Annotated in this window: 34 protein-coding genes, 1 tRNA gene and 2 pseudogenes; 27 read left to right on the forward strand and 10 right to left on the reverse strand. The window is 34.9% G+C overall.

Annotated features, from left to right (window positions below; genetic code table 11):
* The 3 genes and pseudogenes from ACGH6S_RS09705 to ACGH6S_RS09715 all read left to right on the forward strand — a co-directional run.
* Window positions 1-1,082: pseudogene (locus ACGH6S_RS09705) on the forward strand (hypothetical protein); the annotation flags it as partial.
* A 725-nt stretch (window positions 1,083-1,807) separates the two neighbouring features.
* Complete coding sequence (locus tag ACGH6S_RS09710) at window positions 1,808-2,596, forward strand: hypothetical protein (protein WP_411578778.1); 789 nt, start codon at window positions 1,808-1,810, stop codon at window positions 2,594-2,596.
* Window positions 2,597-2,655: 59 nt separating this feature from the next.
* Complete coding sequence (locus ACGH6S_RS09715) at window positions 2,656-3,306, forward strand: hypothetical protein (protein WP_411578779.1); 651 nt, start codon at window positions 2,656-2,658, stop codon at window positions 3,304-3,306.
* Between the two features lie 229 nt (window positions 3,307-3,535).
* On the opposite strand, the gene mobA is transcribed toward ACGH6S_RS09715, so the two are convergent.
* On the reverse strand, window positions 3,536-4,123 hold the full coding sequence (mobA, locus tag ACGH6S_RS09720) for a molybdenum cofactor guanylyltransferase MobA (protein ID WP_296302094.1): 588 nt from the start codon (window positions 4,121-4,123) through the stop codon (window positions 3,536-3,538).
* A 144-nt stretch (window positions 4,124-4,267) separates the two neighbouring features.
* Here mobA and ACGH6S_RS09725 point away from each other — a divergent pair, with 144 nt between their 5' ends.
* Window positions 4,268-4,537 carry a YihD family protein gene (locus tag ACGH6S_RS09725; RefSeq protein ID WP_034911797.1) on the forward strand — a complete coding sequence of 90 codons (270 nt, stop codon included), beginning with the start codon at window positions 4,268-4,270 and terminating at the stop codon, window positions 4,535-4,537.
* Window positions 4,538-4,551: 14 nt separating this feature from the next.
* The gene (locus ACGH6S_RS09730; protein WP_065626249.1) at window positions 4,552-5,265 is read left to right on the forward strand and encodes a DsbA family protein; all 714 of its coding nucleotides are present in this window, start codon (window positions 4,552-4,554) and stop codon (window positions 5,263-5,265) included.
* 103 nt (window positions 5,266-5,368) lie between these two features.
* Here the strand turns inward: ACGH6S_RS09730 and ACGH6S_RS09735 are convergent, their stop codons facing one another.
* Window positions 5,369-7,366 (reverse strand): MacB family efflux pump subunit, encoded by a 1,998-nt coding sequence (locus tag ACGH6S_RS09735; RefSeq protein ID WP_238552641.1) that lies wholly within the window; start codon window positions 7,364-7,366, stop codon window positions 5,369-5,371.
* Window positions 7,338-8,519, reverse strand: coding sequence for an efflux RND transporter periplasmic adaptor subunit (locus ACGH6S_RS09740; RefSeq protein ID WP_411578790.1), 1,182 nt, complete (start codon window positions 8,517-8,519; stop codon window positions 7,338-7,340). The genes ACGH6S_RS09735 and ACGH6S_RS09740 overlap by 29 nt, the downstream gene beginning before the upstream one ends.
* Before the next feature lie 580 nt (window positions 8,520-9,099).
* On the opposite strand from ACGH6S_RS09740, the pseudogene ftsY reads away from it, so the two are divergent.
* From ftsY to rpoH, 4 genes and pseudogenes are all read left to right on the forward strand, one after another.
* A pseudogene (gene ftsY, locus ACGH6S_RS09745) lies at window positions 9,100-10,023 on the forward strand (signal recognition particle-docking protein FtsY); the annotation flags it as partial.
* Between the two features lie 8 nt (window positions 10,024-10,031).
* On the forward strand, window positions 10,032-10,691 hold the full coding sequence (gene ftsE / locus ACGH6S_RS09750) for a cell division ATP-binding protein FtsE (protein ID WP_034911799.1): 660 nt from the start codon (window positions 10,032-10,034) through the stop codon (window positions 10,689-10,691).
* A complete protein-coding gene (gene ftsX, locus ACGH6S_RS09755) occupies window positions 10,691-11,659 on the forward strand; it encodes a permease-like cell division protein FtsX (protein WP_065590255.1) in 969 nt (322 codons plus the stop codon). The genes ftsE and ftsX overlap by 1 nt, the downstream gene beginning before the upstream one ends.
* A 195-nt stretch (window positions 11,660-11,854) precedes the next feature.
* A complete protein-coding gene (rpoH, locus tag ACGH6S_RS09760) occupies window positions 11,855-12,715 on the forward strand; it encodes an RNA polymerase sigma factor RpoH (RefSeq protein WP_065590254.1) in 861 nt (286 codons plus the stop codon).
* A 175-nt stretch (window positions 12,716-12,890) separates the two neighbouring features.
* Here rpoH and ubiA read toward each other — a convergent pair whose 3' ends face one another.
* Both ubiA and ACGH6S_RS09770 read right to left on the reverse strand, forming a co-directional pair.
* Window positions 12,891-13,718 (reverse strand): 4-hydroxybenzoate octaprenyltransferase, encoded by an 828-nt coding sequence (gene ubiA / locus ACGH6S_RS09765; protein WP_411578780.1) that lies wholly within the window; start codon window positions 13,716-13,718, stop codon window positions 12,891-12,893.
* A 148-nt stretch (window positions 13,719-13,866) separates the two neighbouring features.
* Complete coding sequence (locus ACGH6S_RS09770) at window positions 13,867-14,424, reverse strand: molecular chaperone (protein ID WP_174798935.1); 558 nt, start codon at window positions 14,422-14,424, stop codon at window positions 13,867-13,869.
* 547 nt (window positions 14,425-14,971) lie between these two features.
* On the opposite strand from ACGH6S_RS09770, the gene fdnG reads away from it, so the two are divergent.
* The 10 genes from fdnG (at window position 14,972) to ACGH6S_RS09820 (ending at window position 27,624) form a co-directional block, all read left to right on the forward strand.
* Entirely contained in the window at window positions 14,972-18,040 is a 3,069-nt protein-coding gene (fdnG, locus tag ACGH6S_RS09775; protein ID WP_411578781.1) for a formate dehydrogenase-N subunit alpha, read from the forward strand.
* Between the two features lie 16 nt (window positions 18,041-18,056).
* Window positions 18,057-19,031, forward strand: a complete 975-nt coding sequence (gene fdxH, locus ACGH6S_RS09780) for a formate dehydrogenase subunit beta (protein ID WP_065590252.1) — start codon at window positions 18,057-18,059, stop codon at window positions 19,029-19,031.
* Complete coding sequence (locus tag ACGH6S_RS09785) at window positions 19,024-19,716, forward strand: formate dehydrogenase subunit gamma (protein ID WP_065590251.1); 693 nt, start codon at window positions 19,024-19,026, stop codon at window positions 19,714-19,716. Before fdxH ends, ACGH6S_RS09785 begins: the two co-directional genes overlap by 8 nt.
* Window positions 19,717-19,834: 118 nt before the next feature.
* A complete protein-coding gene (fdhE, locus tag ACGH6S_RS09790) occupies window positions 19,835-20,743 on the forward strand; it encodes a formate dehydrogenase accessory protein FdhE (protein ID WP_411578782.1) in 909 nt (302 codons plus the stop codon).
* Between the two features lie 200 nt (window positions 20,744-20,943).
* Entirely contained in the window at window positions 20,944-21,903 is a 960-nt protein-coding gene (locus ACGH6S_RS09795) for an ABC transporter substrate-binding protein (RefSeq protein WP_411578783.1), read from the forward strand.
* 259 nt (window positions 21,904-22,162) lie between these two features.
* Window positions 22,163-23,140 carry an ABC transporter substrate-binding protein gene (locus ACGH6S_RS09800; protein WP_296206962.1) on the forward strand — a complete coding sequence of 326 codons (978 nt, stop codon included), beginning with the start codon at window positions 22,163-22,165 and terminating at the stop codon, window positions 23,138-23,140.
* 61 nt (window positions 23,141-23,201) lie between these two features.
* The gene (locus tag ACGH6S_RS09805; RefSeq protein ID WP_065560857.1) at window positions 23,202-24,146 is read left to right on the forward strand and encodes an ABC transporter permease; all 945 of its coding nucleotides are present in this window, start codon (window positions 23,202-23,204) and stop codon (window positions 24,144-24,146) included.
* A 2-nt stretch (window positions 24,147-24,148) separates the two neighbouring features.
* Complete coding sequence (locus ACGH6S_RS09810) at window positions 24,149-24,943, forward strand: ABC transporter ATP-binding protein (protein ID WP_411578784.1); 795 nt, start codon at window positions 24,149-24,151, stop codon at window positions 24,941-24,943.
* Window positions 24,944-25,213: 270 nt separating this feature from the next.
* Entirely contained in the window at window positions 25,214-26,887 is a 1,674-nt protein-coding gene (dauA, locus tag ACGH6S_RS09815) for a C4-dicarboxylic acid transporter DauA (RefSeq protein ID WP_296206968.1), read from the forward strand.
* A gap of 194 nt (window positions 26,888-27,081) precedes the next feature.
* Window positions 27,082-27,624 carry an HdeD family acid-resistance protein gene (locus tag ACGH6S_RS09820; RefSeq protein ID WP_411578785.1) on the forward strand — a complete coding sequence of 181 codons (543 nt, stop codon included), beginning with the start codon at window positions 27,082-27,084 and terminating at the stop codon, window positions 27,622-27,624.
* Window positions 27,625-27,765: 141 nt separating this feature from the next.
* Here the strand turns inward: ACGH6S_RS09820 and rsgA are convergent, their stop codons facing one another.
* Complete coding sequence (gene rsgA / locus ACGH6S_RS09825) at window positions 27,766-28,794, reverse strand: small ribosomal subunit biogenesis GTPase RsgA (protein WP_296300391.1); 1,029 nt, start codon at window positions 28,792-28,794, stop codon at window positions 27,766-27,768.
* A 79-nt stretch (window positions 28,795-28,873) separates the two neighbouring features.
* Between rsgA and orn the strand changes: the two genes are divergently transcribed.
* From orn to ACGH6S_RS09850, 5 genes are all read left to right on the forward strand, one after another.
* On the forward strand, window positions 28,874-29,440 hold the full coding sequence (orn, locus tag ACGH6S_RS09830) for an oligoribonuclease (RefSeq protein WP_034911832.1): 567 nt from the start codon (window positions 28,874-28,876) through the stop codon (window positions 29,438-29,440).
* Window positions 29,441-29,445: 5 nt separating this feature from the next.
* Window positions 29,446-30,717: a lipid IV(A) 3-deoxy-D-manno-octulosonic acid transferase gene (waaA, locus tag ACGH6S_RS09835; protein WP_411578786.1), complete on the forward strand. Its 1,272-nt coding sequence runs from the start codon at window positions 29,446-29,448 to the stop codon at window positions 30,715-30,717.
* A gap of 9 nt (window positions 30,718-30,726) precedes the next feature.
* Window positions 30,727-31,713: a ferrochelatase gene (gene hemH, locus ACGH6S_RS09840; RefSeq protein ID WP_411578787.1), complete on the forward strand. Its 987-nt coding sequence runs from the start codon at window positions 30,727-30,729 to the stop codon at window positions 31,711-31,713.
* 200 nt (window positions 31,714-31,913) lie between these two features.
* Window positions 31,914-33,245 carry a CoA-disulfide reductase gene (locus ACGH6S_RS09845; protein ID WP_411578788.1) on the forward strand — a complete coding sequence of 444 codons (1,332 nt, stop codon included), beginning with the start codon at window positions 31,914-31,916 and terminating at the stop codon, window positions 33,243-33,245.
* Between the two features lie 75 nt (window positions 33,246-33,320).
* Entirely contained in the window at window positions 33,321-34,742 is a 1,422-nt protein-coding gene (locus ACGH6S_RS09850; RefSeq protein WP_174798946.1) for a cation:dicarboxylate symporter family transporter, read from the forward strand.
* 895 nt (window positions 34,743-35,637) lie between these two features.
* On the opposite strand, the gene trmL is transcribed toward ACGH6S_RS09850, so the two are convergent.
* The 4 genes from trmL to thiI all read right to left on the reverse strand — a co-directional run bounded on the left by trmL (window position 35,638) and on the right by thiI (window position 39,843).
* Entirely contained in the window at window positions 35,638-36,123 is a 486-nt protein-coding gene (trmL, locus tag ACGH6S_RS09855) for a tRNA (uridine(34)/cytosine(34)/5-carboxymethylaminomethyluridine(34)-2'-O)-methyltransferase TrmL (RefSeq protein WP_244178553.1), read from the reverse strand.
* A 19-nt stretch (window positions 36,124-36,142) separates the two neighbouring features.
* Window positions 36,143-37,525, reverse strand: a complete 1,383-nt coding sequence (gene cpxA / locus ACGH6S_RS09860) for an envelope stress sensor histidine kinase CpxA (RefSeq protein WP_296300360.1) — start codon at window positions 37,523-37,525, stop codon at window positions 36,143-36,145.
* Between the two features lie 28 nt (window positions 37,526-37,553).
* The gene (locus ACGH6S_RS09865; RefSeq protein WP_411578789.1) at window positions 37,554-38,276 is read right to left on the reverse strand and encodes a response regulator; all 723 of its coding nucleotides are present in this window, start codon (window positions 38,274-38,276) and stop codon (window positions 37,554-37,556) included.
* 118 nt (window positions 38,277-38,394) lie between these two features.
* The gene (thiI, locus tag ACGH6S_RS09870; protein WP_085166041.1) at window positions 38,395-39,843 is read right to left on the reverse strand and encodes a tRNA uracil 4-sulfurtransferase ThiI; all 1,449 of its coding nucleotides are present in this window, start codon (window positions 39,841-39,843) and stop codon (window positions 38,395-38,397) included.
* Between the two features lie 296 nt (window positions 39,844-40,139).
* Between thiI and secG the strand changes: the two genes are divergently transcribed.
* From secG to ACGH6S_RS09885, 3 genes are all read left to right on the forward strand, one after another.
* Entirely contained in the window at window positions 40,140-40,514 is a 375-nt protein-coding gene (gene secG, locus ACGH6S_RS09875; RefSeq protein ID WP_085166040.1) for a preprotein translocase subunit SecG, read from the forward strand.
* 7 nt (window positions 40,515-40,521) lie between these two features.
* Window positions 40,522-40,607 (forward strand) — tRNA-Leu (locus ACGH6S_RS09880).
* Window positions 40,608-40,791: 184 nt separating this feature from the next.
* Window positions 40,792-42,042, forward strand: a complete 1,251-nt coding sequence (locus tag ACGH6S_RS09885; protein ID WP_297223933.1) for an integrase domain-containing protein — start codon at window positions 40,792-40,794, stop codon at window positions 42,040-42,042.
* Window positions 42,043-42,330 lie beyond the last annotated feature (288 nt).

Raw genomic sequence — 42,330 nt, forward strand, 5'->3', positions numbered from 1 at the left:
GGGATGGACAGGGAGCAGGTGAAATTACTGCATCAGGAAGTATATCATTAGCAATAAAGGATAAAGATGGCAATACCGTTAATCGTAGTGATACATTAAGTCTATGTAATGCACCTTATAAGGTAACCTTAGATAGTTCAGAGGGAACTTTAGAGACTCGTTATGGCATGCCGAATAGTAGTACTTTTAGTGGAGGAACAGCGGAGTATTATATCACTCTGCCGTCACAGCCCGTTATTTGTTCGGTCAGGCCGAATCTAAATTATGGCACAGGCAGGTATGCAGGTCCACCTAGTATGTGGAACCCAGCAAAGGGTTTTTTAATTCAGTCCACTAATCCATCATCTTACGGTTTAAATTTTCCAACAACAGGTGCAGATGGATTGTATTTTGATTTGGATATAGTTGGGGTAGATGCAAGCCAATTGAGTTGGACAGTTACTACGCTTGGTGATATAACGGCAGCGGTGAGTTGGACAAGGCCACTTTCAGGGACATTCACGGACCCAAAAGGGAATACTATACCAGCTGATGAGTGGATTACTGATAAATCCAAGAACGTAACGAGGGTAACGTTGAATGGTCCTAAAGCTGATAGTACTCAGATAAATTCAGATAATCCAAGTTCACTAACACGTCCATCTTTACCGCAAACCTTTGAGTTAGTCGGAAGGGATAGAAGTGGTAATGAGGTGAGGTATGGATTTGTGTTGAGGCAGTGGTTCGTCAATCGTGGTGGTCAATGGAAAACTTATAGTGACCAGTTAGCATGGTGTAATAGTTTGGGTTATCGTCCTCCGCAGGTAAGGAATTTAACCAATGGGAAGTGTTATTCATGTATAAGTGGCAGTGGCATAGCGACGTCTGATACTCCGCTTTTCAAGCGTCACATTGGAGCAGGATTTTTCACTGAGTGGGGCAGTATGCAATACTATGCTGATGTGGGATTCATGGGCGACGCTTACTTTTCAAGTGAATTAAAAGATGGTAAACGTTCGAACGTTGTTTCCGGGAATTTCGGCGCCACCGGTACTTTCGATCTTGTTTACGATCGTGGCTATACTATTTGTACTGCACCTTAATTTTTAGCGTTTATTTCTTAATCCTTTAGGTGCGGAAGGTGATTATGGTGCCTGAGAGGAAAATATAAAAAATAATAAAGCTCCAACGCAAGTTGGGGCGCTGAGTTTAATGACTAAAAGCCAAAACAACGCCCGACCGAAACAATTTTAAAGTTTGCGCTTTTGTTATTAACTAGCTGTTATTAACAAGTTGCCAATAATAGCTATTATCAAATAACAAAAGCGCTTTTATTAAAAAGTCAAATTCAATGTAATAAATAACTAGCCTATAAGTGTTTGATTTTATTTAGAAACGCAAATAAAAGTTCAATAAAATCAATAGCCTACCTGAACAATTTTAGAGCAAAAACACGCTTATAGCACCACAATGCTAATATGCTTGCCTTATCACAGCATCAAAATATACCGATAACCAAGTAAAGCTAGCACGCCAAACTTGGCTGTTGGGTGTGTTTGTGTTTTAGATGTTATCAGCAATATTAATCATTCTGCAAAAGCCAAAAACTTATAAAACTAACACTTTATTTTAATTAGAAAATTCACCCATCTATAAAGGCGAATCGTTTTTATCTTTACATTTTCTACAAAAAACGCGCCAAAAAAACTAGCTAACTATTTTTTAAACGGATATAATTTCGTCATTTTATAGAGGTAAGCTTATAAAACAAGCAAATAATCATAATAAAACGAAATAAAATATAAATTTACTTGATGGATGGAATGTAATGCAGTATCGTTTTAGGCACAAGCACTGGCAAACCTATGTTTTAAATTTATTAAATAATCTTATTCGACGAGTTTTTGCACGAAACTCATTTATATTTTCGAAATTATCCATAAAATTATTTTCAAAAATTCCATTGGCATTAGCGCTATTGTTGTTATTGCCGTACTCTTTAGAATCGCAGTCCTTATCGGCCACGACTTCTGATCGCATTCACGGTACCGCACCTTATTTAACCTTTGATGGTGGGCAAACTAAGGCAACAACGACTGATACATTATTAGCTATTGAGTTGCCGGATGGGAGTACCATTACGCCATCGACTAATACATCGAGTTCGACAAATCCGATAAGGTTAATCAATGGAAGTACCTTTAATGATATACATATGGTGGTGCCGTCGGGGGCAAATACAGTGAATTTAAATGACTTAGTTACTCGAGGTAATTGGGGTGATGATGATGGGGATGGTCAGGGTGCTAATGGTATAACGGCGACGGGAAGTATATCGGTAGATATTACTGATAAGAATGATCGCACTGTAAGTCGTAGTGAAACCTTAAATAATTGTAATGCCCCTTATAAAATAAAATTAAGTAGTACAGGTGGAAGTCTAGTTACCCAGTATGGCGTGCCGAATAGTAGTACTTTTAGTGGTAGTTCGGTGGTGTATTATATCAATCCGAATAACGATGTTAGTGTTTGTTACGCAAGGCCGAATCTTAATTGGGGCGAAAACCAATTTGCCGGCCCATCCCCAACATATGGAATCCTGATAAGGGTTTTTTAGTTCAGTCAACAAATTCTATCTCTTACGGTCTTAATTTTCCGACAACGGGTGCAGATGGATTGTATTTTGATCTAGATATAGGTGGAATCGATGCGAGTCAGTTGACGTGGTCTCCAGTCTCGCATGAAGGGATAACAGCTACAGTTAATTGGACGCAAAATGTAACACGGGTAACGTTAAGCGGTCCTAGGCCAGATAGCACTCAAATTCAGTCAGATAATCCTCGTCCACTAACAGTGCCATCTTTGCCGCAGACTTTTGAGCTAGAGGGTAGGGATAGTAGCGGTAATGTGGTGGTTAAATATGGATTTGTGTTGAAACAGTGGTTCGTCAATCGGGGTAATGTACATGATACTCAGTTTCACCACTTATCTTGGTGTGATCTTTTGGGTTATCAAATGCCACAGGTCAAGGAGTTAACTAACGCGAAGTGTGGTGTAAATCCTTATTTCCCATGTATAAATGGCATAGATGGCGCCATACCGTCGTCATATACTGAATATTACCAGCGTCGAATAGATGCAGGTTTTTTCACTGAGTGGGGCGACATGCTCCATTACCCTGATGCTGGGTTTTCTGGCTTCTACTACTGGTCGAGAGATTCCTCGTTCTTTGTCAACGAGGCCTTCGGCGATGTCACTGGTCTTAGTATTTCTGCCAGAACTTATGCTGTTTGCTCTACACCTCCAATTTTAGTACATAGTCCTTAATCCTTGGGGTGCGGGGCGGTTATGGTACAAATAGAGGTAAATACTGCAAAGAATAGCGTCCTCACGTAGTTGGGGCGTTTCCCTTAGGGTTGCGCCGTTGTGGCAAAGCCACCGCATCTAACCCATTCTATTCACCAATAAAAAAAGCATTATTTTTCACAAAACTATCATAAAACTTGTTGATTTTATTTAGTTTTTAGTTTAAAAATAATATCAAAAAAACAAATAATTATTTATCTTCTTTCTGATTAAATGAATTAAGCACCTCTAGCGTGTTGATATTGCTAAAACAAGCTGCTTTATCACTAAAATCAACCGATTTAGCACTGATTTGTTCTAAAAACAGCATCAGCTTGCGTTCGCCTTGCTCTAAATAGATTTTTAGTTGTTGAGTAACGGTTTTATGAATAAGTAGGATGGTTGGATGGTGGTATTGTCCATCATGTGGATAAATAGCGCTGTTATTTGCCGTATAAAAAGCTAAACGGTCAATTAAATCAGCTGGCAAAAAAGGCGTGTCACAACTGACAAATAAGTTCCAATCGGTTTTGCTGCGTAATAAACCGCTGTAAATCCCCGATAATGGTCCACAAAATCCTGCTAGGTCATCACTAAATATAGGATAACCAGCTTTTTGGTATTGTTCAGTGTGACGATTGCAATTAATCATGATTGCATCAACATGAGGTTTGATGCAATCAATGACATGTTGATAAAGTGGTTTTTGATGTAATAATAACAGTCCTTTGTCGTTGCCATTCATGCGGGTACTTTTACCTCCAGCTAGAATGATTGCAGTAATAGAGGGTTTTTCCATAAATTATTTCTCTTTTACGTTGCGAAAAAACAAAATAACATTACTATATAGTAAAGTTATTGCAAGTCGTAGCGTATCATTTTTAATGATTGCTTAATTATCATTATCTTCGAAAGGTTTGAAGATTTACTAAAGGTAACAATTATGAAATGTCATCGTATTGATGAAGTAATGGAATTATTGCAACCCGCATGGGAAGGCGATTCTGATCTTAATTTATTACAATTTTTAGCTAAATTAGGTCAAGAGGCTGGTTTTGAAGGTGAATTAAAAGATTTGAGTGATGAAGTCTTAATTTATCATTTAAAAATGCGGGGTTCGGATAAGAATGATGTTATTCCAGGTCTAAAAAAAGATTATGAAGAAGATTTTAAAACCGCATTGTTAAAAGCTCGTGGGATTATAAAAGAATAAGGAGAATCATTAAAATGAAAAAAACACTTATCGCAATTAGTATTTTGCTTTTTTCTGTAAACTGTTTTGCAAATGAAAGCCCAACTATTACTAAAGCCGACACGTCAGCGAATGCATTTGAGCCGATTGAATTAGGTAAACAATATGCTGCGCTACCAACTAATCCATCGCCAGATAAAGAAGTTATTGAGTTCTTTTCGTTTAATTGCCCAAGCTGTTTTAGATTTGAAATTCAAAATCAAGGTCCTCAAACTATTAGCAAGGCTTTACCAGAAGGTGTTAAATTCAAACGCTACCATTTAGAAGATTTTGGACCATTAGCTAAAGATCTTGCGCAAGCATGGGCTGTGGCTAATGTACTAGGTATAGAAGATAAAGCTTCAGATGCACTTTATAATGCGGTTCAAAAAGATAAAACAATAAAAACAGCAGATGACATTAAAGCTGTTTTTGAAAAATTAGGTGTTAGTAATGAAGTGTATGATAAAACAAAAGATAGCTTTTTGGTTAAATCATTTATGGCACAACAAGCAGATGCGATTAAAGAGATGAAACCAGATTCAATCCCTACTGTTATTGTTAATCGTAAGTTTTTTATCATAGCAAATCAACTTAATGTAACTAGTGATGATGCATTTATTAATGATTATGCAAGAGTTACTGCATTTGTAGCAGGGTTAGATCCTAATGCAAAAATAGAAGAAAAAGCGCATTCTGATAAAAAATAAATGGTTAACAAGTTTAGAAACAACATAAGTTAATCCCTTATTTTTGACGTTTTAAATCCCATTGTATCATTTTGTGCAATGGGATTTTTTATTATATCAATTGTTACTCTCGCTCTAAAGCATAAATTGGATCGAGTTTAGCAGCCCGTCTAGCAGGGAAATAACCAAAAATAATACCAATTATACTTGAGAAACTAAATGCCGCTATAATAGCTATTGCCGAGAAATTCATTGCAAATGATGTAACAACTGAATTAAAAATAAAGCCAATGGCAAACGAGAGTACAATACCTATTGTTCCGCCAATTAAACATACTAATACAGCTTCAATTAAAAATTGCTGTAATATGTCGCTTGACCGAGCACCAACGGCCATGCGTACGCCAATTTCTCGAGTTCTTTCTGTGACTGATACTAACATGATATTCATCACACCAATACCGCCAACAACGAGTGAAATCAGCGCAATAGCCGAAACCAATAACGTCATTACCCAAGCGGATGAGTTGATTGTTTCTCGTATATTATCGGAATTAAAGATGAAAAAATCTTTTGTACCATGCCGTTGTAACATAATTCGATTAATAGCTTGTTCAGCAACAGATAAATTAACATTATCTTTAACACGTACTGTAATGCTTTTTAACGAAGTTTGACCTACCATGCGGTTAATCACGGTAGTATAAGGTAACCAAACATTCAGGCTTTCATTGCTACCAAATCCTTGCTGTTGTTTAGTTGCAACACCAATTATTCTTACTGGTAACTGTCCAACCATTAAAATTTTTCCAATTGGGTTTTGATTTGCAAATAACCGTTTAACAGTATTGTCATCAATCACTGCATCTTGTGCCGAGGCAATAATACTTGCTTCATCAAAAGATTTTCCTTGAGAAATAGTGTAACCACGAACCGCAAAAAATTGCTCTCCTACACCATTTACTGTTCCAGTTACTGCTAAATTATTAATTCGGAAATAAACACTGGTTGCAAGGTTAGGGGTAGTACTGTGGACAAAGTTTTGTTGCGCCAAAAAATCTGCGTCTGATGAGCGTAATGTAGTAATTTTATCCGCATTACGATCACCAAAGCCCGATCCTGCATAGATTTCTAACGTGCTAGTTCCTAATGAGTTAATGTTAGATAAAATTTTCTGCTTTGTGCCTTGTCCTAATGCAACAACAGAGACTACCGAGGCAATGCCAATAATTATGCCTAACATGGTTAAAAATGTCCGTAATCGCTGCGAAAGCATTGATAGCATGGCCATTTTAAAAGCATCTCGAAAACGGTAATATTTTGCCAGTAGATTATCTTGGGTTCTGGTTGCTTCGATTTGCTTAACTTGCCGATTATCATTTTGATCAAATTGATAATTAGGGTTAATAGAATCAGAAATAATATTACCGTCACTAATTTCAACAATCCTTTGGGCACTTTGGGCAATATTTGAATCGTGGGTAACAATAATAACAGTGTGACCTTGTTGATGTAACTCTTGTAAGATAGCCATCACTTCTAAACCACTTTTACGGTCAAGTGCTCCCGTTGGTTCATCAGCTAAAATGATTTGTCCACCGTTAATTAAGGCTCTGGCAATACTGACCCGCTGTTGTTGACCTCCAGATAACTGGTTAGGTTTATTGTGGATTTTTTCGGCAAGCCCTAAACGTGTTAAAATTTCGTTCGCTCTTTTTTGACGTTGTTCATTGGTAACGCCAGCATAAATAGCAGGGATTTCTACATTGCCTTGTGCGGTTAGTGCATTTAATAAATGGTAACGTTGAAAGATAAAACCAAAATGCTCTCGGCGTAACTGAGCTAACTCATCAGGTGACAATTCACTTGTTGTGCGTCCTCCAATAGAATAAGTGCCCGAGGTCGGTTTATCTAAACAGCCTAAAATATTCATCAAAGTGGATTTACCCGATCCTGATGCGCCAATTATCGCCACCATTTCACCAGCATTAATTGTTAGATTTATGCTTTTAAGAACCTGTATGGTTGAATCGCCTGCTGGAAATTCACGAACAATATTCTCAAGCTTAATAAGAGGTATATTATTGACCATATTAGAATCGAATCCTTGGGGCTCTTGCATTATTACCACCTAGTGAAGCACCATTAGTGCCACTGACCACAACCATATCACCCTCTTTAATCCCCGATTTTATCTCAACATTGACATTATTATCGATACCCAAAGTAACTTCATGTTCTTCGATCTCATTATGTTTATCTAACAGGTAAATAATGGCTTTATTATTGCCCAATTTTTTTTGAATTGCTTGAGATGGAATGGTTAGTACATCTTTTGCCTCAGACAAGACAATATAAACTTGCGCTGTCATTGAAATTCTTAACACATGGTCGGGATTATCTACATCAAATAATCCATTATAATAAATTGCGCTTTTTGTTGTTGATGATGAGCTTGACGAGGTTGTTTCAGTATTAATTGAGTCTGGTGCAGGCTCTATAGCCCGTAATGTTAAACCATCAAAGCGTCTATTAGGTTGACCTAAAATAGTAAAATAAACAGGCATTCCTTTTTTTACATTGATCACATCGGCTTCAGAAATTTGCGCTTCAATGGTCATTTTATCAAGTTGTGCGACTTTAACAATGGTTGGTGCACTTTGAACAGAGTTAACAGTTTGTCCTTCATTGACTGGAATTGCAACAATCACTCCATCGATAGGGGAGCGAATTTTAGTATATCCCAAATTAACTTTGGCGGTATCGACTGCAATTTGTGCTTTAACGATATCAGCATCAAGTGCTGCAATATCGGCTTTGATTGCATCGAGTTCGGCTTTTGCCGCATCTAAATCCGATTGAATGCCAACGCCTTTATGAACAAGTTTGTACTGGCGATCATAGGTTAATTGATTGTTAACTAATCTCGCTTTTTTTGCCTCACGTTGTGCCTCTAAACTATTAAGTGACGCTTCAGATTGTTTTAAATCATTGCTTTGTTTAAGATCATCAATCTCAGCAATCATATCGCCTTGTTTAACTTCATCACCCAGCTCAACATAGAGTTTTTTAATTTGTCCAGAAACCTGCGCACCAACACTAACTTGTTTAAAAGCACTAATTGTTCCATCGGCTAGTACGGTTTTTTCAATATTACCTTTGGTAACTGGTGAGGTAATATAATTAGCTGTAGGCTCTGAATGAGATATGAATAAACATACAATATAAATAATTGTAAAGAAGATAGTAGCTATAATTAAATATTTAATTTTCATTAATTTTAACAATGTTTTTCACCCTTTATTTTCTTATTATAATTTTAACATTTTACCGTAATAACAAAAATGATATTGATAATTATTATTAATAAATTGTAATAATTATGAAATTTTAAATTTTAAACTAATTTATAGAAATTATTCGTGTTGTTTATAGTAATTTGAGGAACTATTGTAATAAACATGAATAAAAAAAGTAAAATTGATCAAACCTACCTATCCACAAATAAGTGGAAAAGTAAAAAGAGTGATACGTACTCAAATGAAGATGTGGTATTGTCAATAAACATTTAGCAACTCAAAAATAAAAAACAAATTTTTAAGTGATTTATTAACTATTATAATATGGCTAAACTGCATAAAATGATTGCGAGGAAAATACTTTATGAGTTTTTATAGGATTATTTTAACTTGAAGTGTAAACAACCTAGTGTTTTTCTACATTTTGTAATTAGAAAAAAATCTGACAAAAGAACAAGAATGGTCTCTTTTATTGAATACATTGGGCTTTATTCTAAAATAAGATAAAATGATCTTAGAAAATGTTATGGGATAATTATTTATGGTTGAACAAAAAAAAGAAGGGTTTTTCTCTCGTTTAAAAAAAGGTCTTTTTAAGACTAAACAAAATATTGGTTCAGGTTTTCTTAGTTTATTTAAAGGGAAAAGGATCGATGATGCTTTATTTGAAGAATTAGAAGAGCAGTTACTTATTGCTGATGTAGGTTTTGACACAACCCAAAAAATTATTGATTCCTTAACTAAACAAGCATCGAGAAAAGAGCTAAAAGATGCTGATGCATTACATGATCTTTTAAAACAGGAAATGAAATCTATTTTAGATGGAGTAGATAAGCCCCTTGATATAGAAAGCCATAAACCATTTGTAATATTGATGATTGGTGTTAATGGTGTTGGAAAAACAACAACAATTGGCAAATTGGCTCGTCAATTTCAACAACAAGGCAAATCGGTTATGCTTGCGGCGGGTGATACCTTTCGGGCAGCGGCTGTTGAGCAATTACAAGTCTGGGGAGAACGGAATAATATCCCTGTTATTGCTCAGCATACTAATGCAGATTCCGCTTCTGTCATTTATGATGCAATACAAGCAGCAAAAGCAAAAAAAATAGATATATTAATAGCCGATACTGCAGGGCGCTTACAAAATAAATCTCATTTAATGGATGAGTTAAAAAAAATAGTACGCGTAATTAAGAAACACGATGAAACAGCACCCCATGAAATTATGTTGACTATTGATGCTGGTACTGGTCAAAATGCGGTTAGTCAAACCAAACTATTTAATGAGGCTGTTGGTGTCACTGGGATGACATTAACTAAATTAGATGGTACTGCAAAAGGGGGTATTATCTTTAGTATTGCCGATCAGTTTAATATTCCTATTCGTTATATTGGTGTCGGGGAGAAAATTGAAGATTTAAGGCCTTTTGTTGCTGATGATTTTATCAATGCTTTGTTTGATGAAACAGATGGTTAGAGAGTGTCATGATTCAATTTCAGCGCGTAAGTAAAGTGTATTCTGGCGGTAAACCAGCACTACAAAATATTAGCTTCACTTTATTACCTGGTGAAATGGCTTTTTTAACTGGACACTCAGGGGCTGGTAAAAGTACGTTAATGCGATTAATTTGTGGGTTAGAAAGAGCGAATGATGGCAAAGTGTTGTTAAATGGCGTTGATGTTTCAAGTTTAAGACGCCAAGAGATGCCATTTCTACGTCGCACAATTGGTATGATTTTTCAAGATCACCAATTACTGATGGATCACACTGTTTATGATAATGTAGCTATTCCATTAATTATTTTAGGTAAACCAGCTGAAGAAATTAAAAGAAGAGTTTCCGCTTCACTGGATAAAGTTGGATTACTTAATAAGATGGAATTTTATCCAATACAGTTATCTGGTGGTGAACAGCAGCGAGTAGGTATCGCTCGCGCTATTGTTAATCGTCCTAGTGTTTTGCTTGCTGATGAACCCACAGGTAATTTAGATGATAAACTATCAAAAGATATCTTAAAGCTTTTTGAAGAATTTAATCAAGCTGGTGTAACGATTTTGATGGCAACGCATAATATGGGACTGATACGACGCAAGCACCATCGAATATTGCATTTAAATCAGGGACGTTTAGAGATTAAAAATTAATGAGCTTAACTAATATCAAACCTAGTAAATCGAAGAAGAATGAAAATAGCTTTTTCTCTCGCTGGATAAGACAAATCGGTTATGCTTGGCGTAACACGTTTAATGACTTTTCTCAGCATATTATTGCTTCATTACTGACCATTTTTGTTATTGCTATTTCAATTACTTTACCAACTATCAGCTATTTACTTTGGAAAAACGCTAGTCAAACTGCACAGCAATGGAATCCAACTCCCAGTTTGACAGTTTATATCAATAAAGAATTAACATCAGAACAAACAACAGAATTGATTGCTAAAATTAAATCTTATTATGAAGTTGATCAGGTTGAATATCTTTCCAAAGATGAAACAAAAGAAGAATTCGAAACGTGGTCTGGGTTTAGTGATGCACTCGATTTGCTAGATGAAAATCCATTACCTGCAGTAGCAATTGTTATTCCTAAAGATGAGTCAAAAAAGACAGCTGTGTTACATCGATTACAAAAAGAATTGCTTACCATTGATGGTATTGATGATATAAAATTAGATGATAGCTGGTTTACTCGTTTAACAGCACTAACTGATATGGTTAAATCTATCGTATGGATTATTTCTATATTTATGATTATAGCTGTATCTCTTGTGATTGGTAATAGCATCCGTTTAAATATATTCTCTAGAAAACAGACGATTATGGTTATGCAATTAATTGGGGCAACAGAAGGATTTATTTTGCGTCCTTTTCTTTATAGTGGAATGTTTATTAGTTTTATTAGCGCTATTATAGCGTTAGTGTTATCGGAAATATTTATTTATCAAATAGAGTTAATTATGTTGAATGTTTCTGATACATTTGGAACAATAATCCATATTGAAGGGCTATTATGGGATGAGAGTTTATTGATTGTCCTTATAACAGCTAGTATTGGGTGGCTTTCATCGTTGATTGCGACTAAGAAATACTTAAAAATAGCACAAATTGTCTAGTTATTTTGCTATAAATTGCCAAGATATATATCAATTTAATAAAAGGCTAATATTAAGTAAAACATTTTAAGTATTTTAGCTAAAATAGTGAACTAATTTATAATTCATTGGTCTAATATTGTAATAAACGCTAGTTTAACGTTTTTATTGTTACATATTTAATGTAACGAAATTTATTATTTAAGGGGGAATTAAATGAGTACTGATTTAAAAATGCAAGTAGGTGCTTTAATCCCACAAGGAAATATAGAATCATACCTTCGCATGATTAACACCTATCCAATGTTAACTGCAGAAGAAGAAAAATCATTAGGTGAAAAACTCTATTATCACGATGATGTAGATGCTGCTCGCCAGTTAATTTTATCTCATTTACGATTTGTAGCGCATATTGCCCGTGGTTATTCGGGTTATGGTTTACCACAAGCTGACTTAATTCAAGAAGGTAATATTGGCTTGATGAAAGCAGTACGTCGTTTCAATCCTGAAATGGGTGTTCGTTTGGTCTCATTTGCTGTGCATTGGATAAAAGCTGAAATCCATGAATATGTATTAAAAAATTGGCGTATTGTTAAAGTTGCAACAACGAAGGCACAAAGAAAGCTATTCTTTAATCTAAGAAAGACTAAACAACGTTTAGGTTGGTTCAGTAATGCAGAAGTGGATATGGTAGCAGATGAATTAGGTGTAAGTCGTAAAGATGTACTTGAAATGGAATCACGTATGTCGGCACAAGATATGTCATTTGATATAGATAATGATGACGATGATAATTCAATTATTGCACCGGCACTTTACTTAGAAGATAGCAATTCTGATTTCTCAAAATCAATTGAAAATGATAATTGGGAAAATGATGCGACAGATAGGCTACATGATGCATTATTAAAATTAGATGAACGTAGCCAAGATATTATTAAAGCACGTTGGTTAGATTCTGATGAAAGCAAATCAACTTTACAGGTCTTAGCCGATAAATATAGTGTTTCAGCAGAGCGTATCCGCCAGCTTGAAAAAAATGCAATGAAAAAGTTAAGAGTTGCTATTGAAGCATAATTTTTTCATTTATAATTTTTTAATTAGTGTTAACTTCCTAAACCTTACTTTTAAAAAAAGTAAGGTTTTTTTTATAACTTAAACTTATGAAATAAAAGGATATAAAATAAGCACAGATATGATTAAGTTATATTTTCGATTGAGTCAATCTGTAAATATAGTAGTGATTTAATTTTTAAACAGAAAAGAGGCCTAAAAAAACAATCAAACCGACATAATTATTATTCATAAATGCGTTAAAACATTTATTTCTTTCTCGATCTTTTATCAACCATTGTTGGTAAATAAATAATGCTGTAACTAGTAATAAAGCAATATAAACTATCAACGATAGTTGGTTGATTAAACTAATCAATAATAAACCAATAATAGAAGCTATCTGTAATAATCCAATGATTAATTTATCATAACATCCAAATAAGATGGCAGTGGATTTTATACCTATTTTTACATCATCGTTGCGATCAACCATCGCATATTCGGTGTCATAGGAAATTGTCCAACAAATATTAACAAAGAAAAGCAACCAACAGGTTAATGGGAACTGCTCAATAGTTGCTGCATATACCATCGGAATGCTCCAACTAAATGCGATACCTAAGATGATCTGAGGTAAATGGGTATAACGCTTCATAAAAGGATAAATCAGCGCAGTTAACAACGCAAAACAACCTATCAACCATGATAGTTTATTTAAAGTTAGCAATAAGCAAAGAGCAATAAATAATAATACAAATAACGTCCATAATGCGTTCTTTTCCGTCAATGCTCCACGAGCCAGTGGGCGATTTTTAGTCCGTTCAACATGTGCATCAAAATGACGATCAGCATAATCATTCACTACGCAACCTGCCGAGCGCATTACAAATACGCCAAGTATAAAAATAATTGTTATGTAAATAGAGGGGTGTCCCGTAAGCCAAATTGCCCAAAGGGTAGGCCAGAGTAAAAGCAATGAGCCAATAGGTCTATCTAATCGCATTAGTTGTAAATAGGCTAGCATTAATTATTTACCTTGAAAAAAGCATAGCATGGATTATACCGATTAAGATAAAAGCTGCAATGTTACAGTATGACAAGTTACAATTCAGCATTAAGTAAAATAATCATTTACCTGAAATAACTATTCTTTCAAAAAATAGAAAATACAATTAAAGCATCTGCAAATATTGATCAGCAATCATAGCTAATGCCCGATAAAATGGACTTATCTCATTTTGCTTTAGTCTTTTTAAATAGGTTGAAGACCAGATCAATAAATGTTCATTGATTAACTGTTTTGCTGCTGTATAGTTATTATTTTCAAGCAACATGGCATACGCCATTAGCATTAATCCAAATTGATCTTCGGGTTCGTTCATTCCTGTATTGAGTGTCAAACCATGTTGCTGCAGAAATTGGCGGTAGCATTCTTGTGATTCGCCTAGTAATAAATGTTCTTTATCAAGGTAAAATGATCCCCATGGTGGTGCAGGCATTGTTCCTTGACCTTCAAATAGTAACGAAAACTGATAATTAAGTTCTGAGTCATCAATGTGATTTGCTAATATATTGCACTGTTCAGAAATAATACAAGGGTTTAACCATTTGACTAAATCATCAATATGCAATAATGCCTGTATTAATGGTGTAGTAACTTTATTATTTGGTGGATAATAAAAAAAAGTACTAAGTAGTTTTGCTAATGTGATTCTGGTTATGTTATCCAAATAAATATCCTTGAAGGTTTGGTTTTTGCGCCTAAAAACAATAAAGAGATAAGAGCTGCTGAACTTTTGTATTAATGATAACCCTCCTTTATGTTTTTAGCCATATCAAACAATGGTTAATGCAACCATATTGTAGAAATTAATCGTATTATTTGCAGTAATTTGAGAAACGGTGGTAATGAATATACATAAAAAAACTAATTTCTTCTCAATTGGTAAGAGATATGGCAATTATATCATTAAGAAAAAATAACTTTCACTAATTTGTTAGACGCTTTATGGTCAGTTGTCTAACTGCCTTATAAATTTTTATACTTAAACGTAGTGTTACCTGAAACTTTTTTATATTAATATAATTTTTCAGCATATTAAACATAAATTAAGCTGTCATTATTTTATTTTTTGACATATGTCAAAGTTTATAAATTCATATCTGTTTATCCCTTTATTTCCATTTGATTAAAGATTATCATTACAGCTAGTAAGGATGTTAATCGCTTCCAATATAATAAATTAAAACGTAATGTCAGCTTTTTAAGGAGTCCATATGCTATTTAACCGTAGGCAGTTCTTTAAGATCTGTGCTGGTGGTATGGCTGGAACAACGGTAGCTACGCTTGGTTTTTCTCCAAATGTAGCGCTTGCTCAAACTCGCCAATATAAATTATTGAAATCAAAAGAAACTCGAAACAATTGTACTTACTGCTCTGTTGGCTGTGGTATGTTGCTATATAGCCGTGGCGATGGGGCTAAAAATGCCGAATCGTCTATTTTCCATGTAGAAGGAGATCCCGATCATCCTGTTAGTCGTGGTTCTCTTTGTCCTAAAGGTGCAGGTGTTCTGGATTATATAAAAAGCGAACAACGAGTTAAATATCCTGAATACCGTGCCCCTGGTTCAGATAAATGGCAACAAATAAGTTGGGATGAAGCCATTGATCGTATTGCTCGTTTAATGAAAGCTGATCGAGATAAAAATTTTGTTGAAAAAAATGCGGAAGGCACAACAGTCAATCGCTGGACAACAACAGGCTGGCTTGTTACCTCAGCGGCTAGTAATGAAACGGGTTGGTTAGCGTTCAAAGTTGCACGCGCATTAGGTATGTTAAGCCTTGAAACTCAAGCTAGAGTTTGTCATGGTCCTTCTGTATCTAGCTTAGCGGCTACTTTTGGTCGCGGCGCCATGACTAACAACTGGAATGATATCAAGAATGCTAATGTTGTTATCGTAATGGGGGGAAATGCAGCTGAAGCTCATCCGGTTGGTTTTAAATGGGCTATAGAAGCAAAAATTAATAATGGCGCTGAACTGATTGCCATTGACCCTCGTTTTCATCGAACAGCCTCAGTGGCTGATTTGTATGTACCTATTCGCTCAGGTTCTGATATTGCTTTTCTACTTGGTATTATCAATTATCTTATTACCAATAACGAAGTTAATTTTGACTACTTAGTTACTCATAGTAATGCAAGCCTAATTGTTCGTGATGATTTTAATTTTGATGAAGCTACAGGGCTATTTAGTGGCTATGAAGCTGATACCAAACAGTATGATCAGGCAAGTTGGGCATATCAAAAGGATGACAACGGGTATGCGCTTCGGGATAAAACACTAAGTCATCCCCGTTGTGTATGGAATCTATTAAAACAGCATGTCAAACGTTATACACCCGAAATGGTAAATAAAATAACGGGAAGTCCTATCGAAGGTTTTTTGCATGTTTGCCGCTCACTTGCTAGCACTAAAACTAACAATAGAGCAGCCACATTTTTATATGCATTAGGTTGGACTCAGCATACTTATGGATCACAAATTATCCGTACTGCTGCCATGATTCAGCTTATTTTAGGCAATATTGGCGTAATGGGCGGAGGTATTAACGCACTACGTGGACATTCAAATATTCAAGGCTTAACTGATGTTGGTTTATTATCAAATCGCCTGCCTGCTTATCTTGATTTACCAAAAGATTCTCAAGTTTCACTTACTCAGTACCTAGATGAAAAAACACCAAAACCACTTGGTCCAAGCGAAGTGAATTTTTGGGGGAATTATCCAAAATTCTTTGTCAGCTTTATGAAATCAATGTACGGTGATAAATCGACTAAAGATAACGATTGGGGATTTGATTGGTTACCTAAATGGGATAAAACCTACGATGTTTTAAGATTTAGCAAAATGATGCGTGATGGTCAAGCCAATGGCTTTATTTGTCAGGGCTTTAACCCACTTGCTGCACTTCCCGATAAAAATAGTGTTCGCGAAGGTTTATCTAACTTAAAATTCTTGGTGAGCATTGATCCAATGCCAACAGAAACAGCTGAGTTTTGGAAAAACCATGGCGAATCTAATGATGTAGATTCTAGCAAAATTCAAACCGAAGTATTTAGATTGCCATCAAACTGTTTTGCAGAAGAAAATGGTACAATAGTTAACTCATCTCGCTGGCTACAATGGCACTGGGCAGCAGCAAGACCGCCTTATGAAGCTTTATATGATCCTGAAATTATTGCGCGTATCTTTTTGAGAATAAAAGAGCTGTATGCTGAAGAAGGTGGTGCTTATTACGAGCCAATTGAAAACTTAGTTTGGGATTATAAGGAGCCAGAAGGCCCAGCGGCTGAGGAATTAGCCAAAGATTATAATGGACGAGCACTTGCTGATATAACCGACGAAAATGGCAATGTTATTCTTAAAAAAGGTCAATTACTAAGTGGTTTTTCACAATTAAAAGCAGATGGTACAACCTCATCGGGTATTTGGATATTCTGTGGTTGTTGGACAGAACAAGGTAACCAAATGGCAAGGCGTGATCCAAGCGATCCATCTGGTAAAGGCGTTCATGCTGGTTGGGCGTGGTCGTGGCCGATGAATCGACGAGTACTTTATAACCGTGCTTCAACGGATGAAAATGGTAAACCATGGGATCCTAAACGAGTTTTAGTAAAATGGAATGGCTCAAGTTGGGTAGGCAATGATGTACCTGATTTTACAGCAACATTACCACCAAGTAGTGGGGCTGGTGCTTTTATCATGAATAATGATGGTTTAGGTGGGTTATTTTGTTTAAATCGGTTAGTCGATGGGCCATTCCCAGAGCACTATGAACCGTTTGAAACACCTATTAGTAATAATCCATTGCATCCAAATCAAGTCAGCAGCCCAGTAGCTCGCGCATTTAAAGAAGATTTGGCTCGTTTAGGGAATGCTAGCGAATTTCCTTATGTTGGTACCACTTATAGTATCACTGAACATTTCCATTTTTGGACGCAACACGCAAGGCTAGCTTCAATTACTCAACCCGAGCAATTTGTTGAGTTAAGTGAAAATCTTGCCCTCAAAAAAGGAATCAAATTAGGTGATACGGTTAAAATCACTTCACATCGAGGTTATATTAAAGCTAAAGCAGTTGTGACTAAACGTCTTCCAACTTTAATTGTTGATGGTAAAGAGATCGAAACCATTGGAATCCCAATAGTATGGGGATTCACAGGTCAGACAAAGAAAGGTTTTTTGGTTAATGAATTGACGCCACATTTAGGTGATGCAAATTCACAAACACCAGAATATAAATCATTCTTAGTCAATATCGAAAAAGTTACTACAGCGGCATAAGATGGGAGGATAAATTATGTCATTACAAACTCAAGATATTATACGCCGCTCAGCAACTAATGCTTTAACTCCAGCGCCACGAGCTAGGGACTATCAACAAGAAGTTGCAAAACTTATTGATGTGACCACCTGTATAGGTTGTAAAGCATGTCAGGTTGCTTGTAGCGAATGGAATGACCTTCGTGCAGAAGTTGGCAATACTGTTGGTGTTTATGATAATCCTGCCGATTTAGAGCCAAAAGCATGGACTGTAATGCGGTATTCAGAAGTCGAGATAAATGGAAAATTTGAATGGTTAATTCGTAAAGATGGCTGTATGCACTGTTCTGATCCTGGTTGTTTGAAAGCATGCCCATCAGAAGGTGCTATCATTCAATATGCTAATGGTATTGTTGATTTTCAATCGGAACACTGTATTGGTTGTGGCTACTGTGTAGCAGGTTGTCCGTTCAATATTCCACGAATTAGTAAAGAAGATAATCACTCCTATAAATGTACATTATGTGTCGATCGCGTTGCTGTTGGTCAAGAACCCGCCTGCGTTAAAACTTGTCCTACTGGCGCTATACACTTTGGTACTAAACAAGATATGATTCGCCATGCTGAACACAGAATTGTAGATTTGAAAAAACGTGGTTTTGAACATGCTGGTCTTTATGACCCACAAGGAGTTGGGGGAACACATGTTATGTATGTTCTTCATCATGCAGATCAGCCAGAATTGTATCACGGCTTACCAAAAAACCCTAAAATTAGTGAAATTGTCAGATTTTGGAAGGGTATTTGGAAACCATTATCTGCAGCTGCATTTGTGGCAACTTTTAGTGGTTTGCTGTTCCATTACATGGGCGTTGGTGCAATTGAAGTTGATGAAGATGACATTGAAGAAGAAAAAGAAGCAGATAAACAAGCTCGAAAGCGTTTAGGCTTGCCTGTTTTAGAACAGAAAATTGACTCTAATTTATCACAACAGGAGAATCATCATGGATAAGAAAAGCATGATATTAAGAACACCACTTATTGTTCGCTTCTGTCACTGGTGTATGGTCTGTCTGTTTATTCTGACTGCGCTATCTGGCTTATCTTTATTTTTTCCATCTATAAAACTGTTTGGATTATTTCTTGGTACGCCACAATTAGTAAGAGCATTGCATCCATTTTTAGGGTGCATTGTTTTTGTTTTACTCATGTTTATGTTTATAAAACTTGCTCACCATAATATTCCAAATAAAAATGATCTTTTATGGATTAAAAACTTTAAACATGTCATTTTGGGCAAAGAAAGAGGCATTCCAATAGGCAAATATAATGTAGGACAAAAGTTTTTATTTTGGTGCATTATGGGGTTAATTTTAGTTTTATTTGTTACAGGCCTCATCATGTGGCGCCGTTATTTTGCGGATAATTTTTCTGTTCCAGTTGTCCGTATTGCGATATTTTTTCATTCTCTTGCTGCAATTGGCTTAATCCTGCTTGCAATTGGTCATGCTTATATGGCTATTTGGGTTAAAGGTTCCATTAAAGGGATGATAACAGGCTATGTTTCGCGTGCTTGGGCACAAAAAAATCATTCAACTTGGTATGAAGAAGAAATGGAAAAGATCTATCAAAATGAACTAAGGTTAAAGGCCAAATCTGAAGAAGAATCTACAGATATTAAACATAAACCAGCATAGTAATTTTCCTGCATCTATAATGGTATTTTCCGCTGATAGTAACTATCAGCGGTGTCATTTTAATAGTAAAAAAATAAAAAGCAGTGATGAATAAAATCACAATCAATGAGCATTTATAATGAGTATAAAAATTATCCCCCAAGAACAACTTGAACAACAAGCTACAAACTCAGTTATTAGACAAATCCCGTTACTATTTTATCCATCACCTAAAACACTTTATGCTCATCGAGCAGAACGTTTAAAAACTCTTGCAAACAATAATCCAATTAGTGATTATTTGAATTTTTGTGCAATTATAGCTGAACAACAAGCCAATTTAATTAAACATAAGCCTATAGATATTGATGTAACGTGTTTATTAAATAGCGAATATCCTCCACTTAGTTTAGATAATTTACCTCTTAAAGATACTTGGCAAGATTACTTTACTCCATTACTCGACTCATTTTCTGATACCACGCAGCAAATCGCTATAGTCATTGAACAGCTTAAAAAAAATAGCACTTTAGAATTACAAAATAAAGCATTACATTTGCTTAAAGGAGAATTTGATAAAGTTGATGGTAATGAAGCAATATTTATTTGGTCATCATTATCTGTTTATTATTGCCAACTGGCGAGTCAAATTAAAAGTAAAGCTATCGCAGAAAATACAGATAAACTCTGGTTATGTCCAGTTTGTAATAGTATGCCTACTGCTAGCATTATTCAATTAGGCGGTAACAACGGATTACGCTATTTACATTGTAGTTTATGTGAAAGTGAATGGTATGTACCTAGAATTAAATGTACCTGCTGCGATAATATGAAAGACATACAATACCTCTCTTTAGAAAAAGAACTCGCTGCAATTAAAACCGAGTGTTGTGATGCTTGCCATAGCTATTTAAAAATATTTGATCAAGATAAAGATCCTCATATTGAAGTCATTGCGGATGATATTGCTTCGCTGATATTAGATATCAAAACCGAAGAAGAAGGGTTTGCTAAAAGTGGGATAAATCCTTTTATATTTGCTCAATAAAAAAACAAAGATACTGATAATATAGTTTTATAGGCATTATATCGAATATGAAATAATTCATTCAAAGCGCATTAATTATTTAACTATTTTACAATAACGATTATTTTGTAACATGATCATCAATTAAATAAAATACAACTTCACATTTTTGATTAATAAAGCTAGAATTAAACTATTGTACTAGTTTGCGAGTTTAATTCATGAAACGTTTTATTTTATTGGTAACAATATTATTGCTTACACCTTTTTTAAGTTTTGCAGATACAATTAAAAATGTGGCCATTACGGCAATTGTTGAGCATCCTTCATTAGATCAAATCCGTGATGGTGTTAAAGATGAATTGGCAGACAGCGGCTATACGTTAAACAAGAATTTAACTGTCCAATACAAAAGTGCGCAAGGAAGTAGTGCTACTGCTGCTCAAATTGCAAGGCAATTTGTAGCAGCAAAACCTGATGTTATTGTGGCAATTGCGACACCAAGTGCACAAGCAACAGCTGCAGCGACTAAACAAATTCCTATTGTATTTGCTGGAATTACCGATCCTATTGCCGCTAAATTAATTAAAGATTGGCAACCTGCGGGCACAAATATTACTGGTGTATCTGATTATCAAGAAATAGGTCCACAAATCGAATTTATGAAAAAAATTGTACCTAATGTTAAATCAGTAGGATATATTTATAGTCCAAGTGAAATTAATTCAACCGTGGTATTAAAAAATCTACAAACTCTTTTATCTCAACAAAATATTAATTTTATTGCGGTACCTGCTCAACGAACTGCTGATATTTCAACTGCTGCCAATACATTAAAAGGTAAAGTAGACTTAATTTACACGACAACCGATAATAATGTTGTTTCAGCCTATGAGTCATTAGTCAAATTTGCAAATGAAAATAAAATTCCTCTTTTAGCATCGTTCCCTGATGCGATTGAACGAGGAGCCGTTGCTGCATACGGAATGAGCTACTATGATGTAGGACGCCAATCAGGTAAGCTTGTTGTGCGCATATTAAAAGGTGAAAAACCAGGAAGTATAACTCCAGAAATAGGGCAAGCATTACGCCTTGTTGTTAATACTGATGCAGCTAAAAAACAAGGGGTTGCTTTGCCTCCAGAGGTAATTCAATCTGCTGACAAAGTCATAGGAAAATAATCAAGCCCTACTTCACTAAAATTAATTAAAAATTTTGCTCACTTAGTAGTTAAGTGAGCAAAAAAATATAACCTACAGTAATCCAATAACTGGATTAACATCAATTAATCAAGTTTACCAAGTTAACATCAAATCACCGATAAAGTGTAATAAAAAGTTTACACTCATAACTATTTTTATACTAGAAAATTATCTTTTTTTGCTTTATAGTAACTCAATATTTAGCTTGATTGTAAAAAAAACATTACAGGAGTGCTCTATGCGTAATTCTATCATTAAACTTTGTATGTTACTTAGTTTATCGTTAGCAACATTTTATTCTTTCGCTGAGGCTAAAACCGAACAAAAATTTGTTGCCATTACAGCAATAGTTGAACACCCCGCATTAGATAATGTGCGTAAAGGTGTTGAGGATGAGTTAAAAGATAGCGGTTATATTGCTGGAAAAAATTTAAAGCTACAATTTTTAAGCGCACAAGGTAGTAGTGCAAATGCAGCCCAAATTGCTAAACAATTTGTAGCCAATAAACCAGATGTTATTGTAGGAATTGCCACGCCAAGTTCGCAAGCATTAGTTGCTACAACAAAACTTATTCCTATTGTTTTCACTGCCGTTACCGATCCCGTAGCAGCAAAATTAACCCCGAGTTGGGATGCATCAAAAACAAATGTAACAGGTGTATCTGACGCCTTATCACTAGATTCTCAAATCGATATGATGTTAAAAATAAAACCTGAGGCTAAAAACATTGGTTATGTTTATAGCCCTAGCGAAGTTAACTCAACAATCATACTAAAACAATTACAAAATGAGCTAGAAAAACGGGGTATGAAAATTATTGCTGCTCCTGCGCAACGCACATCTGATATATCTACTGCGGCTAGAAGTTTAAAAGGTAAGGTAGATATGATTTATACTACTACCGATAATAATGTGGTTTCTGCTTATGAAGCTTTAGCAAAAGTGGCTAATGAAAGTAAAATTCCTCTTATTGCATCCAATCCTGAATCGGCAGAACGTGGTGCTATTGCCGCTTTAGGCATGAGTTATTATGATCTTGGTCGTCAAGCTGGTAAAATTGTTATCCGTATACTTAACGGCGAAAATCCTGGTGATATTCCACCACAAGTGGGTAATGTTACTCAATTAACAATTAATAAAAAAGCGGCTGAACGCCAAGGTGTTATATTATCTGAAAATGTATTAAAATCAGCTACCAAAATTGTTGAAAAATAATTTTTACTTTTTTTATAACTAAGCCGCCAACTTTGGCGGTTAACTTTTATGGATTTTTTTCATGTCTTCTGAATTTTTATTAGGCTCAATTGGAATTGGGCTTATTTATGCGTTGGTGAGTTTGGGCGTATTTATCTCGTTTCGTTTACTTGATTTCCCAGATCTTACTGCTGATGCAAGTTTTCCACTTGGTGGAGCGATATGTGGATTATGCATTTATATCGGTATCGATCCTTGGATTGCAACGTTATTAGGTATGTTTGCTGGCTGTCTTGCTGGAGCAATGACTGGAATACTGTATGTTAAACTCAATATTCTTCAATTATTATCAAGTATTATTGTAATGATAGGACTCTATTCTATCAATTTAAGAATATTAGGTGTTGGTCCGTATATTATGGATGAAACATCAAGAATGGCAGGATCCCCTAATCTTTCTTTACTTGATGCCAAAACTATATTTTCACCATTTATTGCTGAAGATTACAGCAACCAATATATTGTACAACCGCTTATGGCCTTAGGATTTGTCATTGTGTTTTGGGCTTTACTCAATGCGTTTTTAAATACCCAAATGGGATTGGCCTTAAGAGCAACTGGCACCAACCAACGAATGGCAAAATCGCAAGGCATTCCGACTGGAAGAGTCACAATTCTTGGTATGGCTATATCAAATGGTTTAATTGCTCTCGGAGGTTCATTATTTGTACAAACACAAGGTGGAGCTGATATCACCATTGGTGTTGGTACAATTGTAATCGGTCTTGCATCAATTATTATTGGTGAAAGCTTATTCCCCGCTAAACGAATTTGGGCTGTGATGCTAGCAGTTATTGTTGGTTCTATTTTATATCGTTTATTTATTGCATTTGCACTTAGTAATGAGTTTTTACAAGAAATCGGGGTTGGAACAGAAGATTTAAATCTAATTACGGCGATACTCGTTGTGCTGGCTCTTGTTGTGCCTAAGCAATTAAAAAAACACGCAAAAATAAGAGGTAAGTAAGCATGATTAAAGTTGAACAATTACAATTAACTTTTAATCAGGGTACACCAATTGAAAATCATGTATTACGAGGACTAAACCTGAATATTAGTGAAGGTGAATTTGTTACCATAATTGGTAGTAACGGAGCAGGTAAAAGTTCTTTATTGAATGTGATTAGTGGCGATTTACTTCCTGATTCAGGAAAAATTGCTATTAATGGTAAAAATGTCACTTGCTGGCCAGCATGGAAACGAGCTAGTATGGTTGCTCGTGTATTTCAAGACCCCATGGTTGGCACATGTGAAAACTTAACTATTGAAGAAAATCTCGCTATAGCTTATAACCGAGGATATCGTTTTACCTTATCTTCAGCTCTTAATCGAAATATCAGATCAATATTTAAAGAAAAACTTGCTACTTTAAATTTAGGTCTTGAAAATCGATTATCGGATATGATGGGATTGCTCTCTGGAGGTCAAAGACAAGCTATTAGTTTGTTAATGTCAACTTTACAGCCATCTAAAATATTATTGCTTGATGAACATACCGCAGCGCTTGATCCTAAAACTGCACAGTTTGTTTTAGAGCTAACCAATGAAATTGTTTCAAAAAAACAATTAACAACAATGATGGTGACTCACTCTATGAAACAAGCATTAGAATATGGCACCCGAACAGTAATGCTTCATCAAGGACAAGTTGTGCTTGATGTATCTGGAGAACAACGTGCTAAATTAACTGTAACGGATTTATTAGATATGTTTGAAAAAACACGTGGTGAAAAAGTTACCGATGATGCTTTGCTTTTAGGTTAACGATAAAAATAGGCAATATTTCAAAACAGAGTATTGCCTTTTATTATTATGATATTTAATCAAATTTATTTTAACTAATAAATTATTTTCACTTCATCATTAAATAACCATCTAAAAATCACTTCAATTACAGATGATGATTTAATGAAACTTTTTCTAGAAAAAATTTTATAAAAAAGATGATTATTTTTATAACGCTCTTTTATTTTTTTTAAAAAAGATTATCTTATTAAGAATTCAAGTCAACATCTCTTTAATTAATTACAAACAATGAAATTATATGGCCTTTCTGGTACAAAAATTAGCTGTGCATTTATATCTGCATGTATAAGTACCCCTTACAACACAACTCGTTTTATTAAAGATTTAATAGCTGGCATAACTGTTGGGATTATTGCTATACCACTAGCAATGGCACTAGCTATTGCTAGTGGTGTACCTCCACAGCATGGTCTATACACAGCAATTATAGGTGGTTTTATCATTGCATTAACGGGTGGTTCAAGGTTTAGTGTTTCTGGACCTACAGCAGCATTTGTAGTTATTTTATACCCTGTATCATTACAATACGGATTATCTGGACTACTAATTGCAACATTGCTATCGGGTATATTTCTTGTATTAATGGGATTAATTCGATTAGGTAGATTAATCGAATATATTCCTTTACCCGTTGTATTAGGTTTCACATCGGGCATTGCCATAACTATAGCAACCATGCAAATTAAAGATTTTTTTGGTTTAACACTTGAGCACATGCCAGAAAGTTATATTGGTAAAGTTACGGAACTAGCTAAAACACTACCAACCATTAATATTGCTGACACTTTAGTCGGTGTAGTAACACTAATTGTGTTAATAGTATGGCCAAAACTTAGACTTAAAATATCAGGACACCTACCTGCTCTAATTGCTGGTATTGCTGTCATGTTTATTTTTAATCAATTTGGCTATCAAATTGAAACGATTGGTTCACGATTTACCTATACACTAGCTGATAATACAATAGGTCATGGTATACCCGCTGTTCTACCAGAGTTTATTTTACCTTGGCAGCACGCTGATTTTACTTGGGATTGGTCAACATTTACTGCCTTACTGCCAATTTCACTGACCATGGCAATGTTATGCGCAATTGAATCATTACTCTGTGCTGTGGTATTAGATGAAATGACACACACTAAACACCACTCAAATAGTGAACTCATTGGTCAAGGCTTAGGGAATATTATTGCACCATTTTTTGGTGGCATTTCAGCAACAGCGGCTATTGCGCGTTCAGCGGCAAATGTCAAAGCAGGTGCAACCTCGCCTATTGCAGCCGTTTTGCATTCTTTAGTTGTTTTACTTGCTCTTATTTGCTTCGCACCAGCATTATCATTTATCCCACTTTCTGCTATGGCGGCATTATTACTTATCGTGGCATGGAATATGAGTGCAGTTCAACGCGTCATTTATATTATCAAATGTGCTCCTAAAGATGATATTTTGATTATGCTTATTTGCATGTCGTTAACAGTACTATTTGATATGGTGATTGCAATTACACTTGGGATTATACTTGCCTCAATCCTATTTATGCGCCGTATCGCCCGCATGACTCGCTTAGTTGAACTTAATCGCAGTAACGATAAAACATTAGTGCTACGTATTAACGGGCCACTATTTTTTGCTGCCGCTGAACGTACATTTTTAGAAATTTATCAAAAGATTAATGGATATGAACACATAGTGCTACAATGGGATGCGGTACCTATTCTTGATGCTGGTGGGCTCAATGCTTTAATTCATTTTATTGATGAACTACCTGAACAAGTTGATCTATCAATTTGTGAGTTACAGTTTCAACCATTAAAAACATTAGCTCGCGCAAAAATTGTTCCAATTCCTAACAAACTAATGTTCTATTCAACGCTAGAAGAAGCACTGAAAGATAAAGATTAATTCTAAAATTAGATTTATTATATTAACTAATTTAGTGCACAGTAACAGTTTGAACAGAAACTAATTACTGTGCAATAAATTGTACCTTCACTACCTTTCTTTTCATTTACTAAATCACCATTGACAAACTATAAGTCTTAAAAAGTGGTTTTAATTTGAAATCCAAAATTAACTTATAAAAATAGGTAAATAACATGATATCTAACGAAAACAATGTCTACAATCTTAAAGAAAAATCAAGTTGGTTTATTTTAGTTGGTGTTATTTTAATTATATTGGGGAGCTTAGCATTAGGTTATCAGTTCATGGCAACTGTTTTTTCTGTCTATTTTATTGGTTCATTAATTTTAATGGCAGGTATTGCGCAAGCGCTACATTCATTTCGCATTAAAGGTTTCAGTCAGTCAGCATTATGGGCAGTAATGGGAGTTTTATACATTTTTATTGGTCTAATGTCATTTTTCCAACCTGTTGCGGTTTCATCAGCCTTAACATTGGTGATTTCATTCTTGCTAATTATGAGCGGCTTTACACAAATATTTGCGGCTATGAATAACCGCAATTTACCTCGTTGGGGATGGGTTTTAACCTCAGGGATTATTACATTAATTTTAGGATTTATGATTATTGCAGGTTGGCCATATGACAGTCTTTGGGTATTAGGTATGTTTTTAGGTATCGACCTTATTTTCCAAGGTTGGGCATATGTAGCTATTGGTTTTGCATTAAAAAAATAGATGTTAAATAACACATTCGTTGCTCACAATCTAGCAATGACTTTCAAGAGGTTACCACTAATTGTGAGCAGCAAGTAATTACAGTAATGACTCGAACACAAATACAACTTATTTAATTTTGTTATAAATGAATTAAGCTGATTATTTATAGATTTTGTTAGTTTTTGCCTTAACTTCTTGCATTGTCTGTAAAATCCGATGATAGTTATCAAGCCTTGATGGTGCAATTTTGCCGTCTTGTACTGCTTTTTGTAGTAAACAACCTGGCGTATCAAAGTGATTACAATCGCGAAAGTGGCAACCGCCTAAATAATTATCAAATTCTTTAAAACCACTAATCACTTGTTCTGGCTCTAAGTGCCATAAACCAAATTCGCGGATCCCTGGTGAGTCAATAATATCTCCACCATTTGGTAAGTGGTAAAGCCGAGAGGAAGTGGTTGTATGTTGACCAAGTCCAGATATTTCTGAAATACCTCCAGTCATAACTGATTGTGATTGATGAGGTAACAGTAAATTAATAATACTTGATTTTCCCACACCAGACTGCCCAACTAAAATGGAAATCTTACCTTGCAAAACTTCTTGTAATACAGCAATGCCTTGTTGATTTTGACATGAGACATACAAAACTTGATAACCGATATGAGTATAAATCGTCAATTTTTTTTCAACTTCAGTGCGTTGATCATCATTAAGTAAATCAATTTTGTTTAAAACAATAATAGGTTTTATATCAGTGCATTCACAAGCAACTAAATAGCGATCGATAATATTTAGTGATAATTCTGGCAAGACAGCCGAAATAATCACGATTTGATCAACATTTGCGGCAACGGGTTTAACGCCATCATAAAAATCAGGTCGGACAAGTTCAGAATGTCTCGGGTGAACCGCTTCAATAATACCATTGGTATTTGGCTCTAAACTTTCGCGCCATACTACTTTATCACCAGTGACTATCGACGGTAACGTGCGACGAATACTACAACGATAAATAAGACCTGCACTATCTTCAACATCTGCAGACTTACCAAAACGACTTATTACTACACCGTCACGAGGTGACGAAAAATTTGCCAGACTCTCATCTTGCTTTATTGCTAATCGTTGCTGATGTTTTGCCGCTACACGTCTTTTTTGATTATTGGATAGTTTATTTTTTGCCATAGTACTCATTTTTTACTAAAACAGATTGTCAGTTATGCTACACTACTCAGTATCAAAAAGAAAATCTCTATAGCAAATTATGAACAAACAATCTCAAATTAATAGTAACAATCTTATTTGGATAGATCTTGAAATGACTGGACTCAATCCAATAACTGATCGCATTATTGAGATCGCAACCATTGTTACCGATTCTAACTTAAATATTCTTGCTGAAGGACCTGTGATTGCAGTTCATCAATCTGATGAGCAATTAGCATTAATGGATGAGTGGAATCAAAACACCCATGGCAAATCAGGACTTATTGAGCGTGTTCGCAAAAGTACTATTAGTGAACAACAGGCCGAACAACAAACCATCGAATTTTTAAAACAATGGGTACCAGAAAACAGCTCTCCAATTTGTGGTAATACTATTGGGCAAGATCGTCGTTTTTTATTTAACTATATGCCTAATTTAGAAAGTTATTTTCATTATCGCTATTTAGATGTCAGCACAATTAAAGAATTAGCTAAACGTTGGAAACCTGAAATACTAAAAGGGATTAGCAAACAGAGTTCTCATCAAGCTCTTGATGATATTCGTGACTCAATTGCTGAACTTGTTTATTACCGTGAACACTTTTTTGATCTAACCAACTTATAATTAGTATGCAAATTTTATATACTTTTTTATTGTATTTGATTCAACCACTGGTTTGGATAAGACTGCTTTGGCGTAGTCGTAAAGCACCAGCTTATCGAAAGCGTTGGCTTGAACGCTATGGTTTTTGCAAAAATAAAGTTAAATCTAACGGTATTTTAGTGCATGCCGTATCGGTGGGTGAAACGATAGCAGCCATCCCACTAATCAAAGCACTTAAACAACAATATCCTTGTTTACCTATCACAGTTACCACCATGACGCCAACAGGCTCAGAGCAAGTTAAGTCATTACTTGGTGATAGCGTTAGCCATGTATATTTACCTTATGATTTGCCCTGCGCGATAAATCGTTTTTTAAATACGGTTAAGCCCAAATTAGTGATCATTATGGAAACTGAGCTTTGGCCTAATTTTATCTGTCAGTGTTATAAACGAAATATTCAGCTAATTATTGCCAATGCCAGATTATCAGAACGTTCAGCTAATCGATACAGTAAACTCGGGCGATCCATTAGCAATTTACTATCAAAAATTAGTGCAATTGCCGCACAAAATAAGCAAGATGGGGAACGTTTTATTTCACTGGGTTTACCCCGTGATCGCTTAACAATAACCGGTAGTATTAAATTTGATATTGATTTAACAGATCAACAACAGCAAAAAATCAAAACGCTAAAACAGCGGTGGCAATTAGACCGCCCTATCTTTATTGCCGCAAGTACACATAATGGAGAAGATGAAATCATCTTATCTGCCTTTAAGCGGTTATTACAAAAATATCCCGATTTGTTATTGATTATTGTCCCCCGCCACCCAGAACGCTTTAAAACCGTCGAAAAATTAATTAATGATTGCGGATTAAATTATATAAACCGCAGTAGCGGTCAAATTCCTGCTAAACAAACCCAAGTCATTTTGGGTGATACGATGGGAGAATTAATAGAACTTTATGGTATTGCCGATATCGCCTTCGTTGGTGGCAGTTTAGTGAAACATGGAGGGCATAATCCATTAGAACCCGCACTTCACCACATCCCAATCATTAGTGGCGAACATTTTTTCAATTTTAAAGTGATTTGTGAGCAACTTATTTCAGCTGATGGCATGATCATTTGTGCTAGCACAGCCGATTCCCTTTATTCAGCGATTAATGGGCTTTTAGAAAATAAAACGCGTAGTCAACAAATTGGCGAACAAGCGTATCAAGTATTAAAACAAAATCAAGGCGCACTACATAGGCTTTTTAACATTATCAACTATTATCTTTGCTCAAAATAAGGATTACTTGTGAATAAAAAACAAGGGTTATTGCTGATTAATCTAGGTACACCAAACGCGGCAACACCAGATTCAATAAAACGGTACTTAACCGAGTTCTTACTCGATCGCCATGTCGTTGATTTACCGAAACTGTTTTGGTATCCGATTTTAAAGTACCTTGTAATACCTAAACGAGTGCCTTATATTATCCATCATTATCAAAAAATTTGGATAGATGGCTCATCACCTTTACTTCATTACAGCCAATTATTATGTGATAAATTACAACTCCACTTACCAAATATTCAATGTGAATTAGCCATGACCTATGGTGAACCCAATATTCAATCTGCATTGAACAAGCTTCAATCATGTTCAAAAATTACGGTATTGCCACTTTTCCCACAATACTCAACGACCACAACACTCGCTGTACTTGATAAACTTAAACAAGTTATAGCAACCGACAAAATCATAAATAGTATTGACTATATTCGTGATTATGCCGATCATCCAAGTTATATCAATGCACTTTATTTACAAATTAAGCAAGCATTTCAATGCCAAGGTGAGCCTGAAGTGCTTATACTTTCTTATCATGGTATTCCTGAGCGTTATATTTACAAACGAAAAGAGGATTATATTCAACGTTGTGAAATGACCACACAGTTATTAATCGAAAAATGCCGAACAAATAACATAAATATACCAATTCAAATGGCTTATCAATCTAAATTTGGAAAAGGTAAATGGGTTACGCCAAGTACCAGCGATACACTACAAACATTAGCAAAAAGTGGTGTTAACAATGTGCACGTCATCTGTCCCGGATTTTCGGTAGATTGTATTGAAACTATTTACGAAATTGACGAACAAAATCGAGAAATCTTTTTAAATGCAGGTGGAAAATCATTTTATTATATTCCCACATTAAATGACACAGACTTACAGATTAATTTAATCATGACATTAATCAACCAAACTCAGCCACTTATACTTAATAATTTATACTGAAACACATAGTTACCTGAAACTTTTTGACAAAAATGATACGACTTAAAAATTACACTAAATAGTGTAATTGTTGATTTTTAAACGAATGAAATTTTAAATTAACGAATATTAATGCTAATTATCTATCGCCTAAGTAATCTATGGCGTATGATAAGGCATTATTTTATAATTCAGTATTTGAGCACTGAGGAGAAAATTAAGTGAAAATAATCATCATTGGCGCTCAAGCTGCAGGCGCAAGTGCTGCTGCAAAGGCTAAAAGAATGAACCCTGAGGCAACCATCCGTATTTATGAAAAATCAGATATTGTTTCGTTTGGTGCTTGCGGTTTACCTTATTTTATTGGTAACCACTTTACTGACGCCAACGAAATGATATCCCGAACGCCCGAGCAATTTCAAAAAGATGGTATTGAAATAAAAACTTTACATAAAGTCATTGCTATTGATACTAATCAAAAAAAATTAACTGTTAAAGATCTCAATACTGGCAATTGCTTTGATGATAGCTATGACAAGTTACTACTTGCAGTTGGTGCAAGTCCCATCATTCCCCCTCTTGAAAATAGCCAACTAAAAAATATCTTCACATTACGCAACCTGCATGACGGGTTAGCTATCAAACAGACATTATCCAACTCAAATATCAAAAATTTGATTGTTATAGGTGCTGGATATATTGGGCTTGAAATAGCTGAATCGCTTGTTGCTTTACAAAAAAACGTCAAATTGATTCAATTGGATGACAGAATTCTTATCGATGCATTTGATAGGCAAATCACTGAACTAATTGAAGAAAATATTAAACAACATTGTGATCTACATTTGCAAGAGCGAGTACTTGGCTTTGAAGGATCGCACAACGTCACACATGTAATTACTGATAAATCACGATATCCAGCCGATGTTGTTATTATTGCAACCGGTGTTAAGCCAAACAATGATATCTATAAAAACCTTGGTATCAAGACACTTGCAAATGGTGCCATAATCACCAACAGCTTTGGACAAACTAATATGGCAGATATTTATGCTGCTGGAGATTGTGTTGCCCTTCACCATAGAGTTAGTCATTCAATGGTATATATTCCACTTGCTACAGGGGCGAACAAACTAGGCAAAATTGTAGGCGAAAATTTAGGTGGCGGAAATTGTGAATATCCTGGCACTATTGGCACCTCAGCCTTAAAAGTCTTTGATATTGAAGCAGGACGAACAGGTTTAACTGAAAGCGAAGCCCAAAAATCTGGAATTCCTTATAAAACTGTCATAGTTAAAGATAAAAATCACAGCAACTATGTTGCAGGTCAAACAAGTGTAACAGCAAAACTTATCTATCATGCCGACACTCGAGTGATTTTAGGTGGTCAAATAGCTGGAGGGCAAGGTGCGGCATTAAGGGTCAACACTCTTGCAACCGCAATATGGACGAATTTGAAAATTGATGAATTAGCCATGATGGATTTTCTTTATGCACCGCCATTTTCCAGACCGTGGGATATTTTAAATATTGCAGGCTCAATTGCAAAATAAGATAGATATTAATAAACCTATCAATAAATATTTTACTAGATAATTAAATTTATTATTAAAGGGTGAGGATTAAATATGCCAGATGCCATTTTTCAAGGAGTCTTTTTTGAAAAGTTCTTATCTATTACTCATTACCAGACATTAATTGGTATTGGGTTACTGCTCATCTGTTTTTTTGCAGTAATGAGGCCATTACAAAAGCAAAAGGTTAATTTTTCAATACGTATGTTAGTTGGGTTAATACTTGGTGCCGTGCTTGGTTTAAGTATTCAAGCTGTAGCAGGATTTCCAGACACATCAACAATCTGGATGCAAGAAACCGCAACTTGGTATGGACTATTTGGTCGAGCATTTATCGCTTTTATCCGAATGTTAGTGATACCACTCATATTTGTATCTATTGTTAAAGTAATTATCGATTTCTCTGGTAAAAAAAATCTACCCCAAATCGCATTCAGAGGAATTTTTTGGTTACTGTTTACAACAGCAATTGCCTGTATTGTTGGTATTTTGTTAGCTAATCTATTTGCATTAGGTGAAATAAGCTCAAGTTCTGTACATCAAGCTCAGGCAAAACAATACACTAATATTATTGATACCTTTATAAATCTAATTCCAAGCAATATTATTGCATCAATGGTAAACGAAAATATTGTTGGATTGGTCATTTTCTCTGCCTTAATGGGGATTGCCGCCAACAGAATGGAAAAGAAAAACTCACAACCAATTGCCCTATTTAAAACGTTTATCGAAGCACTTTATAAGATCATCATGTCGATTGCGATGACAGTCATAAAATACATGCCTTATGCAGTAATTGCTTTACTTGCTCGCACCATCATTTCTAACGGAATACCCGCAATTATTCAGGTTTCAAGTTTTGTTGCAGCGATCTACATCGCCACATTGATTATGTTGATTGTACATGTTGCCATTATTGTGATTCATGGTATTTCACCAATCATGTTTATAAAAAAAGCGCTAGGAACATGGTTATTAGCCTTTACAAGTCGCTCCTCTGTCGGTTCATTACCAATGACTATTTCAACACTAACCGTCCGAATGGGTGTTAATACAGGTACCGCAAATTTAGTTGGCTCTCTAGGTAGTACCATGGGAATGAATGGATGTGCCGGTTTCTTTCCTGCTTTACTTGCTGTTATGGTAGCTCATATGGTTGGTATTGATACTAATATCCAATTTTATATTATGCTTGTCATTGTAGTGGTTATTGGTTCAATTGGTATAGCTGGAATTCCTGGCACGGCAACAGTTGCCGCAACCGTTGTTTTATCAGGTATGGGCATGGCCGAATACTTCCCATTAATTGGTATGGTTTTAGCTGTTGATCCAATTATTGATATGGCAAGAACTTTAGCTAATGTATCTGGCGCTATGACAGCCGCTGTCGCAACCGATAAAGAAATTGGTCTTATGGATATGACAGTATACAACGACCCAGATGTCACTCTTGAAAACGAGCAGCCAGAAGCTTAACTGCAATGGCTGTTGCTATGAGTGAAATAGTACAACAAATTTCAAGATAATAATCAATTTTTGTTTTGCTATTATTGGTGTTGAACGATTTTTTTGGGTAAACAGATTTTCTGAATATTGGTTTGAATTTGATGCTAAATTTTTTGCCTATGATATTTGTCCCGCTATGATTTGTATTTATGTCATAGCGGTAACTTCTGCTTTTTTTTGTGAGGATCACTACATATAAATCAATTCAAAGGCAGTTATTTTTTTAATTTAGGCGAACCGATAAAAGCCAAAATTAAATGTATAGAATCTTGATAAGTTCGGTAGTTTTAATTTTGGATATAGCATAAGTGCATAGATTAATAATAGCGGTAAATTAGAATGTAGTTTACGTGATTGTATTTGTATAGATGCCGTAATTTGGTAAAACAAGCAGGTAAACTTATAAAAGTTAATAATGTAACAATCGAAAGAATAAAAAATTAAGATTTAAAGATAGGTATATTGACATGCGGTGTTGTAGGAATGTTTTTTCTCTAAAATCGTTCAGGTTGGTTATTGATTTTATTGAATTTTTTTTGTGAATCAAATGGTAATAGAAAATTTTGGGGATCGGTGAGGTTTCAAACATTTTATCTATTAGTGGGTAGAATAGCTACAATAGCTACTTCCAATTTAGGGGATTAGCCGATAAACTGCACCGAAAAGGCCAAAACGTCCGCTCCTAAGTCTAATTCTAAAAAACATAACTATTTGACTTAAATTAAGAGCAAAAAGCATTAATAAAATAAATGAACTATATAAAAGGTTTTTATAAAAAAATAATTATTTTAACCGCACCGAAAGGTTTGAATATTGCTTTTTTCCCAACGTCGGTATTTATCCAACAACTGAGTAAGACTAAAATTTATTTTGCACCCATATAATTTAACTGACGCCATGATTCATAAACCACAACGGCAACAGAATTAGATAAATTCATACTACGGCTAGTGGCGAGCATGGGAATGCGGATCTTTTTCTCTTGTGGTAGTGCATCAAGTATGTTTTTGGGTAAGCCTCGGGTTTCTGGTCCAAACATTAAGAAGTCATTTTGCTGGTAATCGACTTCACTGTGTGGCTTTTGTCCTTTTGTGGTTAAAGCATAAACTTGTGTTGATAGGTCTATTTGATTGGCATCTAAAAAATGGTTGAGATTTTTATAGCGTTTTACATCAACAAATTCTTGATAATCAAGCCCGGCTCGCCTTAACTTTTTGTCATCCCAGAAAAAGCCCATAGGCTCAATAATATGTAAATTGAAACCAGTGTTAGCACAAAGACGGATAATATTTCCAGTATTAGCAGGAATTTCGGGTTCAAATAAAACGATGTTTAAGGCTGAATTTGACACAACTTTTCTCATTTATTATTTATTGATGTTTATGAATTGGCAATATTATCACAATTCTAAGTCCACCAAGATGACTTTTTTCTGCTTTTACAGTACCGTGATCGCGTATGATGGCATTAGCTACAATAGCGAGCCCTAATCCAGTTCCGCCAGATTCACGATCTCGAGCTTCACTTGTACGATAAAAAGGTCTAAAAATTTGTTCTAGTTCACTTTCAGCAACTCCTGGACCATCATCATCAATTGTAATTGTTAGCTTTTGTTGTTGTGCTACAAAATTAATATCGATCTGTTTATTTGAATAGCGAAATGCGTTGCGTATAACGTTTTCAAGTGCGCTACACAAAGCAATTGGATAGCATAATATAGTATGGTTAGTTGGAAAATTTGTAACGACCAACGTTTTACCTATTTGTTCTGCTTCAAAAGTGGCATTATCAAGCACCTGTTTAAATAGAATATTAATTTTATTAACTTCACGAATTTCATTATTGTCATATTGTTGCCTTGCCAATGACAATAAGTCACCAATCATAGAATCTAATTTTATTGCTTCATTATTAATACGTATAACTTCACTGCTTTCACCTTGTTTGCGTCGCAATAGCGATGTAGCAAGCTGCAAACGAGTCAAAGGAGTGCGCAATTCATGAGAAATATCTGAAAACAAACGTTGCTGTACTTCTTGCATTCGTTTAAGCTCTCTTAGCATATGGTTAAAACTAGCCCCAGTAGCTTTATATTCAGACGATCCTATTTGTTCTAGCTCAGGCCACTCTTGTAAATTCCCTTTCGCAACCTGATCAGCTGCTTTTTTTAGCCCTCGAGCAGGTTTTGCAATACTCCAAGATAGCCATAGTAAAAAAGGAGAACTTGCCAGCATGGTTAAAGTTAATAGTAAAAAAGGATGATCAAATATAAAGTTGACTAATTGAGATTGAATATCTGTAGTTTGTTGTAGGATATATAATTGATATTCAGCATTAGCATAATGAATGAGAAAAGGTCCTATAATTTCTTGAGAATCATAAATTTTTTTTGCAGGATCTTTGACATCATGGGATTTTTCACTAAAGTTTTTGATTAAATCAATATTTTTTGTTTCAGCTGTAATGATTTGCCCATTAGGAGTAACAATAAATAAAAATTGCCCCGGTTTTTGATAACTATCCATAACAACAATAAAACGCATCCACCACCGAAAACTATCTTTTGGTACATTAATAAGATCATTTTCAATTTGATGCGCAAGCATATTACCAGCTTGTTTATCTTTGTTTGCTAAGTAGGTTAGGTTTCGAGCATCAAGACTCGGCAAAACCATTATTAACATTAGAAAAAAAGCTATGGTTAATAAAAATATTGTGAAAATTCTTATTGTTAGTTTATCAAAAAGCCACATATCATATTATCTGATCTTCATTATAAAGTTATTCATATAACAAATCGTCATTTCGATCAATTACAAATAAGTAACCTTTTGAACGTAATGTTTTAATCCATGGTAAACCATCACTTCTAGGCGGTAGTTTTTTCCGTAATCTAGATACATGTACATCAATTGAGCGAGCAAGTGGAGCTAAATTTTTACCCAAAACAAATTCGCTTAGTTTTTCGCGTGTAATTATCTTTCCCGAATTTTCTAGAAAGGTAAGCAACACTTGAAACTCAGTACCCGTTAAATCTATATACTTGTTATCAAAAAAAGCAGATCCCTGTTTTCGATTTACATTAAGTTTATCAATTGTATATTTAATTGGTTGTTCAGTTTCATCGTTTGCTACATTATCCCAATGCGCTCTACGCAAAAGTGCATTGATTCGGGCAATAAGCTCTCTATCATTAAATGGTTTTAGAATGTAGTCATCAGCACCAAGCTCAAGTCCAATCACTTTATCATATTCATTATCTTTAGCCGTTAAAAAAATAACAGGTATCGTAAATTTACCTCTAAGTTGAGATAAGAATTTAAGTCCATTCATTTCAGGCATCATAATATCAAGTAAAATAAGATCTATCGTACTATCAAACTTTTCTAAAGCCTGAATACCATTATTCGCTATTTCAACAAGAAATCCTTCTAACTCAAGAAGTTCTCGTAATAATAAAGTAATTTCTGGATCATCATCAACTACAAGTAATTTACTGCTCATTACAATCCTCTTTATTTCATTCATTCTTGATATTAATTTTTATACCAAATATAGTTTTATCCAAAAATTTACTATATATGTAAAAATCACGAACAATATAGTAAATTATTGTTAATTTTTATATAGAAAATATTTTTACATTATTATAGCCTTGGTCAATTAAATAAAGCGCTTGTAATTTACTCATGACTCCACGATCGCAATATAGTAAATATTGCTTCGATTGATCCAAATTCCCAAATTGCGTTGCTAACTTATAAAATGGAATATGCTTAACTTCAATATCGCTTAATATAAGTGGATTATCTTCCTGATCTTCTGAAGATCGAATATCAATAACCACGTGATCGGTACTCAAAGTTGTGACAGTTTCAACATGAGCAATTTTTGTATCAGTTTGTTTTGCTATCTCACGAATATCAATATTTTCAGCCTCGGCAACTGCTTTATCCAAAATCGTGAAATTAAAATTCATTTCCTCTGCTTCAATTTTTTCTTTCACGGCTTTAACTGTTGGGTTTTTAGATATTACGCCACAAAATTCTGGCATTGTTTTTGCTATATCTTCAGTACCAATTTGACGCGCAATATTGATAATGGTTTCTTTATCGTGTGTGATTAAAGGACGTAAAATTAATGTATCACTAGCATTATCAATTAAACGTAAATTGGTAAGTGTTTGGCTTGATACTTGCCCCAATGCTTCTCCAGTAACGAGAGCTTCCACTTTATAACGTTGCGCAATTTTTGATGCCGCACGAATCATCATCCGCTTTAAGATAACGCCCATTTGCCCATCATCAATTTTTTCAAGAATCTCACCAACAACATCCGAAAAATCAATAGCAATAAAACGCACTTTATGTGAGCTACCAAAACGCTCCCATAGGTAATGCGCCATTTGTTTAACTCCAATTTCGTGAGTTTTTCCACCAAGATTAAAGAAACAATAATGCACTCGGCTTCCGCGTCGCATTAGCATATAACTTGATACGCCAGAATCAAAACCACCCGATATGAGCGAAAGAACATCTTCTTGTGTACCAGTTGGAAAACCGCCAATGCCAGCATGTCGACCTTTTACCAGCAGTAACTTTTCTTTGTCGATTTCAAGATGAACGGTGATTTCTGGATGAGTTAATTTAACCTTAGCCGAAGACACATGTTGATTAAGCCCACCACCAACATAACGTTCAACATCAATTGAAGTAAATTCATGTTTACCTCGACGCTTAACGCGTACACAAAACGTTTTGTTTTCAATTAATGGAGCATAATAATCTAATGCTTTTTCAAAAATATCATGCATATCAACAAAAGTGATTTCATCGACAGCAAGAATATGATGTATACCAGGGATTCGCATTAATAATTCAAGTATCTTAGCTTCACTATTTTCAACTTTTGGACGAACTTCAATAAAATCCCAATGACGAATAACTGCAACATCTTCAATATGATGCTTTAAAATATTACGAATGTTACTTGTTAGTATTTTAATAAATCGTAAACGAACAGAATCACTTTTGATGGTAATTTCGGGAAAGAGCTTAACAATAAATTTCATAAAATCAATGCGAACTATTATAAAAATGCATCATTATACTTGTTTTACTCAAAAACTCACAATTGATTATGATAAATATATCTAATGACTGTTTTAATTTATTGCTTGAAATAAAATTAGTGAATATACAATAATACATCATCTACAGATAAAATAAGTATTTTTACTACCTGAAAAGTATAAATGCTTAAAATATATCGATCATATCTTAAATTTTACTTGCTTGTTGGACTGTCTTTCGCTAATATCTCGCATCAATAAATTCTGTTGTATAACATATAAATTGACAGGTTGAAATGTACGAATTTTTAATTATAAGCTATTTAATTATCGCGGTTATAATAGTTGCGTTAGTTTTAATACAACGAGGTAAAGGTGCTGACATGGGTTCATCATTTGGCGCTGGTGCATCCGCAACTTTATTTGGCTCTTCAGGTAGTGGGAATTTTTTAACTCGCGCTACCACTTTATTAGGTATTTTGTTTTTTGTAATAAGCATTTTACTTTCAAATTTAGGTAGCAAACCACGAATAGCTTCATCTAGCGAATTTGAGAATATTGAAGATACTGTACCAGTAACAACACAGCTGAATGAAGGTAATACCGCACCTGCAACAGCTCCAATTACTCAACCTGTACAGCAAAATTCAACTTCAGATATACCTGAATAACAACGGCGCCGTGGTGGTGAAATTGGTAGACACGCTATCTTGAGGGGGTAGTGCTCTAAGAGCATGCGGGTTCAAGTCCCGCCCACGGCACCAAATCAATAATCAGTAACATTCTTTTAAACCCACCAAAGCACACCAAATCCAGTAATAACAAGCCTCAAAGTCTATTTTATTGCCCATTAAGTATCAGTAAGGTACATTTACAACCAAAAATAATGGGGGTATATTTGGGGGTATAATTAAATACCCTATTATTGCGTACCCCCAAAGGTGAAAAATGGCTGTAAAAACTACTCCCTTAACTGACACACAAATAAAAGCATTAAAAGCCACTAGTAAGGATAAAAAGTATTTTGATGGTGGAGGTCTTTTTTTGTTAGTTAAACCGACAGGGGTTAAATTATGGCGATTTAAATATAAAAAGCCAATATCACATAAAGAGACATTATTATCTTTCGGTAAATACCCAGAAACATCGCTACAACAAGCGCGAAAACAACGAGATGAAGCGCGAGAATTAATAAAGCAAGGGATAGATCCACAATATCACAAAGCGGAACAAGAACAACGTAAGCAAGAAGCTTGTAATAATACCTTTTACGCTATGGCTGAGAAATGGTTCAAATTCAAAACAGAACAAGGTTTAGAAGAACAAACGCTCAAAAAGGCTTGGCGTTCATTAGAAAATCATGTTTTCCCTTATATAAAAGATATTCCAATAAACCAAGTAACAGCTATCAAAGCGATTAACGCATTACAGCCATTAAATAACAATAATAAATACGAAACAGTAAAAAGAGTTTGTAGGCGAATTAATGAAATAATGTATTATGCTGTCAATATGGGAATTATCGATAATAACCCTCTAGCCAAAATCACCGACGTATTTAATAGCCCGAAAGTAAAAAATCAGCCAACTATTCCCCCTACTGAGTTACCGCAGTTCATGCAAGCTTTAGCTATGGCAAAGATTGAATTGCAAACTAGATGCGTGATTGAATGGCAGTTATTAACATTAACGCGACCAAGTGAAGCCGTAGGGGCTAAGTGGGAAGAAATTAATCTAGATAAAAAATTATGGAGTATTCCTGCCGAACGCATGAAAATGGATAGACCTCACAATATACCCTTATCACCGCAAGCAATAAAAATACTTGAGATAATGAAATCTATTAATCATAAAAGTGAGTTTGTTTTCCCAACAGCAAGACCGCCTTATAACAAGCCAATGAGTAGCCAAACCGCTAACATGGCAATAAAGCGCATGGGATACAAAGATAAGTTAGTTGCGCATGGATTAAGAGCTTTAGCTAGTACCGCTTTAAACGAACAAGGCTTTAATTATGATGTCATTGAAAGCGCGTTATCGCATGTAGATAAAAACGCAGTAAGGCGAGCCTACAACAAAGCAGAATATGAACATCAAAAGCGTATTATGCTTGACTGGTGGGGTGACTTTGTTGAGCAAGCAAGCCAAGGAAATGTCTCACTATCAGGTAACCGCAATTTAAAGTTAGTTAATCATTAACCATATCACGCTATTCATACCGTGCCCCATATTTGGGTTACAAACTTCAATTCTCCATAATAATCACTCCTCAAATCTGAGGGGTGTTTTTTCAAATGTCACCCTTTACTTACCCAGTCATTAGGCTGTTTTTATGCTTACCTCCCCATAATCTTAAACTTTTAATATAAAGTGTTCACTACTATTCACTAACCTAATATTAATTTATATATATCAATATATTATATACTTATTATATATATTTTTTGGTGTTCACTAGTATTCACTACTGTTCACTACTATACACAT

The sequence above is a fragment of the Gilliamella sp. BG3 genome (assembly GCF_046635605.1).
Taxonomy (GTDB): domain Bacteria; phylum Pseudomonadota; class Gammaproteobacteria; order Enterobacterales; family Orbaceae; genus Gilliamella; species Gilliamella bombi.

Coding starts and splice junctions, on each gene's coding strand:
- ACGH6S_RS09885 (WP_297223933.1), top strand. CDS start 40,792: ATGGCTGTAAAAACTACTCCCTTAACTGACACACAAATAAAAGCATTA.
- waaA (WP_411578786.1), top strand. CDS start 29,446: ATGCAAATTTTATATACTTTTTTATTGTATTTGATTCAACCACTGGTT.
- rpoH (WP_065590254.1), top strand. CDS start 11,855: ATGAGTACTGATTTAAAAATGCAAGTAGGTGCTTTAATCCCACAAGGA.
- ACGH6S_RS09805 (WP_065560857.1), top strand. CDS start 23,202: ATGTCTTCTGAATTTTTATTAGGCTCAATTGGAATTGGGCTTATTTAT.
- ACGH6S_RS09710 (WP_411578778.1), top strand. CDS start 1,808: ATGCAGTATCGTTTTAGGCACAAGCACTGGCAAACCTATGTTTTAAAT.
- ACGH6S_RS09810 (WP_411578784.1), top strand. CDS start 24,149: ATGATTAAAGTTGAACAATTACAATTAACTTTTAATCAGGGTACACCA.
- ACGH6S_RS09800 (WP_296206962.1), top strand. CDS start 22,163: ATGCGTAATTCTATCATTAAACTTTGTATGTTACTTAGTTTATCGTTA.
- ACGH6S_RS09785 (WP_065590251.1), top strand. CDS start 19,024: ATGGATAAGAAAAGCATGATATTAAGAACACCACTTATTGTTCGCTTC.
- dauA (WP_296206968.1), top strand. CDS start 25,214: ATGAAATTATATGGCCTTTCTGGTACAAAAATTAGCTGTGCATTTATA.
- ACGH6S_RS09740 (WP_411578790.1), bottom strand. CDS start 8,519: ATGAAAATTAAATATTTAATTATAGCTACTATCTTCTTTACAATTATT.
- ACGH6S_RS09850 (WP_174798946.1), top strand. CDS start 33,321: ATGCCAGATGCCATTTTTCAAGGAGTCTTTTTTGAAAAGTTCTTATCT.
- ftsE (WP_034911799.1), top strand. CDS start 10,032: ATGATTCAATTTCAGCGCGTAAGTAAAGTGTATTCTGGCGGTAAACCA.
- ACGH6S_RS09730 (WP_065626249.1), top strand. CDS start 4,552: ATGAAAAAAACACTTATCGCAATTAGTATTTTGCTTTTTTCTGTAAAC.
- rsgA (WP_296300391.1), bottom strand. CDS start 28,794: ATGGCAAAAAATAAACTATCCAATAATCAAAAAAGACGTGTAGCGGCA.
- orn (WP_034911832.1), top strand. CDS start 28,874: ATGAACAAACAATCTCAAATTAATAGTAACAATCTTATTTGGATAGAT.
- fdnG (WP_411578781.1), top strand. CDS start 14,972: ATGCTATTTAACCGTAGGCAGTTCTTTAAGATCTGTGCTGGTGGTATG.
- fdhE (WP_411578782.1), top strand. CDS start 19,835: ATGAGTATAAAAATTATCCCCCAAGAACAACTTGAACAACAAGCTACA.
- secG (WP_085166040.1), top strand. CDS start 40,140: ATGTACGAATTTTTAATTATAAGCTATTTAATTATCGCGGTTATAATA.
- ACGH6S_RS09865 (WP_411578789.1), bottom strand. CDS start 38,276: ATGAGCAGTAAATTACTTGTAGTTGATGATGATCCAGAAATTACTTTA.
- ACGH6S_RS09735 (WP_238552641.1), bottom strand. CDS start 7,366: ATGCAAGAGCCCCAAGGATTCGATTCTAATATGGTCAATAATATACCT.
- cpxA (WP_296300360.1), bottom strand. CDS start 37,525: ATGTGGCTTTTTGATAAACTAACAATAAGAATTTTCACAATATTTTTA.
- ubiA (WP_411578780.1), bottom strand. CDS start 13,718: ATGCTAGCCTATTTACAACTAATGCGATTAGATAGACCTATTGGCTCA.
- thiI (WP_085166041.1), bottom strand. CDS start 39,843: ATGAAATTTATTGTTAAGCTCTTTCCCGAAATTACCATCAAAAGTGAT.
- ftsX (WP_065590255.1), top strand. CDS start 10,691: ATGAGCTTAACTAATATCAAACCTAGTAAATCGAAGAAGAATGAAAAT.
- fdxH (WP_065590252.1), top strand. CDS start 18,057: ATGTCATTACAAACTCAAGATATTATACGCCGCTCAGCAACTAATGCT.
- ACGH6S_RS09725 (WP_034911797.1), top strand. CDS start 4,268: ATGAAATGTCATCGTATTGATGAAGTAATGGAATTATTGCAACCCGCA.
- ACGH6S_RS09795 (WP_411578783.1), top strand. CDS start 20,944: ATGAAACGTTTTATTTTATTGGTAACAATATTATTGCTTACACCTTTT.
- ACGH6S_RS09820 (WP_411578785.1), top strand. CDS start 27,082: ATGATATCTAACGAAAACAATGTCTACAATCTTAAAGAAAAATCAAGT.
- mobA (WP_296302094.1), bottom strand. CDS start 4,123: ATGGAAAAACCCTCTATTACTGCAATCATTCTAGCTGGAGGTAAAAGT.